Origin of the sequence: Actinotignum timonense, assembly GCF_900155575.1 — a bacterium.
Lineage (GTDB): Bacteria > Actinomycetota > Actinomycetes > Actinomycetales > Actinomycetaceae > Actinotignum > Actinotignum timonense.
In genome coordinates this window covers 1,168,761-1,226,170 of record NZ_LT706966.1, presented here as the reverse complement: position 1 = coordinate 1,226,170, position 57,410 = coordinate 1,168,761, and the positions used below count along the sequence as shown (strand labels likewise).

At 61.6% G+C, this 57,410-nt stretch carries 50 protein-coding genes, 1 tRNA gene and 1 pseudogene (1 of these 52 only partly in view); 21 read left to right on the top strand and 31 right to left on the bottom strand.

Annotated features, from left to right (window positions below):
* Window positions 1-516, bottom strand: partial view of a hypothetical protein gene (locus CZ322_RS05115; protein ID WP_087070480.1) — the 5' portion only. Its footprint begins 42 nt before the window's first position; the window shows 516 of its 558 coding nt (coding positions 1-516); it begins with the start codon at window positions 514-516; its stop codon lies beyond the left edge, outside the window.
* Window positions 517-600: 84 nt separating this feature from the next.
* The gene (gene typA, locus CZ322_RS05110; RefSeq protein WP_087070479.1) at window positions 601-2,523 is read right to left on the bottom strand and encodes a translational GTPase TypA; all 1,923 of its coding nucleotides are present in this window, start codon (window positions 2,521-2,523) and stop codon (window positions 601-603) included.
* Between the two features lie 171 nt (window positions 2,524-2,694).
* Between typA and CZ322_RS05105 the strand changes: the two genes are divergently transcribed.
* A complete protein-coding gene (locus CZ322_RS05105; protein WP_087070478.1) occupies window positions 2,695-3,273 on the top strand; it encodes a PH domain-containing protein in 579 nt (192 codons plus the stop codon).
* Window positions 3,270-3,905: a hypothetical protein gene (locus CZ322_RS05100; protein ID WP_087070477.1), complete on the top strand. Its 636-nt coding sequence runs from the start codon at window positions 3,270-3,272 to the stop codon at window positions 3,903-3,905. Before CZ322_RS05105 ends, CZ322_RS05100 begins: the two co-directional genes overlap by 4 nt.
* A 19-nt stretch (window positions 3,906-3,924) precedes the next feature.
* Here the strand turns inward: CZ322_RS05100 and CZ322_RS05095 are convergent, their stop codons facing one another.
* From CZ322_RS05095 to CZ322_RS05065, 7 genes are all read right to left on the bottom strand, one after another.
* Window positions 3,925-5,742 (bottom strand): ABC transporter ATP-binding protein, encoded by a 1,818-nt coding sequence (locus CZ322_RS05095; RefSeq protein ID WP_026428353.1) that lies wholly within the window; start codon window positions 5,740-5,742, stop codon window positions 3,925-3,927.
* Window positions 5,743-6,894, bottom strand: coding sequence for an ABC transporter permease (locus tag CZ322_RS05090; RefSeq protein ID WP_026428354.1), 1,152 nt, complete (start codon window positions 6,892-6,894; stop codon window positions 5,743-5,745).
* A 51-nt stretch (window positions 6,895-6,945) separates the two neighbouring features.
* On the bottom strand, window positions 6,946-8,472 hold the full coding sequence (locus tag CZ322_RS05085; protein WP_026428355.1) for an ABC transporter permease: 1,527 nt from the start codon (window positions 8,470-8,472) through the stop codon (window positions 6,946-6,948).
* 207 nt (window positions 8,473-8,679) lie between these two features.
* Window positions 8,680-10,464, bottom strand: a complete 1,785-nt coding sequence (locus tag CZ322_RS05080) for an ABC transporter substrate-binding protein (protein WP_087070476.1) — start codon at window positions 10,462-10,464, stop codon at window positions 8,680-8,682.
* Between the two features lie 427 nt (window positions 10,465-10,891).
* The gene (locus tag CZ322_RS05075) at window positions 10,892-12,577 is read right to left on the bottom strand and encodes a class I adenylate-forming enzyme family protein (RefSeq protein WP_087070475.1); all 1,686 of its coding nucleotides are present in this window, start codon (window positions 12,575-12,577) and stop codon (window positions 10,892-10,894) included.
* Window positions 12,570-14,078, bottom strand: coding sequence for a M18 family aminopeptidase (locus tag CZ322_RS05070; RefSeq protein ID WP_234984469.1), 1,509 nt, complete (start codon window positions 14,076-14,078; stop codon window positions 12,570-12,572). The genes CZ322_RS05075 and CZ322_RS05070 overlap by 8 nt, the downstream gene beginning before the upstream one ends.
* Before the next feature lie 52 nt (window positions 14,079-14,130).
* Window positions 14,131-14,427, bottom strand: coding sequence for a hypothetical protein (locus tag CZ322_RS05065; RefSeq protein WP_087070473.1), 297 nt, complete (start codon window positions 14,425-14,427; stop codon window positions 14,131-14,133).
* A gap of 123 nt (window positions 14,428-14,550) precedes the next feature.
* On the opposite strand from CZ322_RS05065, the gene CZ322_RS05060 reads away from it, so the two are divergent.
* The 3 genes from CZ322_RS05060 to CZ322_RS05050 all read left to right on the top strand — a co-directional run bounded on the left by CZ322_RS05060 (window position 14,551) and on the right by CZ322_RS05050 (window position 18,893).
* On the top strand, window positions 14,551-16,551 hold the full coding sequence (locus tag CZ322_RS05060) for a potassium transporter Kup (protein ID WP_087070472.1): 2,001 nt from the start codon (window positions 14,551-14,553) through the stop codon (window positions 16,549-16,551).
* Window positions 16,552-16,586: 35 nt separating this feature from the next.
* Window positions 16,587-17,840, top strand: a complete 1,254-nt coding sequence (locus tag CZ322_RS05055; RefSeq protein WP_087070471.1) for an alpha/beta fold hydrolase — start codon at window positions 16,587-16,589, stop codon at window positions 17,838-17,840.
* A 183-nt stretch (window positions 17,841-18,023) separates the two neighbouring features.
* Complete coding sequence (locus CZ322_RS05050; RefSeq protein WP_087070470.1) at window positions 18,024-18,893, top strand: DNA-methyltransferase; 870 nt, start codon at window positions 18,024-18,026, stop codon at window positions 18,891-18,893.
* Between the two features lie 42 nt (window positions 18,894-18,935).
* Here the strand turns inward: CZ322_RS05050 and CZ322_RS05045 are convergent, their stop codons facing one another.
* Complete coding sequence (locus CZ322_RS05045) at window positions 18,936-20,204, bottom strand: amidohydrolase (RefSeq protein ID WP_234984468.1); 1,269 nt, start codon at window positions 20,202-20,204, stop codon at window positions 18,936-18,938.
* Between the two features lie 217 nt (window positions 20,205-20,421).
* On the opposite strand from CZ322_RS05045, the gene CZ322_RS05040 reads away from it, so the two are divergent.
* Window positions 20,422-21,036 (top strand): HAD-IA family hydrolase, encoded by a 615-nt coding sequence (locus tag CZ322_RS05040; protein ID WP_087070468.1) that lies wholly within the window; start codon window positions 20,422-20,424, stop codon window positions 21,034-21,036.
* 68 nt (window positions 21,037-21,104) lie between these two features.
* Here CZ322_RS05040 and CZ322_RS05035 read toward each other — a convergent pair whose 3' ends face one another.
* Genes CZ322_RS05035 through CZ322_RS05020 form a run of 4 tightly spaced genes read right to left on the bottom strand, consistent with a single transcriptional unit; the run spans window position 21,105 to window position 23,487 of the window.
* The gene (locus tag CZ322_RS05035) at window positions 21,105-21,641 is read right to left on the bottom strand and encodes a methylated-DNA--[protein]-cysteine S-methyltransferase (RefSeq protein ID WP_200807173.1); all 537 of its coding nucleotides are present in this window, start codon (window positions 21,639-21,641) and stop codon (window positions 21,105-21,107) included.
* 11 nt (window positions 21,642-21,652) lie between these two features.
* On the bottom strand, window positions 21,653-22,204 hold the full coding sequence (locus CZ322_RS05030; protein ID WP_087070467.1) for an NADPH-dependent FMN reductase: 552 nt from the start codon (window positions 22,202-22,204) through the stop codon (window positions 21,653-21,655).
* Window positions 22,205-22,262: 58 nt separating this feature from the next.
* Entirely contained in the window at window positions 22,263-22,892 is a 630-nt protein-coding gene (locus CZ322_RS05025; protein ID WP_087070466.1) for a GNAT family N-acetyltransferase, read from the bottom strand.
* Between the two features lie 52 nt (window positions 22,893-22,944).
* Complete coding sequence (locus CZ322_RS05020) at window positions 22,945-23,487, bottom strand: GNAT family N-acetyltransferase (RefSeq protein ID WP_087070465.1); 543 nt, start codon at window positions 23,485-23,487, stop codon at window positions 22,945-22,947.
* A gap of 149 nt (window positions 23,488-23,636) precedes the next feature.
* Here CZ322_RS05020 and CZ322_RS05015 point away from each other — a divergent pair, with 149 nt between their 5' ends.
* Window positions 23,637-24,986: an IS256 family transposase gene (locus CZ322_RS05015; RefSeq protein WP_087070464.1), complete on the top strand. Its 1,350-nt coding sequence runs from the start codon at window positions 23,637-23,639 to the stop codon at window positions 24,984-24,986.
* A gap of 215 nt (window positions 24,987-25,201) precedes the next feature.
* Window positions 25,202-25,672: a type IIL restriction-modification enzyme MmeI gene (locus CZ322_RS05010; protein WP_425304311.1), complete on the top strand. Its 471-nt coding sequence runs from the start codon at window positions 25,202-25,204 to the stop codon at window positions 25,670-25,672.
* A 70-nt stretch (window positions 25,673-25,742) separates the two neighbouring features.
* Here CZ322_RS05010 and erm read toward each other — a convergent pair whose 3' ends face one another.
* Window positions 25,743-26,597: a 23S ribosomal RNA methyltransferase Erm gene (erm, locus tag CZ322_RS05005; RefSeq protein ID WP_087070463.1), complete on the bottom strand. Its 855-nt coding sequence runs from the start codon at window positions 26,595-26,597 to the stop codon at window positions 25,743-25,745.
* Window positions 26,598-28,436: 1,839 nt separating this feature from the next.
* Here erm and CZ322_RS05000 point away from each other — a divergent pair.
* The 3 genes from CZ322_RS05000 (at window position 28,437) to CZ322_RS04990 (ending at window position 32,060) form a co-directional block, all read left to right on the top strand.
* Window positions 28,437-28,745, top strand: coding sequence for a helix-turn-helix domain-containing protein (locus CZ322_RS05000; RefSeq protein ID WP_016456427.1), 309 nt, complete (start codon window positions 28,437-28,439; stop codon window positions 28,743-28,745).
* A gap of 171 nt (window positions 28,746-28,916) precedes the next feature.
* Window positions 28,917-29,186 (top strand): hypothetical protein, encoded by a 270-nt coding sequence (locus CZ322_RS04995; RefSeq protein ID WP_087070462.1) that lies wholly within the window; start codon window positions 28,917-28,919, stop codon window positions 29,184-29,186.
* A 1,542-nt stretch (window positions 29,187-30,728) separates the two neighbouring features.
* Window positions 30,729-32,060, top strand: coding sequence for a hypothetical protein (locus CZ322_RS04990; protein WP_219619194.1), 1,332 nt, complete (start codon window positions 30,729-30,731; stop codon window positions 32,058-32,060).
* Between the two features lie 569 nt (window positions 32,061-32,629).
* Here CZ322_RS04990 and CZ322_RS04985 read toward each other — a convergent pair.
* The 4 genes from CZ322_RS04985 to CZ322_RS04975 all read right to left on the bottom strand — a co-directional run bounded on the left by CZ322_RS04985 (window position 32,630) and on the right by CZ322_RS04975 (window position 35,289).
* Window positions 32,630-33,055: a single-stranded DNA-binding protein gene (locus CZ322_RS04985; protein ID WP_016456430.1), complete on the bottom strand. Its 426-nt coding sequence runs from the start codon at window positions 33,053-33,055 to the stop codon at window positions 32,630-32,632.
* Between the two features lie 89 nt (window positions 33,056-33,144).
* On the bottom strand, window positions 33,145-33,288 hold the full coding sequence (locus CZ322_RS10120) for a hypothetical protein (RefSeq protein ID WP_016456431.1): 144 nt from the start codon (window positions 33,286-33,288) through the stop codon (window positions 33,145-33,147).
* A 159-nt stretch (window positions 33,289-33,447) separates the two neighbouring features.
* On the bottom strand, window positions 33,448-34,470 hold the full coding sequence (locus tag CZ322_RS04980) for a DUF4192 domain-containing protein (RefSeq protein WP_016456432.1): 1,023 nt from the start codon (window positions 34,468-34,470) through the stop codon (window positions 33,448-33,450).
* Window positions 34,471-34,662: 192 nt separating this feature from the next.
* The gene (locus CZ322_RS04975; protein ID WP_016456433.1) at window positions 34,663-35,289 is read right to left on the bottom strand and encodes an HNH endonuclease; all 627 of its coding nucleotides are present in this window, start codon (window positions 35,287-35,289) and stop codon (window positions 34,663-34,665) included.
* 4 nt (window positions 35,290-35,293) lie between these two features.
* Here CZ322_RS04975 and CZ322_RS10255 point away from each other — a divergent pair.
* Window positions 35,294-35,416, top strand: a pseudogene (locus tag CZ322_RS10255) (IS3-like element IS1206 family transposase); the annotation flags it as partial.
* A 133-nt stretch (window positions 35,417-35,549) separates the two neighbouring features.
* Here CZ322_RS10255 and CZ322_RS04970 read toward each other — a convergent pair.
* The 6 genes from CZ322_RS04970 to CZ322_RS04945 form a co-directional block, all read right to left on the bottom strand.
* A complete protein-coding gene (locus tag CZ322_RS04970) occupies window positions 35,550-36,194 on the bottom strand; it encodes an ATP-binding cassette domain-containing protein (protein WP_159455000.1) in 645 nt (214 codons plus the stop codon).
* A gap of 76 nt (window positions 36,195-36,270) precedes the next feature.
* Entirely contained in the window at window positions 36,271-38,055 is a 1,785-nt protein-coding gene (locus CZ322_RS04965; protein ID WP_231376317.1) for a hypothetical protein, read from the bottom strand.
* A 227-nt stretch (window positions 38,056-38,282) separates the two neighbouring features.
* On the bottom strand, window positions 38,283-38,708 hold the full coding sequence (locus CZ322_RS04960) for a lactococcin 972 family bacteriocin (protein ID WP_016456436.1): 426 nt from the start codon (window positions 38,706-38,708) through the stop codon (window positions 38,283-38,285).
* Between the two features lie 364 nt (window positions 38,709-39,072).
* Window positions 39,073-40,584 (bottom strand): recombinase family protein, encoded by a 1,512-nt coding sequence (locus CZ322_RS04955; RefSeq protein ID WP_016456437.1) that lies wholly within the window; start codon window positions 40,582-40,584, stop codon window positions 39,073-39,075.
* A gap of 20 nt (window positions 40,585-40,604) precedes the next feature.
* Window positions 40,605-41,687 (bottom strand): redox-regulated ATPase YchF, encoded by a 1,083-nt coding sequence (ychF, locus tag CZ322_RS04950; protein WP_087071168.1) that lies wholly within the window; start codon window positions 41,685-41,687, stop codon window positions 40,605-40,607.
* 115 nt (window positions 41,688-41,802) lie between these two features.
* On the bottom strand, window positions 41,803-42,612 hold the full coding sequence (locus CZ322_RS04945; protein ID WP_087070460.1) for an SDR family oxidoreductase: 810 nt from the start codon (window positions 42,610-42,612) through the stop codon (window positions 41,803-41,805).
* Between the two features lie 195 nt (window positions 42,613-42,807).
* Here CZ322_RS04945 and CZ322_RS04940 point away from each other — a divergent pair, with 195 nt between their 5' ends.
* The 4 genes from CZ322_RS04940 to CZ322_RS04925 are packed head-to-tail and all read left to right on the top strand — an operon-like array spanning window position 42,808 to window position 47,256.
* Window positions 42,808-44,064: a DNA recombination protein RmuC gene (locus tag CZ322_RS04940; RefSeq protein WP_143231855.1), complete on the top strand. Its 1,257-nt coding sequence runs from the start codon at window positions 42,808-42,810 to the stop codon at window positions 44,062-44,064.
* Between the two features lie 33 nt (window positions 44,065-44,097).
* Entirely contained in the window at window positions 44,098-45,351 is a 1,254-nt protein-coding gene (gene xseA, locus CZ322_RS04935; RefSeq protein WP_087070459.1) for an exodeoxyribonuclease VII large subunit, read from the top strand.
* Complete coding sequence (locus tag CZ322_RS10250; protein WP_087070458.1) at window positions 45,341-46,171, top strand: exodeoxyribonuclease VII small subunit; 831 nt, start codon at window positions 45,341-45,343, stop codon at window positions 46,169-46,171. Before xseA ends, CZ322_RS10250 begins: the two co-directional genes overlap by 11 nt.
* Entirely contained in the window at window positions 46,168-47,256 is a 1,089-nt protein-coding gene (locus tag CZ322_RS04925; protein ID WP_087070457.1) for a carbohydrate kinase family protein, read from the top strand. Before CZ322_RS10250 ends, CZ322_RS04925 begins: the two co-directional genes overlap by 4 nt.
* A gap of 58 nt (window positions 47,257-47,314) precedes the next feature.
* Here the strand turns inward: CZ322_RS04925 and CZ322_RS04920 are convergent, their stop codons facing one another.
* The gene (locus CZ322_RS04920) at window positions 47,315-48,070 is read right to left on the bottom strand and encodes an isoprenyl transferase (protein ID WP_087070456.1); all 756 of its coding nucleotides are present in this window, start codon (window positions 48,068-48,070) and stop codon (window positions 47,315-47,317) included.
* 366 nt (window positions 48,071-48,436) lie between these two features.
* Between CZ322_RS04920 and trhA the strand changes: the two genes are divergently transcribed.
* Window positions 48,437-49,246: a PAQR family membrane homeostasis protein TrhA gene (trhA, locus tag CZ322_RS04915; protein ID WP_087071166.1), complete on the top strand. Its 810-nt coding sequence runs from the start codon at window positions 48,437-48,439 to the stop codon at window positions 49,244-49,246.
* Between the two features lie 176 nt (window positions 49,247-49,422).
* On the top strand, window positions 49,423-50,340 hold the full coding sequence (locus CZ322_RS04910) for a polyphosphate kinase 2 family protein (RefSeq protein WP_087070455.1): 918 nt from the start codon (window positions 49,423-49,425) through the stop codon (window positions 50,338-50,340).
* Window positions 50,341-50,378: 38 nt separating this feature from the next.
* Here CZ322_RS04910 and mca read toward each other — a convergent pair whose 3' ends face one another.
* Window positions 50,379-51,284, bottom strand: a complete 906-nt coding sequence (gene mca, locus CZ322_RS04905) for a mycothiol conjugate amidase Mca (protein WP_087070454.1) — start codon at window positions 51,282-51,284, stop codon at window positions 50,379-50,381.
* Window positions 51,285-51,721: 437 nt separating this feature from the next.
* Here mca and CZ322_RS04900 point away from each other — a divergent pair, with 437 nt between their 5' ends.
* Window positions 51,722-52,207: a GreA/GreB family elongation factor gene (locus CZ322_RS04900; RefSeq protein WP_016443212.1), complete on the top strand. Its 486-nt coding sequence runs from the start codon at window positions 51,722-51,724 to the stop codon at window positions 52,205-52,207.
* A gap of 53 nt (window positions 52,208-52,260) precedes the next feature.
* Window positions 52,261-52,902 carry a peptide-methionine (S)-S-oxide reductase MsrA gene (msrA, locus tag CZ322_RS04895; protein ID WP_087070453.1) on the top strand — a complete coding sequence of 214 codons (642 nt, stop codon included), beginning with the start codon at window positions 52,261-52,263 and terminating at the stop codon, window positions 52,900-52,902.
* A gap of 224 nt (window positions 52,903-53,126) precedes the next feature.
* Here the strand turns inward: msrA and CZ322_RS04890 are convergent, their stop codons facing one another.
* Complete coding sequence (locus CZ322_RS04890; RefSeq protein ID WP_234984467.1) at window positions 53,127-54,074, bottom strand: Bax inhibitor-1/YccA family protein; 948 nt, start codon at window positions 54,072-54,074, stop codon at window positions 53,127-53,129.
* Window positions 54,075-54,275: 201 nt separating this feature from the next.
* Window positions 54,276-54,349, bottom strand: a tRNA-Leu gene (locus CZ322_RS04885).
* Window positions 54,350-54,530: 181 nt separating this feature from the next.
* Between CZ322_RS04885 and nhaA the strand changes: the two genes are divergently transcribed.
* Window positions 54,531-55,895 (top strand): Na+/H+ antiporter NhaA, encoded by a 1,365-nt coding sequence (nhaA, locus tag CZ322_RS04880; RefSeq protein ID WP_087070451.1) that lies wholly within the window; start codon window positions 54,531-54,533, stop codon window positions 55,893-55,895.
* Here nhaA and CZ322_RS04875 read toward each other — a convergent pair.
* Both CZ322_RS04875 and CZ322_RS04870 read right to left on the bottom strand, forming a co-directional pair.
* The gene (locus tag CZ322_RS04875; protein WP_087070450.1) at window positions 55,892-56,914 is read right to left on the bottom strand and encodes a Ppx/GppA phosphatase family protein; all 1,023 of its coding nucleotides are present in this window, start codon (window positions 56,912-56,914) and stop codon (window positions 55,892-55,894) included. The two genes, nhaA and CZ322_RS04875, sit on opposite strands and share 4 nt — an antisense overlap.
* Window positions 56,915-56,933: 19 nt before the next feature.
* Window positions 56,934-57,410, bottom strand: a 477-nt coding sequence (locus CZ322_RS04870) for a DUF501 domain-containing protein (RefSeq protein WP_087070449.1), incomplete at its 5' end; no start/stop codon positions are given.

Below are 57,410 nucleotides of genomic sequence, written 5' to 3'. Positions count from 1 at the left end.
TGGTTGATCCTGGTTGGCCTGCGGGTGTGGGCCCGGAGGCGTGGAATGCCGGCGGCGCACCAGAGCGCCGATCAGCGGGAATGCCCCGGCGAGCGGAGCCAGAACAAGCCAGAGATTCGCGGCCACCCCGTGGAAGACCACGATGTCACCGTAGCCGGGGGCGGCAAAAGCCCAGAAGGTGAGGGCCACTTCACCCAGCCAGAATCCAGCCCAGCACCATGATCCTAGCCAATCGCGGGCGAAAGATGCGCCACTGGCAATGAGCAGCGTGGCGAGGAGCGGGCCGACCCACACAATATCGGTGGCCAGGCCGGGAATTCCCGCCAGCCCCGCGTGAGTGACCGCGGCCAGCGCCCCGGCGAAGGCCCCGAGCAGCAGGCCGGTGGCGAGCTTCGCGCACGTCCGCAGCGCGGTTCCCAACGTATTCGGGCGCGCGGACCGGGCCGAAAGTGGCGCATGGGACGAGGCGTCCCCCGAGACGCGGGGTACGTTCGGGCGCGGGGTGCGGTTCCTCATCTCACTCCTTGTCTGGGCGGGCGCGCCGCTGGTAGGCCGGGCCGCAACCGCGGGCGGGTAGAACAGCCGCGCCGCGGGCGGGCGCTACTTCTTCGCGCGCTTCTTCCGCCCGGCGATTTTGCCGCGTTCCACCGCGCTGAGCACGACTTTGCGCACCCGCACCGATTCCGGGGTTACTTCCAGGCATTCGTCATCAGCAGCGAATTCCATAGCTTCTTCTAGGGTAAGCCGTCGGGGCGCTTGCAGGGTCTCAAACACGTCGGCGGTGGCCGAGCGCATATTTGTCATTTCCTTGGCGCGCACCACATTGACGTCCATATCCTCGTCGCGCGGGTTTTCGCCCACCACCTGGCCCTCGTACACTTCCTGGCCCGGGGTCACGAAGAACGTGCCGCGATCTTCCAGGCGCTGGAGAGCGTAGGCGGTGACCTGCCCAGCCCGGTCAGAGACCAGAGAGCCGGTGGCCCGCGAAGAAATTTCGCCCATCCAGGGGGCGTAGCCCTCCGAAATGGAGGCGGCAATGCCGGTGCCGCGGGTCTGGGTGAGGAACGCGGAACGGAAACCAATCATGCCGCGCGCCGGCACCACAAATTCCATGCGCACCCAGCCGGTACCGTGATTCGCCATCGTTTCCATGAGCCCCTTGCGGGCGGCCATGAGCTGGGTGACCGCGCCGAGGTATTCTTCCGGCACGTCAATAGTGGTGCGCTGCATCGGCTCGCATACGGTTCCGTCAATGGTGCGGGTGACGACCTGGGGCTTGCCCACCGTCAGCTCGAAGCCTTCGCGGCGCATCTGCTCTACCAGAATCGCCAGGGCCAATTCCCCGCGATCCTGCACTTCCCAAGCGTCAGGGCGGCCGGTGGGGAGCACCCGGATGGACACATTACCCACGAGTTCCTGATCGAGGCGATCCTTGACCTGCCGCGCGGTGAGCTTATGGCCTTTACCTTCGGTCCCGGCCAGCGGCGACGTATTAATCCCGATAGTCATAGAAATAGCCGGGTCATCCACGTGGATGGGCGGCAGCGGGCGCGGATCCTCCGGATCCACCAGGGAATCACCAATCGTAATATCCGGAATACCCGCGATCGCCACAATATCGCCGGCCCGGGCAGAGGTGGCCGGCTTACGTTCCAGGCCTTCGGTCAGGAGCAGTTCCGAGATATGGGCCGACGACGTCGTACCATCAGCGCGTACCCACGCAACTGTCGCGCCCTTCTTAATGGTGCCCGAATAAATACGCAGCAGGGCAATACGGCCAAGGAAAGGCGAAGCATCCAGATTGGTGACCTGGGCGGCCAGCGGGGCATCCGCCTCGAAATGCGGGGCGGGAATGTAGTTGACAATCGCCTCGAAAAGCGGCTCCAAATCGGCACTATCGGGCAGCTGGCCGTCCGCCGGGCGGGTCAGGCTCGCGCGCCCGGCCTTCGCGGAAGCGTAAATCACCGGGGTTTCCAGGAGCGAATCGAGCATATCCGGATCGGGATGATCCAGGTCGGAGGCGAGGGAAAGGAGGAGATCCTGGGTTTCGGATTCCACCTCGGCGATGCGCGCGTCCGGGCGATCCACCTTATTAATAACAATAATGACGGGCAGCGAGGCTTCCAGGGCCTTGCGCAGCACGAAACGAGTTTGCGGAAGCGGGCCCTCGGAGGCGTCCACGAGCAAAATAACGCCGTCCACCATGGACAGGCCGCGTTCGACTTCCCCGCCGAAATCGGCGTGGCCGGGGGTATCGATCACGTTAATGGTGATGCCCTCAGGTGCGCCGGCTGCGGCCGCGGCCGGCCCGCGGTAATGGATCGCGGTGTTCTTCGCGAGGATGGTGATGCCTTTTTCGCGTTCCAGTTCTCCGGAATCCATGACGCGCTCCCCGGTTTTCTCCACGGTGGCGCGCTCCCCGAAAGCCCCGGCCTGCCACATGAGCGCGTCCACGAGAGTGGTTTTCCCGTGATCAACATGCGCCACAATGGCAACGTTGCGAAGATCGTTGCGACTATCCATAACCTACTTCCCTGCCGGCCCGCGCCGGCGTTGTGACATACGGGCTGCGCGAGCGCAAACCCCTGGCAATGTTACTCGCCTGGCCCGCACTGTATATGCCACCATGTCAAGAATCACCACGACCGGCTGCGGGAATCGGCAATCGGGGCGCGAACGTGGGAAAATATGCTTATGTCTGCACGTTATCGTCTTCGCGGCGCCTCGGCCGCCCCCGCCGCCGGGCTGTGCGGCGCCATCGGAATCATCGCGCTGGTCATGCAGGTGTGGCAGGGCGGATGGGGTTATTTGCCGCCCGCGGCCGTGTTCGCCGCCGGCATGTGCCTGGCCGGGTACGCGCTCTTCTACTTGCCCAGCGTAGACGTAGACGGTTCCGGAGTGACGATACGCAATACCTTCCGCGACCTGCGGGTTCCGTTCCCGCGGCTGCGCGGGGTCGAATCCGGGTACGGTCTTGTTATCACGACGACGGACGGAGCGGCCATCCACGCCCGCGCCTTCGGCTCCGTCGGGCGCCCCACCCCGGATACCCGCCGCGCCGTCCCGGTCCACGATTCCGGGGATCATACGGTCACCACGGCAACGCTGCCGGTGCGGAAGTTCATTGAGTCGGTGGCCTCCCGTTATGTTCCCGCGGGGGCCCCGAGCGAGCATCCACGGGTGGAGCGGCACTGGGCCTGGGATCGGCTCGCTTTCGCGGTAGCTGGAGTGCTCGGGGTGCTCGGCGGTATTGCCTGGTCGGTGGCGCTATGAGTGCCCAACCCGGTGAGGTGACCCTGCGTTCGCGCGGCCAGATCGTTAAAGGCGGCCTCCTCAGTGCCCTTGGCATCGCGCCCCTGATTCTCATCGCGGCCGGGGTTCCCATGCCGCTCTCCGCTCTTGCTGCCGGCTTCCTGGGGGCCGGGGTGGCCGGGGCCGCCTATTCTTTTTTCTTCCTCCCCGAGTTGCGCTATAGCGCAGCGGGCCTGACCATTATTAACCCGTTGCGTACCATCTACCTGCCCTGGGGCGCGGTTGCGCGCTTCACAACCCGCTTCTATCTCACCACCCATGCTCGGGGCGGGCAGCAGTGGGATGCGGCGGCGTTCCCGGCCGGCGGTGCGTTGGCGGCCGGGCGCCGGCTTCTTCCCGCCCGGCATCCGGCTGCCGCTCGCCACGCTGATCTTCCCGCGCTGCCCGGGCGCGGCGCTACTACCCGCACCCGCTGGGTCACCCTCGCCCGGGCCGCGGAACAGCTGCGCGCCGCCCACTCCCGTGCCCTTGAGACTGCGGACCACCCGGATAGCACAAACCGCCCGGTACGATCCGTGGATCGTAACCGAGCGGTTCTGTGTGTGGCGTGGGTGGCTTGCCTAGCCGCGGCCTGCGGCCTGGCATTCACCTGAGCGCCAAAGTAACTCTCGCCTAGTTGGCGGCGTCGTCGTTCTCATTCAAACGCAAACGCGAGACTTCACGGCCCTGCTTACGCAGCAGCGCGTGGCGTTCTTCGCGGCGGCGGCGCTGCTCAATCGGTTCCGGAACCGGAGCGGCAGCCAGGAGGCGCTGAGTGTAGGCTTCCTGCGGGTTGTGGAGAACATCCTCGCGCTGGCCCGCTTCCACGACCTTGCCGTTTTGCAGCACCACCACGCGGTGCGAGAGCATATCGACCACCGCGAGATCGTGCGAAATGAAGAGACAGGCGAAGCCCATGTCGTCCTGAAGTTCGGAGAGCATGGTGAGAACCTGGGCCTGGACGGACACGTCCAGCGCGGAGGTCGGTTCATCCGCGATGAGGAGCTTGGGGCGCAGGGCCAGGGCACGGGCGATGCACACGCGCTGGCGCTGCCCGCCGGAAAGCTCATGCGGGTAGCGGTTGAAGGAGGAACGCGGCAGGCGCACCGCATCGAGCAGGTCGTACACCCGCTGGCGGCGTTCCGCCTTGGTGCCGACCTTATGAACATCGAGCGGTTCCATAATGCAATCGCCCACCGGGAAACGCGGGTCGAGCGAGGCGGCCGGATCCTGGAAGACCACACCCACGTGCTGGCGCAGTTCCTGGGCGTGCTTACGCGAAGCGCCCACGAGGTCCTCACCGAAGATCTTCACCTCACCGGAGGCCGCCGGGATGAGCCCGAGCACGCACTTGCCGATGGTGGATTTACCGGAACCGGATTCACCCACGAGGCCCACGATTTCACGCTCGGCAACGTCCAAGGACACATGGTCAACCGCGCGGAAGGGCTCCTTGCCGGGAATCTCGTATTCGATAACGAGATCCTTAGCTTCCAGCACCTTCTTATTGAGGTCAATAGAAGCTTCCTTTTCCAGGGAGAAACCGAATTGCTCGCGGCCCTGGCCCAGATGCGGCACGGCTTCCAGCAGACGGCGCGTATACGGGTGCTTGGGGTGGTTCAGAACCTGAACGACGTCGCCCGATTCCACAATCTCACCCTTGAACATCACATGGACCCGGTCGGCCATATCCGCGATAACACCCATGGAGTGGGTGATGAGGAGGATGCCGGTATTCAGCTGGTCCTTGAGGGAGCGCAGCAGGTCGAGGATATCGGCCTGGACCGTCACGTCCAGGGCGGTGGTCGGTTCGTCCGCAATAATGACGGAGGGGTTGGCGATGAGCGCAATCGCGATGACCACGCGCTGGCGCTGCCCGCCGGAAAGCTGGTGCGGGTACTGGTTCATGCGCTCTTCGGCATCGGGCAGCCCGACAGCCTTGAGCATGGCAACCGCGCGATTACGGGCGTCTTCCCCGAAGGCGAGCCCGTGGGTTTCCAGACCTTCCGTCATCTGGCGGCCAATGGTAAGCACCGGGTTGAGGGCGGTCATGGGTTCCTGGAACACCATGCCCACTTCGGCGCCGCGCAGGGCGCGCATGCCCCGCGAGGTCATCCCGCGCACTTCCCGCCCGGCCACCTGCACACTTCCGCTAATAACAGCGTTGGAAGGGAGCAGGCCGAGGGCCGTGGTGGAGGTAACGGACTTGCCGGAACCGGATTCGCCCACCAGGCCCACCACTTCACCCGGGCGCACATCAATACTCACGCCGCGCACGGCGTGAACCGCACCGAATTCGGTAGCGAATTTGACGTCCAGTTCACCGAAGCCGAGCACCGGCTTATCGGTTTTCGGGTGCGGGGTGACGACGGGCTGGTCAGCCTTCAGCGTGGCCGTGGCCGCGGAGGCAGCTTTATCGTGCGTTGTTGCAGCGCGTTTTCCGAGACGCATTTATTCGCCCTTCCTTTCGGTGGCGTCCGATGCGGGAGCGGCGTGCTCGCCACCCGTCGCGGTGGTGGCCGCGGTGGTCACCGGCATGAGATCAGCTTCGACGTCGTTCTCAATATGTCCTTCGGCAAGGGCCTTCATCTTGCGGCGCGAGACCGCAGAACGCTGGCGCGGATCGAAAGCATCACGCAGGCCGTCACCGATGAAGTTAATGGACAGCGCGATGATGAGGATCAGACCGGCCGGGGCGAAGAAGAGCCAGGGGCGGGTCGAGAACGTGGTCTGGTAGGTAGAAATAAGCAGGCCGAGCGAAGTTGCCGGCGGGCGCACCCCGAAACCGAGGAAGGACAGCGACGTTTCCAGCAGAATTGCCGAAGAAATCGACAGGGTTGCCGAAACAATAATCGTGCCCAGGCAGTTCGGGAGGATGTGGCGGAAAATAATACGCCACGGGGAGGCTCCCAGCGCGCGGGCCGAGGCCACGAATTCGCGTTCGCGCAAGGAGAGCACTTCGCCGCGCACCAGGCGCGCCAGGCCCGTCCAGGAAAGCACACCCAGCATAACCGCGAGGAACAAAATGCCCTGGCTTCCCACCATCTTGCCGATAACCGCGGCGAGGATGAGCAGCGGGATCACGATGAAGAGGTCGGTGATGCGCATGAGGATCGCTTCGGTCCAGCCGCGGAAATAACCGGCGGCCGCGCCGATAACCGTTCCAATAATGGTGGAAACCAGCCCGACGACGAAAGCGATAATAATAGAAATCTGGGTGCCCTTCATGGTGAGGGCGAAGTAGTCCTTACCGATATTGTCCTGCCCGAAGGGGTGTTCGCCCAGCGAGGTCCAGGTCAAGGTCGGTTTGCCGTTATTGACGACTTCCAGGACATCCGTGTAATTGTGGCGCCACAAACCGGAGAAGTGCCAGTGCAGCCCAAAGAAGCTCATATTCCAGCCAATGGACAGGAAGGCCACCAGCGTCACAAGAATAAGAACGACAGCGGATACCATCGCGGGCTTATGCCGCAGGAAGCGGCGCAGCACCAGGCGCCCCTGGGAATAGGAAGGGCTGGAGGAAGCGAGCTGAGCGTCGTCGACCTCAACAACGTGTTCCGGGTCGAGCGACGCGACGGTTGTTTTCGAGCGATTCTCACTCATCGGATTCTCCTCGGGCTTGGTGACGATTCATGGGGGTAGTCAGGCTCATGCTTACCGCCTAATCCGAGGATCGACGTAGGCGTACATGATGTCCGCGACCATATTCATGAGCACCGCGGCTCCGCCGGTGACCAGGAAGAAGGCCATGACGGGGGCCGGGTCTACCTGGGCCAGGCCGGTTCGGAAGAGTTCACCCATGCCCTTCCAGCCGAAGACCGTTTCGGTAATAACTGCGCCGCCGATGAGGCCCGCGAAATCGAAAGCGATGATGGTGAGCAGCGGCAACATGGCGTTGCGGAACGCGTGCCGGGTGATAACCGTATGTTCGGGCAGGCCCTTGGCGCGCGCGGTACGGATGTAATCCTGACCGAGCACTTCCAGCATGGACGAGCGCGTATAGCGCGTATAGGACGCGATGGACATGAGCGTCAGCGAGATCGTCGGCAGCAGGAGGTGGGTGAAGGAATCCAGGAAGCTGAGCCAGAAGACGTGGCTGCCCTGGAAATTCGGGGTCATCGAACCGATGGTGGAAATCGGACGGTTCTGGGTGAGCGGCAGGTAGGTGGACCAGTAGCGGGCGGCGAAATCGAAGATAATCGCGATCCACACCGAGAACACGGCCCAGATCGAGGCCCAGGTGACCGAGCGGCGGGCGTAGCCACCGAAGAAGTAGGACACGCCCACGGAGGCGGCAATCCCGAGAGCCAGAATCAGGAAGAGGAAGCCCCACGTGGGCTCCCAGAGCATATTCGAGCAGGCCGCCACGATAACGAACATAATCGCGGCATTGGCGCCCACCACAGCAAAGCCGCGCTTATTGGAGAAGCCGAGGAAGAGGCCGGTGAAGAGCACTGTGCCGGCCAGGCCCATGAGGGCTTCGATCCACAGCCCGCCGGTGGGTTCCAGGAAGGCGCGGGTTACGGAAATGTATTCCATGACGCCGAAGGCGATAGCGAAGCTGATGCCCGCGGCCATGGCGCGCCGCTTCGGGCCGCCGGCCACGAGGGCCTGCACAAAGAGTGCGAAGATACCGGCAAATATGACGATGGTAACCAGTGAGATTGTTGGATCTGCCAGCCAGTCATTAAAGCGAATAGCGCCGTATTCCTTCAGGAGCACCGCGAAGACGAAAGCGGGCAGTGAGTAGAAGGTGAAGGCGAGGAAGGTCACGACGTAATCGAAACCGGTGTAGCGGCGGATAGCGCTCATAACACCGAAGAAGATTCCGAAGAAGATCGCGAGGAAGGTGGCCGCCAGCACGAGGCGCAAGGTGGCGGAAGCGGCCTGACCGAGCATGTCATTAACAGACTGTCCGGAACGATTGACGCCCAGGTCGCACTGGCCGATGAAGCATTTCGCTGCTCCGGTCAGCCAAGTCCAATAGCGCTCGTACCAGGGCAGGTCGAGGCCCATGAAGGAGGAGCGCTGCTGCATGAGGTTTTCGCGATTCGGGTTATTGGATTCGCGAAGGTCCTCGAGGGGGTCGCCCGAATTAATCGTAAGAACGAAGATAAGGAGCGACGCGGCCCAGAGGATAAGTACTGAGATGCCAATTCGTTTGGCGATGAATTTATACACCGCGAGACTTCTTTCCGTTCTGTGTGCCGATGGGCGCCGGTTCGGACAATTTTACTCGGTGACTATAGTACATAAGCATTTCCAGACGAAATGGGACGTGGGATGTGACACAGGAAGGGTGATAAAACTGCACGCCCGGAGGGGCCGCAAGCGCGGCCCCTCCGGTGCAGCTAGAAAATAACTATTACTTCCTGTGCATAAGGCTAATTACTCAGCCTTGGCGGGTGCGGAGCCCCAGCTCCACTTTTCGGCGTTCCAGGCGATACCGGACTGGGTGACGTTGCGCTCAACGTTCTCCATACCGGTGGTGTACGCCGCGATGCCCGGGTGGGTGAAGAGCGGGATACCGAAGAGGTCATTCCACAGTTCCTTCTCAATCACCTTCTTGGCTTCCTTCTGGACCTTCGGATCCAGGCTGGAGGAAACCTTGTCCCATTCGGTATCAACAGTGGCGTTGTTGTAACCGGTCTGGTTCTGGCCACCGTTGGACTTGTAGATATTCGCGCCGGAAACGATCTGGCCGGAGCCGGACCAGGCGAAGAGCACCATATCGAAGTCGCCGCTCTCATAGCCGCCACCCGGAGCCATGAAGCCCTGGGCCCCGACGTCCTGGACGGTGATGCCGGCCTGGGCGCAGGAGGAGGTCACGAGGGCAACCTCATCGGAACGGCGCTGGTTGGGCTGGTTGTAACCAATGCGGACCACCGGGTTGGCGATACCGGATTCAGCAACCTTGGCCTTGGCCTTTTCGATGTCGACCTTGTCATATTCGCCGTTGTAGGAGGCGGCCACAACTTCCTTGTACTCGGGGTTATCCGGGAAGTATTCGCGGGAGTTGAGGACTTCAGCGTTAGCGTTGAGCGGCTTGATGAGCGAATCAACGATCTGCTGGCGCGGGATGCAGTAGGCCATGGCCTGGCGCAGCGCGAGGCCGCCCTTGTCATTGGCGAAGATGGAGCCCGGCTTGAAGTTGAAGTCGAAGTGCTCCCAAATCATGGTGTTACCTTCGAGGACGGTCACGCCCTGGGTGCCGTTGAGGGCATCAAGGGTGTCCTTGGTGGCCTGCGGCTCAATGACGTTCACGTTCTGGTTGGCGAGGGCCTGAACCTGGCCTTCCGGCGGGATGAAGCGGATCACGAGCTCATCGAGGCCGGGCTTCTCACCCCACCAATCCGGGTTGGGAACCATGGTGATGTACTGACCGGCTTCCCAGCCACCTTCCTTGAGGGTGTAGGGGCCGAAGGACGGGGCATCTTCCGCGGAGGGAAGCTGGCCCGGGGTGGGCGAATTCCAGTTATTCCAGAATTCAGCGGCCTTCTTGGCGGTCGCGAAGTCCTTGTTCTTGAGGGCCTCGAAGAGCTCCTTCTTGGAGATACCGATCTTCTTGGCTACCACGTGCGAAGGAAGCGGACCGGAAACAACCAGCTGCCAATCCGGATTCGGAGCGGCGTAGGTGATGGTGAAGGAACGGTCACCCGCATTGCACTGGGGGCCTTCCGGAACACCGTCCGCGTAGGTATCCGGGCTGGATACGTGGTTGAACAGCGGTTCATCGGAGCCTGCAGCGGCCTGGCCATCCATAATCCACTTCGGGTTCTGGCTAACCCAGTCCATGTAGGCATCTTCACAGGTGATGGGTTCGCCGCCCTGGTACTTAGCATCATCGTTGAAAGTGTACTTCACGGTGAGCGGGTTCTCGGAAACCATTTCATAGTCACCGAGCGGGGTGCCATGCTTCCACTCGCCATTGGCGGAGTAGTAGCCGAATCCGGGCATCATGCGATCAACAACAAGCGAGTTGGCCGAGCTGTAGGTAGTGGGCGTCAAGCCATTGTAGCCCAGGAATTCATCGGCACCGATGGTAACCGAAGCGGTCCGGTTGACATTTCCTTCGACCTGGGTGGGGCCACCCTTGCCGTTGGAGGAACAACCAGTCATGACCAGAGCAAGCGCGGCTGCTCCGGCCACCAAGGGATAAGCGGTCTTCTTCACGAAGGAACCTCCTCATTGACTGTTTCCGTGCCGCGGGGGCAGTCCCCCGGTACGGAGTGATCATGTTCGCGCCGTGAGCGCGTGGAATATGCAAAAGCGGTGCCGGATTCTCAGGAATCCGGTGCGTTGACGATCTCCACAGGATGGAACACGCATTGACATCCTGTGCGGATAGCCAGCGCCACCGCTCTAACCATGGAAAAAGCCTACACGAGTCTTGACGATTTCTTTACGTTTAGGCTCAGTGTTTTTTCATGTGCAAATGTTCACGCTTGCAAAAATTGGAGAAAATCGCAGCATAGAGCCGTTTACGGGCGAGGATCCCGATAGAACCACCCCCGGAAGGAGTCACGTCTCACGCCAGGTATATCTCATATGGTGAGATAGTTTTTCTCAAAATCATTCCAGCAATGAGATAAGCACTGTTTTAGGGCGCCGCGGGGGCGGGCGCGGCAGTACCGTGCCCGAAGAGATCGCGCAGCCGCGCCCGGGACACCTTCCCGTCATCGCCCACCGGAAGCTCATCAAGCACCACCAGGAGGCGCGGGAGTTTGAAGGAGGCGAGCGCCTGGGCAGCAAAAGCCCTGAGCTGATCGAGGCTGGGCACGGGTAGGCTCTGGGGCACCACCGCGAAACCGCCGGTTACCGGATCCGGGGTAGCGAAATCTTCGGGACGGGCTTCGTGGGAATCCATCACAATGGCGGCGCCCACCACCTGGCCCCACACCGGATCTGGCACACCTGTGACCAGGGCGGAACGCACTCCCGGGTACTGGTGGAGTACCCGCTCAATTTCTTCGGGGTGAACGGTATCTCCCCCAGTTTTGATGGTATCGGTGACCCGGGCAACCAGAGTGATATATCCATCCGCATCTACCCGCGCGTGGTCTTGAGAGCAGAACCATTCCCCCGCGAAGGAGGAGCGCTGGTAATTCTCCCCGTGCCAGTATCCGGCCGAAATGCTCGGTCCGCGTAATTGCATTTCTCCGCTTTCCCCGGGCGCCACCGGGGTATCGGTACCCGGCTCCACCAAGCGAATCTCCACGTGGGGCATGGCACGCCCCACCGTTTCAGCCTTGTGCGCCACGCGCGCGGTGGGAAGATACGGGCCGACGCCGCCTGTTTCCACAGACCCCCATATATTCAGCGGATGTAGACCCGCGGCATCCAGGCGCCCCATAAGAGCGGGCGGTACCGCTGCTCCGCCCACGAAGGCGTAGCGAAGACTGGAAAGATCCCGGGCGACGAAGGTGTCGTCGTCGAGCATAAAAGAATAGGTGGTGGGGGTGCCGAACATGGTGGTGACCCGGCGTTCTTCAATAAGGTGCAGCAGGCCGGCCGGAGAGGGAGTACGCGCAATAACAATGCGGCCCCCGCGCGCGAAGTGGAAGAGCGTGCCGCCGTTGAACCCGGCGATAGAGGAACATCGAGCGCTGTGTAAGAAAATGTCATCACGCCCGTAGCCCAGAGCATCATGGAAAATACGATCCGCCCACCACAAATTGTCATGGGTAAGTTCGAGGGCTCGGGGCGCTTCCGGGGGCGCGGGCCGGAACATCATAACGGCAACCCCACTCGGGTATCCCTCGGTATTAAAAGCGGGATGACCGGCGGTGCCATCGGCAACGAAATCAGCGGTGAAACTCCCGGTTGCCGCGCTCAGAGCAATATAGCCGTTGGTGAGGGCGGGAGTGAAAGGTGGGGCGAGGACGTCGTCGTCGATAACAAAATGAATAAGAGTTCCCGTGGAGGTGAAGGCGCCGGCGGTGCCTATCTCCGCGCATGCGATAAGAACGCGCGGGGCCGCAAAATCGACGAGGCGTTGAATCTCCACCGGGTGAAGGCGGGCGTCCACCGGAACGTAAACCGCACCGATGCGGGCGCAGGCCACCGCAACCAGATAGTGATAGGGAGAATTATGGGCCACGATCATAACGCGGTCCCCGTGTGAGACACCGGCCTGGACGAAAAGTTGGGCGAGGCGGGAGGTGATATCGCGGGCCTCACCGACCGTCAGGGCGGTGGCGTCATAGAAGAGACAGGGGCGATCCGGGTTGGCGAAAGCGGTGCGATCAAGCAGATAGGCAACGTTCGTGACGGGGACGCTACTCATTGCTCTCACTTTCTGAGCCCGACCCCGCTCCCCCGCCGGTATCCGCGAGATCCGCATCCGGCATATCAGCTGCGTGCTCCCCGAAAAGGAAACCGCGAATGAGGCGACGCAGCTGGTAGAGATCATCCACGTGGGAGAGCTCGCGCGCCGAGTGCATGGACAGGAGGGGTACGCCCACATCCACCGTGGTGATACCCAGGCGAGTAGCCGTCAGCGGGCCGATGGTGGTGCCGCAGGGAATGGAATTCCGGGAAATGAAGAACTGGTAAGCAGCGCCGGCATCACTAGCCGCCCGGAGAGCGAGCGTGACGGATTCGGCATCGGAGGCGTAACGCTGCTGGGCGTTCATTTTGATAAGCGGGCCGGCACCGGCGCGCGGGGCGGAATCCGGGTCGTAATACTCCGCGTAATTAGGGTTGAGAGCGTGCCCGGCATCGGCAGACATGCAGGCCGAACGCGCCAGTAGCCGGTACCAGCTATCCCCGCGCACCCCGAAGCTTTCCGCGATGCGGGTCAGCACGGTTTCCAGGAAGGGCCCGCTGGCTCCGCTGGTGGTTCCCGAACCGACTTCTTCGTGGTCGAAAGCGGCGAAAACTGGGAAGTAGGGAAGAGTCGCGTCATTCCCCACGCCCGCAGCCACCCCATCGAGGAGCGCACGAAGGCCGGCATATACAGAGGATAAATTATCCTGACGCCCGGCGGATAGGTACGTCCCATTGCGCCGCGGCGGCTCAACATCATATGCGTAGATATCATGCCAGCCGATCCATTCGGCACCGGGCGTTTCCCGGCCCTCCGGGCCCGGCTCCGCATAGCGCGCCAGGGTTTCAAAAAGATCGCTATCGGTATCGGCGCCGAGCTCCGATTCCACCCCGGCATCCCCGCACGCCCCGGTAACAATCGGATGGAGATGCTGCTGGCGATCCAAGGTGAGGCTATCGCGGTTACCCGAAATAAGGTGCGGGGCGAGCTGCGGGATCACCATGCAGGCGGGGGTACGAACCAAGTATTCCCGACCGTCCATATCCGTGATACGCCCGGCCAGGCCAAGGTCACGGTTAAGCCAGGAATTGAGTAGTGGCCCGCCGTACACTTCCATATCGACCTGGGTGTAGCCCCCGTGACGAGAAATGCCGGCCGGCTTGAGTTTGAGGCTGGGTGAATCGGTATGTGCACCCAGGATTCGGAACGGCGCTAGTTCACCGGAACCCGCACCTCGCGGGCTCACCCAGGCAATCAATGCCCCACCGCGCCGCACATAGCGCGCCCCGCGCGCCTCCCAGGCATCCGTTTCGCGCTGCTCGGTGAAACCGTGTGCTTCCAGAATGCGCGCGAGCTGCGCAGCTGCGTGGTAGGAGGACGGAGATTCCGCGATGAACTGCGCGTATCCGCGGGCGTGGTGATCAGCGGCGGTACCTTCCCGGACCCGCATTGGATCCACCGGCGCGGTATCCGCCTGCGCGGTATCAGGCGTGGACTCGGCAAACTCAGACATACTCATGGCCTCCCAGTCTAGTGACCGCCGGGGCACCCCGGCCTCGTTATTTCAGCGGTTAGGGGCGCGAATTACCCTCCGGGGAATCCCAGAAATCCCCCGCGGGATCGGTTCCGGTGGTGCCAGGCCCGCCGGCGGCCTCAGTTGCGCCGTCGTTCCCCGCACCGTCATTTTCCACGACGGCACCGGCCGCAACCTCTGCCGGCGTGACTTCCATGGTGCCGCGCGCCGCGTGGCGGCGTGCCAAGAAAAGCAAAAGCATTCCCAGGGCCAGCACCAAAACGCTAATAACCACCCAGGCAAGGACCTGCGCCCCGCTCGTGGCGAGCTGGGTGCCGCCGTTCACCGTTTCCATTGTTATTGAACTCCTCACCGCAACGATTAGCTTCCTGGGACGATGGTACACCGGGTGACTAGAACATCACACCGGACCTTTTCCATGCTTTTTCGTCAGCGAAGGTAGCTAGGATTCCCGCTCATGACAAAAATTTTTCGCGCTGCGTCGTTGCGGCGTGACGGTGGAGAACACGGTGCCGACAGTGGCGGGGCTCTGGCCCGGGCCGGTCTTGGTTTGGCCGCTCTCGGCGTCGTTTTCGGCGATATCGGGACCAGTCCGCTCTACGTTGTGCGCGCGGTTTTCACCGTGCATGGCGGCGCCGTTCCGCTCACGGACGCCTCGATTTACGGAGTGATCTCCCTGGTGGTGTGGATGCTCCTTCTTATCGTGTCCTTCAAGTACGTCATTCTTGTATTGCGTGCGGATAACGACGGCGAAGGCGGCATTATTGCCCTCGCCACCCTGCTGCGCACTCTCAGCGGTGGGCGGCCGCGGGCTGCCGCGCTCTTCACGGTAGCGGGCATGTTCGGAGCGGCGCTCTTTTTCGGCGACGCCGTTATCACCCCGGCCATTTCAGTGCTTTCCGCTATCGAAGGTATCCGGGTGGCGCTCCCGACCTTCCCCGCCACCCTCATTGTGCCCATCGCACTGGTGATTCTTCTCACCCTGGGTTGGATGCAGCGCTACGGTACCGGGCGGGTTGGCGTTATTTTCGGGCCCTTCATGCTGCTGTGGTTCACGGGCCTGGCTCTCATCGCCCTCCCGCATATTGCCGCGCATCCGGAAATTTTCGCGGCACTTTCCCCGCATGAGGCCCTCACTTTTGTGGCTCGCCACCCGGCCATCGGTTTTTTCGCCATGGGCGCGGTCGTGCTTGCGGTGACGGGTGCCGAAGCGCTCTACGCCGATATCGCCCATTTCGGGAGGCGCCCCATTTCCGCGGTGTGGTTCGCGGTGGTGCTGCCCGCACTGGTGTGTAACTACCTGGGGCAGGGTGCACTGCTGCTCGAGCATCCGGAGGCCATTGCCGATCCGTTCTTCCATCTGGTTTCTTCCCAGTGGGCCCTGGTACTCACGCTGCTGGCCACCGGCGCCACGGTGATCGCCTCGCAATCGGTGATCGCGGGGACCTATTCCATTGCCCGCCAGGCTTCCCGGTTGGGATACCTGCCGCACCTGCGGATTCGCTATACCTCCGCGAGTGGGGCGGGGCAGATTTACCTGCCGGATATTACCGGGCTGCTGGTGGCCGCAGTAGCGACCGTCGTGGTGATTTTCCGCGATTCGGAGCGGCTTTCATCCGCCTATGGGCTGGCGGTCTCCACCGATTTCCTTCTTACCACCGCCATGCTCTTAGCCCTCACGGTGATCGGCTGGCACTGGCGCTGGTGGCAAAGCGCTGCGCTGGCTGTGGTGCTCGGAGTGGTGGAAGTTCCGCTTTTCGCCGCTAATGCCGCAAAGCTGGTAACCGGCGGCTGGCTCCCCCTGCTCATCGCCCTCGTTCTTATGGTCGTTATGCTCACCTGGCGGCGCGGGGAGGCAGTGGTAGCAGCTACCCGGGCCCGAACCGAAGGTACCCTCGCGGAGTTCGCGGCGCAGCTGCAGAAAAATCCGCTGCGGCGTGTTCCGGGTACCGTGATCTATCCGCATTCCCTCGCTACCACGGTTCCGGCGGCTTTGCGGGCTACCACCGCGCTACATCGCAGTCTGCGCGACCACGTTATTATTCTCTCCATTAAAACGGCCCCGCAGGCCCATATCGAGCGCGCCGAACGCATTACCCGCACGCAGGTGAGCCCGCGCGTGGAAGGCGTTGTACACCTCACGATGCGTTACGGCTTCATGGATATCCGCAATATTCCGGCTGATCTGGAATGGGCGCAACACGAATACGGGTGGGGTTCCTGGAAGCTGAGCGAGGCCCAGTGGGTGCTCAGCCACCTGGGGGTACGCTCGCGTGGGAAGAACGACGACGCAGCTCCGGGCACCACGAGCTCTGCCGCCACCGGTGATTTTCCGCAATTGGCTCGCTGGCAAGCCTGGCTTTTTGCGCGGATCGCGCGCCATTCCGCATCGCCGGCCTGGGTGAGGAGTCTCCCGGCGGATCGCACCGTGGAGATTTCCCGCGAGGTCATCGTGTAGCTACTAATGTCGAAGCGCCTGGTAGCGTTCCTAGTATGACGACAACAACGCACTACCTCGAGCAGCTTCGCCTCGATGAACTCAGCCTCACGGTGCCGCTCACCGCGGATCGGGAAGATGCGCGCACCATTGATATATTTGCTCGCATCGCCACCCGCCCGGGCGGGGAATCCCTCCCTTATCTCTTCTACCTGCAGGGCGGGCCCGGTTATGAAGCCTGGCGGCCCAGCCTGTCCCCGCTGGAACCCTCCTGGCTAAATGTGGCCCTGGAACGCTACCGGGTTGTTTTTGTGGATGAACGCGGTACAGGGCGCTCCACACCCGTTGGGGAAGATATCCTGAGCACGGGAAGCGCCGCGGAAGTGGCCGAATATCTCAGCCACCTGCGCGCTGACGGCATTGTGCGCGATTGCGAAGCGCTGCGCCGCGAGCTCGGCGTGGAGAAAATCAACCTGCTCGGGCAGTCCTTCGGTGGTTTCACTACCGTGCATTACCTCTCGGTCGCGCCCGAACATATCGATCAGGCTTTCCTCACCGGCGGGCTCACCGCGGTGCGCCACAGCGCTGATGATGTCTATTCCCTCACGTGGGAAAAGATGCGGGAGCACAGTGCAGAGTACTACCGGCGCTTCCCCGCGCATCGGGATCGGGTACGGGAGCTGGTGGATCTGGCCGGTAGCGGCTCCATCGAATTACCCACCGGGGAAATTGTCTCACCTTCGCGGCTGCGTTCCCTCGGGCACCTTCTCGGTTCGGATAACGGGTGGCGGGAACTGTACTACCTGCTGGAAAAGGATCCGGCTTCCACCGCTTTCCGTTATGACCTGGCCGCGGCCATGCCGTTTGATGGGCGTAACCCGCTCTACTATGTGCTGCACGAATCCTCCTACGCGGACGGCGTGGTCACCGATTGGAGCGCGGAGCGTACCCAACCGGAGGATTTCCGCACCGATACTTCGCTTCTCTACGGTGAACATGTGTGGGCGGAATGGGCGGATACCGTGCCGGCATTCCAACCGTGGAAGGATGTAGTTGAGAAGCTGGCCACCTGGGAGTGGCCTCAACTCTACTTCCCGGATGCTTTGCGGGAATCAGGCGCGCGCGGTGCGGCTGCTGTGTACGTGAATGATGCCTATGTGCCCCTGGAGTTCTCGTTGGAAACGGGGGCACTGCTTCCTGGGATCCACCGGTACGTAACTTCCACTCATGAGCACAGCGGTTTGCGTTCCAGTAACGGGGCGGTGCTGCGCACGCTCTTTGAATTGGCGGATGGAACGCGGCTGCGCTAACTATGCGCGCCAGGAACGCCCCGCGGCGGGGTTAGCCGGGCGTGCTGAGCTGCACTAACCGAACACCCCGCACGGTGCCCAGTTGTCCGGAAATTCCAGATAACTGGGCGCGGGACGTGCGCTCCAGGAATAGTGGCCGGCCCGCGCGCGGGCGGCCGGCGGTAAGAAAGTGAGGATACGCAGATGTGGAATAATGCGGATACGGATGCTGTGGTGTTCGGAGATAACCTACCGGTTCTCCGGAGCTTACCGGCTGAATCATTCCAGCTTATTTACCTCGATCCGCCTTTTAATACCGGCCGCACCCAACGCCGCTCCACGGTGGTGACCCGGCGTTCCAGCACCGGGAATCGTATCGGTTTCAAGGGCCAGCGTTACGAAACGATCGTGGAGCGGGTACTCGGCTACGATGATAGCTTCGCCGAATATTGGGGTTTTCTTGAACCACGCCTGGAAGAAGCCTGGCGGCTCCTCACCGATTCGGGAACGCTCTATCTCCATCTTGATTACCGGGAGGCACATTACGCGAAAGTGCTTCTCGATGCGCTTTTCGGGCGGGAATGTTTCCTCAACGAGATTATTTGGGCCTACGATTACGGCGCTCGCACGAAAAAACGCTGGCCCGCCAAACACGACACTATTTTGGTGTACGTGAAAAACCCGGCCAGCTACTACTTCAATTCGGAAGATGTAGATCGAGAACCGTATATGGCTCCCGGATTAGTCACCAAGGAAAAGGCAGCACGCGGCAAACTTCCTACAGACGTGTGGTGGCATACCATCGTCTCCCCCACCGGAAAAGAAAAAACCGGCTACCCCACCCAAAAACCACTGGGGATTCTGCGCCGGATTATCACCGCATCTTCTCGCCCGGGGGACCGCGTCCTTGATTTCTTTGCCGGATCAGGTACCACCGGAGCCGCGGCGCATGAATTGGACCGCCAGTTCCTGCTCATTGACGCCAATCCGGAAGCAATCGCGGTGATGCGCACCCGCTTCCCCGATGAGGTACAGTTCGGGGAATGGGATGGCGAGGCGGTCAGCTGGAAGTAGCGCGCATCCGAAACTACCTCCGGATATTGCCGTAGAGGCAGTTCAGGAATCGACACGCACCTGGGAATAGAGGGCGCAGGCACCTACCCGATAAGCAGGCTCCAGGGCAAGCTCCGGATCCGCGTAGAAATCCGGGGAGTGATTCGAGGCGGGCTCCCCGTGCGCCGGGTCGAGCTGCGCGGGCGAAAAACCACCGAAAAGCCAGAATACCGAAGGCGCACCGGCGCTCTGCCCGAGGACCGCAAAATCCTCACTGAAACCGAAAGTTTCGCTGGCCACATTCTCCTCCCCCAGTTCCGCACCGATCACCTCACGCAAGGCCGCAACAGCTGCGTCGTCGTTCACGGTGGCATCTACCTGGCGGATCTGGCGGATCAGAGGTTCGGGGGCGCCGGCCGCGAGCGCTTCGGCCCGGATAATCCGCTCGATACCGGTATTGATTATTGCGCGGGTTTCCTCATCCCGGAACCGAGTATTGATGCACAGACGCGCGGTGTCCGGAATGATATTGTCCTGGCTGCCGGCCTGGAAAACGCCGACGCTCACCACCGCGTTGCGGTCCGGATCCGTCATGCGGGAACGGATTGTTTGCAGGCGGGTAACAATGGCCGAACCAATCACAATAGGGTCGACGGCGCGATGGGGCTGCGAGCCGTGCCCGCCCACCCCGTGCACAATAACTTCGAAACCGTCCGAGCCGGGCAGCACTCCACCCGGATGAAGATTGACCCAGCCGGCCGGGCGTGGCACCACGTGCCCGCCGTACATGACCTGCGGGCGCGGAGCTTTCTCCCACAGACCGGCCTCCACCAGGGCGCGTGCCCCCAGACCGTTTTCTTCCGAAGGCTGGAAAACAAAAACGATGGTACCGCGCCACAGCTGCGCATGGGCCGCAAAGGCCCGGGCCAAGGCGAGCGCGATCGACATGTGGGAATCGTGCCCGCAGGCGTGCATAACCGGAACATTTTTCCCGGACGCATCAATTCCGGTGGCCCGCGAGGCATAGCTCAGGCCGGTACGTTCGGCAACGGGCAGGCCGTCCATATCAGCGCGATAGCCCACCACCGGGCCGGAACCGTTGCGCAGCACGCAGGCAAAACCGGTATCGGTCACGGGGATAATCTCACGGGTGATCGCACCGGAAAGTTCGAGGTTTTCCAGGCGTCCCCGGAGAGCCCGCGAGGTCTCCACTTCCTGGAAAGAGAGCTCGGGATTGGCGTGGAAATACTGGAAATCACCGATCATGGTGGCCCGGTCCGAAGCGCTGAGGCGAAATTCCTCCGGAAGATACTGCACGGCGTTCCCTCTCATCCGATGCTAGCGGTGCGGGCGCCTCCGTGGCGCAGAGTGCGCAAGCGTCCGCTCACCTCGTTTATTTTAGCGCCGGGATCGACAGCCGCGCCGAACGTCCGTGGCAGGTCGGGGCGGTGACTGGCTAGGCTGGAGGGAGTGTGCAGGCGAGGTGTACCGGTAAGCGGAGCCAAAAGGTGCCGGTACACGCGGCGGCAGCGCCCGGGCGAGGAGGATTATGTTCCACAACATCATTTGGGATATGGGCGGAACCATGGTGGATACCTATCCGCATGTGGATGCCACCTTGCAGGCGGTTGTTCTTGATTCCGGTCAGGAGGTTTCCCTCCTGGAAGTTGCCCGCCTGACCCGGCACTCCACCAACCTAGCCATCACCGAGCTTTCACGCCGTTTCGGGATTCCGGAAGCCGAGTTTCGGGCGCGCGAACAGGAATTGAAAGACTCGTGGAAAATCACACCGCCGCCCGCGATGGCCCATGTGCGTGATGTTCTTGCCGCGGTTCCCGGGATCAATGTGGTGGTCACGCACCGGGATCGCGCGAGCGCCCGCACCCTCCTGGAGGGCTTGGGACTCCAAGTTACCGATATGGTTTGCCCCGAGGACGGTTTCCCACGCAAACCCGACCCGGCGATGTTCACCCATATGCTCAGCAAGCACCACCTAGATCCGGCCCGCACCCTCGCTATTGGGGATCGGCCGATTGATATCACGACCGCACATAAAGTTGGAGTGGCCGGTGCTCTCCTGGAAACTCCCGGTATTGAGCTGGAGGCGGATGCTGATTATCGCATCACTGATCTTGCGGAGGTTCTCCCGCTCCTCGGCTCATGAGCTAGCGGCATAGTTTGTACCCGATAGTTTGTACCGGCGCGGGAGTTTTTCTGGCATAACCAGACTTGTCAGGACGTAAGGCCAGTTTCAGCCACAACAGAATTTTCTAGCCGTAGCAACGCTTTTTTCATATCAAGCCCACCCGCGCACCCGCCCGGGGCGCCACGCGCGGCAAGAACCCGGTGACAGGGCAGCACAATGGGTATCGGATTGCGCGCGCATGCCGATCCCACCGCACGAACCGCCCGCGGGTTGCCCACCATTGCAGCAAGCTGGCCATAGGAGCGGGTCTCCCCGTAGGGAATTTCCTCGAGGGCACGCTGCACCCGGGCCGCGAAGGGGCCGCGGGTGAGAAGCAGATCGGTAGGGAGCCGGAAATGGGTGCGTTCGCCCGCGAAATACTCGGTGAGCTGGGCACATGCCCGGGCGGCAAGCTCCTCCGCCCGGCGCCGCTCGGCCTCATTCTCAATCTCGATAACCGCCTGCGGGCCCGGGCACCCGGGAAGCACCACCGCGATCACCGCATGCGCCTGCGCCGCAACGGCGAACTGCCCCAGTGGGGAATCGCACGTCCGCCATACCGCTGCGGCGCAGGCACGTGTCACGGGAGGTTTCTTTACTTCGCGACCTGGGCGGTGCGGTGTTCGAGGCCGCTCAGCACGGCTTCCACCTCACTCGCACGGCGTTCCAGCGGAGTGAATTCGCCGTCCGTCCAGTCCTCAAACATCATGAAATTCACTTCGGAACGGATAGCTGGCATATTGAAATTAGCCGTAATCTGGCGCCATTGCTCGATAGCGCGTACGCCCCCGATGGAGCCGTGCCCCACGAAAGCAACCGGCTTATTCATCCATTCAACGCCCAGCGCGTCCACCGCGTTCTTGAAGGCCCCGGGCACCCCGTGGTTGTATTCCGGGGTCACGAAAATAAAGGCGTCGAATTCGCTGATTTTATCGGCCCAGCGCTGGATGGCCGGATTATCGTAGCGACCGTTGGCCGCAGCCGGAACCACGGGGCTGGTGAGGAGCGGAATATCGAAATCCTTGATATTGACGAGTTCGTAAGCGACCTCCCCCGCCCGCTGGGCTGCGAGCTGGGCGACGTACCGGGCCACACCCTCGGTGGCCTGGCCCTCGCGAATTGATCCGGAAATAATGGCGATCTTCATAAACGTGTCCTTTCGTTTAGGTGAGCGACACCCAGATTACCAATCTCTCATTTACCATTCAATCGGACGTGGGGTGCTCCCCTTTTAGCTCGGTGCGAACACCCTCCGCTTCGGCTTCGGCATCGCCACCACCTTCACGCAGATCACTGGCGAGCACCGCGTAGACGATGGTGTCGGTCCACTCCCCCTTGAGCCAGAAGTCCTGGCGCATATGCGCTTCTTTACGCATTCCCGCATGCTGGAGCATAAGCTCACAGACCCGATCCCGCGCATCCATTTGTGCAGCAACGCGATGCACTCCGCACCGGGTGCAGGCGTAGCGAATCATGGCCCGCATAGCCTCCGATGCGTAGCCGTGACCGCGGAAATCCGGGTGGAGCACGGTGGCAATCTCCGCGACGCCGTGCTGCGGATCGGTCATCCACAGGCGCACGTCCCCGATGGGTTGCGCATCGAGTTCGATGACGACGGCGAGCGCGGCCTGCGGGCCGCGCAAATCCCGCGCCTGGGCGCGCTGGGCAGCTTCGTTGACCGCCCGTTCGGGATTCCAGGCATCGGTCATGAGGTATCTGGTGACATCTTCACGGCTGTAAATACTATGCAGCCACGGCGCATCATCGGGCCGGTGCAGCCTCAATCGCAGCCGCGTGGTTGTCACCGAAAATTCTTCAGGTGTCGTGATATCCATAACTCTTTAAGTGTAACGAAAAACACTTTTAGGGGAAGAGGTTCTGAGCTGGTTATCCACGATACGGAACGGGGCGGTAATGAGGCAGCGGATCGCTCGCCAACCTTCCGTACAAATCAACATCGATACGCCACCCATTAATCAGAAATTTCCCGCGTTCGGTTCCTTCCTTGAGGAATCCCGCCGCGCGGGCCACCCCTCCCGAAGCCGGGTTATTCACCCGGTGTCCGAGTTCCAAGCGTTCCAGCCCGCGCTCGCACAGCGCCCAATCCGCGACGGTTGCCGCCGCTCTAGACATGATTCCACGGCCCCAGTAATCGCGGTGCAACCAGTAGGACAACCACCCGCTTTTCTCATCACCATCCGCGTGAATACGAACCATACCGATGAGTTCATCGCTATCTTCCCGGGCGATGACCCAGGCCAGCTGCGAATCGGGATTTTCCAAGATCTGCGCGATATAGCGGCGAGCACCGGCCATATCCGTGATATTGCCCTGCCGGATCATATCGGGATGGGAGGCGAAGGCCGCCACAATAGCTGCGGCGTCGCCCTCACGCACCGCGCGCAGCACAGTATCAACCTTCGTTCCCACGCTCGTTACCAAGAGCTACCTATACATTAAAACGGAATTCGACGGAGTGTCGTCGATAAATAACTATTCGATGCGCAAAGTACAACGAAATACGAGAGTGTCTAATGGTTTGTGTGTGAGGGTGAAAACCACCTAGGAGATAAACCAGAATGACTACCGTGAAACAAGACCCTGAAGACAAGCAGCGTATCGATGCCATCGAGAAGAAACTCCTGGCTAACCCGCAAATGGCCGAGCTGATCGGCGAGCTAGCCACGTCTACTACTAACGCTAACGACCTGGTACGCGGCATGCTCCAAGCCTCGATCACGCGTGGCCTTCAAGCCGAGATGGATGCCCATTTAGGCTACGCACACTCAGACCGTAAAGCCAAAGCCGAAGCCGGCGCCGAGAGCATGGGGAACTACCGTAACGGTAGCTACCCGAAAACCGTGGCCACGAACTACGGGATGATCACCGTGGATATTCCCCGTGACAGGGCCGGCACGTTCCGCCCGACCATGGTCCCTAAAGGCGCGCGGCGCCTGACAGACGTGGATGACATGATCGTGAGCTTGTATGCCGGCGGGATGAGCGTACGCGATATCCACCACCACCTAGCCACCTCCCTGCGCCTAGAGGTATCCCCGGAGACGATCAGCGCAATCACTGACGCGGTCCTTGACGAAGTACTCACCTGGCAAAACCGCCAGTTAGACGAGTTTTATCCCGTGATTTTCCTTGACGCGATCCGGATCAAAGTACGCGATGGAGGACGCGTGGTAGGCAAGAGTGCCTATATGGCTATCGGCGTGAACATGGACGGCGTCAAACACGTTTTGGGCTTGTGGATCGCCCGTGAGGAAGGCGCTTCTTTCTGGGCGAGTGTGTGTGCCCAACTGGCTAACCGGGGCGTGAAAGACGTGTTTATCGTGTGTTGTGACGGTCTGAAAGGCTTACCTCAAGCGGTGGAGGCTACCTGGCCGGACTCGATGGTACAGACCTGTATCGTGCATTTGATTCGGGCAGCGAATCGGTGGGTGAACTACCAGGACCGTAAGGCCGTATCGGCGGCGTTGCGTGCCGTGTATACGGCACCAAGCGAGGAAGCCGCTAGGTGTGCTTTAGAAGAGTTCGCGGTAAGTGACCTTGGGTTGAAGTATCCCCAATCAGTGAAGGTCTGGAGGGACGCGTGGGAGCGTTTCACGCCTTTCTTGGGCTTCCCGCCGGCAGCGCGCAAGGTTATTTACACGACGAATGCTATCGAGTCGTTTAACAGCCAGTTGCGTAAGGCTACGCGTAACCGGCGTCAGTTCCCGAACGACGAGGCGGCGATCAAGGCGTTGTGGTTGATGATTTGTCATATTGAGGATCGGCGGGCTGCCAAGCTTGCGAAGGAATCGAGGAAAGGGAGTGTGGATGTAGGCCATTATGTTGAGGGTGCTCGGGTCCAGGGCTGGAAAACTGCTATTAACCAGATGTCCGTGGCCTACCCTGACCGGTTTAATAAGTATTTATAAACAATGCTCACACACAAACAACTTGACACACTCCGAAATACCGCTAGAAACAGACAACATATGGGGGTGCACAGAAACACATATAGGTTCTGCGGAAAACCTATAGGGTGCGTCGCTAAAAACCGCTGTGCGCGAAAAACATAAAGGGTTTACGGACCCGGTCCCAGACCCCTCAATACTCTGAGCCGGAAGAATGGAAAGTGGAAGGTTGATGTATCCCCACTATTTATTTTTTCCGTTTTTCGGAGTACATCGGGAGCTACAACTGCGGACCAGCTCTGTGTGAACTAGATGAGAAGGCGCAGCAGCGAATCATCGACGCTGGACAGTTGGTGCTGCGGGCACGCGAGCGGCACCCCCAGCGGTCACTCGCGGAGCACTACAACCCGTTATCGATGGACCCAATTCTGCTCAAGGCTCACAACAACTTGGACCGGGAAGTCGATAAGGCTTTCGATGTGGCACGCAAACTCACCAACGAGCGCCAGCGCCAGGAGCTACTGTTCGCCAGCTACGGGGAGTTGGCGAGGGGCTATGTCTCCTCGCTTTCATCAAAATCGAAACCACCAGCAGGGTCGTTCCCCGTGCGGGTGATTTTGATCGGTCCCGCTGCTGGGTGCAGAACCCTGTCGCTGGCAACGCCGGGAACTATGACTGTGCCCGACGAGAACACGTCACTGCCATAACGCGGCTCACGGTAGACGAACATGGGTCGTTCACTACTACTGGTGGATTTCGGTTTTGGTGGTGGGGGGATTACCGCCGCCGGCCTCGATTTTTCCGTTGAGGAGGGCGTTGACTACTTCCCGATTGTGAAATGGGCCGATGGCGCGGTGAAGAGGAACCAGTCACCTGGAAGAGATCGATCCAGTCGCTGGTGTGCAATCTGGGAGGTAGGGTTGCGGGGTCGATTCCTCGCGAGCGCAACCATGATTGTGTCTCTGAACGTGATGAAAACAACCCTGCCCTTCGGAGAATTTCCCCTATCCCGCGTCCCCGGGCGGTGAAAACGGTGTGCACCATCGCCTGAAAGGCTTTGCGTTGCTCTATCGGGATCTTCGGGTCACCCACCCGGCGGATCACTAAGATCCCCCCGTCAACGTTTGGCTGTGGCCGGAAAGCAGACCTTGGTACTCGGGAACCAAGGTGAAACGTGAACCATGGGGACCACTGAGCTGTCATCATCGTGCTTGCACCTACCCCGGCCCGGCGGCGAGCGACTTCCCACTGCATGAGGAGTACAGCGGCAGTCCATGCCGGCGCATGCAACAACTTTCGAAGAATGGCAGTGGTGAGGTGAAAGGGAATGTTTCCCACAACGACGCAGGGAGTGGCGGGTAACGGGAAGTTGAGGAAATCATCATGGACCACTTCGACCGACGCCGAGGCGGTCTTTTTTGTGAGTTTGGCAGCTAGTTTTGCGTCTACCTCAACTGCCGTTATTGCCCTCCCCAAGTGGGATATCGGGTGAGTGAGGGCACCGCTTCCTGGCCCGATCTCAATGATGGGGCCGGAGGTTTGTTTTACAAGATCGACGATGGAGTTGATGATCTTGTGGTCTGTGAGAAAATTTTGGCCATGTTCGTGACGGCCGTATCCGTATGTAGACATCAGGTGTGCTCCGTGGAGTTGAAACGGAGCCGGGCATGGCAAATGGCCGCCCGGCTAAAGGACCGGAGCGGTTTCTAACCTGCGGGAGGGAGAAAACCGCCTTAGCGGCTGGTGAGCGGCCGCATGAAAACGGAACCTGAAATCAACATGGGCCTATCGTATCCAATTAATTTCGCAGGGTCCAATACGGTGAGAAAGAAGACAACCGCACCGCAACAGTGCAAGACCTCTCTGGATTGGAATTTAATTGAACATGGGTTTGGGGTACGACGCGCCCTACTCGGAGTGGCACGGACACTACGGCTGCGCGCCCACACACAACAGTAAAGAGCTCGGCAATGCACAGACACGTAACGAGAGCGCCACAAATGTATGTACGTTTAAGTTACAGCATCGACACTGACGCTCCACATGGAGGGACGGCCGCAGCCCTGCAGCAAGCACACGGCAGGGTGTCTGCTTCGGGCGACGTGAAATTACGCAGAAAAATACGAAACACATCACCGCAGGTCACGGTAGGTATTTGCGGGTCATTTCGTAATCTCGTAAACGAAAAGAACAAAACTACGAAACACAAAAACATACGTTGAGCAGCGTAAATGGTTTTCGTTTCGTAATTTTTCCACTTTTTGAAGAAAATCTAAATAAGAAGAGACACCTTGATTGCGATTGTGTCCCGTGTCACATAGCTGCAACCCCTGCAGCGTGCCCTCAACGAGGACGCTCTGTGTCGTAGACATGCGCCTGCAATGCGTGTCTGTGTCTCTCTCTTAAAAGGTTTGGGTCGAAATACCGCAAAATTACGAAACACCGCCGAAATGTGACGTGTCTATGCAGGTCACAGCGTTATCGCGTGTTTCGTAGTTTTGTTCTTTTCGTTTGCGGAAATCACGAAACCGCAGGTAGAGCGTTTCGTAATTTTTTCGTATTTTGATCGGCAAATTACGAAACGAGGTCAAAACTACGAAACGAGCGCGCTACAGACGTGTCACAGGTCATAAAAAGGCGCGCCCCTTGCGTGTCACCGTGACGCAGCATCCCGGCCGTGTCACATAGCTACAACCCCTGCAGCGTGCCCTCAATGAGGACGGTCTATGTCGTAGACATGTGCCCGTAATGTGTGTCTGTGTCTCTCCCTTAAAAGGTTTGGGTCGAAATGCCGCAAAATTACGAAACATCCCCGAAATGTGACGTGTCTGTGCAGGTCACAGCGTTATCGCGTGTTTCGTAATTTGGTTTTCCGATTTTCGTAGTTCTACGAAACCGCAGGTAGAGCGTTTCGTAATTTTTTCGTATTTTGATCGGCAAATTACGAAACGAGGTCAAAACTACGAAACGAGCACACTATAGACGTGTCACAGGTCACAAAAAGGCGCGCCCCTTGCGTGTCACCATGCCGCCACACAACAGCTGCCCCACCACAACACCCCAGCCGTGCCACGTGGCGTGTAGAAACGTGCTCGGTTCGATTCGTAAAGATTAGGTCGCAGGCTATTGTGCGCGACGCATAAGTTCCGTACGATGGCCCCCAGACCGTATGTGGCGTTTTAATTCGTTTTTGGTTTAGCCAGCCGCATACGGGGGATAACCCCGAGGATAATTCATAAAGAGACAGCCTCTCGACCGTGATAGGCGCGGTTCCTCCGACGAGATAGACCGGTCGGCAACGGCATTGCCAACCACAAAAGCGGTCAGGTAGGGAGTAAGCGCTCCCGTAAAGCGATGGGACGGCAGACCACCGTTCTAGCGAGTTGAGCACGGCACTCCAAGCCGCCTGAATAGCAAGCCGGTAAAGCACCCCGCTCCGGGACAGATCAATCTGCCCAGGAGCGTTTTTCTATGTCCGAAAAGGACACGACTATCGCCGTCGCGCCACGCTTTTACACGCTGCAGGAACTCGCCGATCTCGGCGTCGGCTCCGAGTCCACGTTGCGAAAAGCTATTAAAGAGGGCCGTCTTTCATTCCACCGTTTCGGCACCGCCTATCGGATTCGCCAAGACGATCTCGACGCCTACCTCGCGGCCGCACGCCGCCCTGCCCCGCAGCTATTCGACGGCTTCGTCGATGCCGTCGTGAATGCAGCGCCCCAACTGACAGATGAGCAGCGCCAGCAGCTCGTCACGGTGCTGGGCGGTGTGAAGCACTAATGCGGACAAACCCGCCTACGACGAGATCCCGCCGCTTAGCTCAGCTAGTCAGGCTGGGTCTTGAACTGAGTGCGAGGGCTGATGGGTGATGGCCGTGCTACTACACACGCGCGCTCCACCGTCGTGCCCCGAGTCCAAATAAACAGTTCATTCAACCAAGGAGAACAAACCATGTCTTTCAGAGACGATTACGCAGCAGCGCTGCGCGATGAGCAGCAAGCAAAAGATACCGTGAACGAGGCGCGCCGTGCACACAAAGCGACAAAGGAGCGCCTTGCGCAGTTGCGCAAGTATGCCGAAGAGTTCGAGGTGAATCTCGACGGTGACAAGTCCGCCAGCACCGAAGGGGACAGCGATACACCTGAGAACGGTTACGGCGACACGCCTGAGAGCACCGAGGGCAGTAAGCCGAAGCGGCATCTAGAAGTTGTACCCGACTAACCCTTTAGCCGTACACGCAATCACCTCATGTGTGTACGGCCACGCGGCGTGACGACGTACAGCCGTCACGTTTGATGTCGCCACACACCCCGCTCGCAAGGGCGGGGTTTTCGCGTGTGTGCGGGTGGCTGCGGCACCGCTACACGTGACACTGTCACGATGCTTGCGCCGGTATCGGCGACGGGGCATATACACGTCTGCCCCGTCGCCTGGATCATCCGCCACATGGCTGGCGGTATGTCGCGCTGCTGTTATGCGCGGTTCTGGCCGGCATAGTCTTGTGTGGACGTCAGCTATGCCGAAGACGGGGCCGTGGGCGCAGCAAAGACAGCAGCGTGGACAGAGCAGATTTCAGCAGCTGTGCTGCTGAAGATGCAACCGCGACGGCAAGTGATATGCGGCGCATGCCGCATAATGCCGCGTCGTGAGATACGCCAATATCCATTACGGCACGCTTGCCGTGATGGAGCGTTTCGTGATGACCCAAACACGACACATCGATGCTGGCATATCCGAATACATATCGACGGGATATATCGGATTGCCAGCAGTGTCGTAATACAGAGCATGGGTCATCACACAAGGTGCAGCGCCAGCTGCACTATTGGGCATCTTGACCGGAGCGCAGCGGAGGGCAAGACAGCACCAGCCAGACCGAGCGAGCGAGGTCTGAGACTGGGGCTATAAGGGGCGGCGCGCCAGCGCCGGGCACCGGGTTATGCGAGCGCCAGCGAGTAGTAATACCCGGTGCAGTGCCTCGGCTATGCCGAGCGCCGGAGCGCAGCGGAGGCGTCGCACCCCCTTATGCCCTTTCCCCCTTCTACCCCTATAACGACAAACTCATAGGGGTTTTGACACAGAAGGGGGCTGCGACCTGCGTGTTTCGGGTCTTTATGCGGTCTTCGACCCTTACCCGAAACGGCCCGTTGATGCGCGAAGCGCACATGGTGCCTACGCAAAATCTGCAGGTCGCCACGCTGTGCGCACCACATACGGCGTCAGTCGTTGTATGTCGGTCTTAAAGTAAGGGCCGATGACGGGTGGAAACGCCGCTTGCGGCGTCTTCCCGCGTCATCGCGCACGCCGTGTGCAACGTGAGCTTGCGAACGTGCCACGGCGTCGAACCGAACGGCAAGACCGACATCGTTTACGTGGTGCGCACAGCCACACCCTGCACTCTGGCACCGCCGCCAGGCGGTTATTGCAGGGTGTTCCAAATCCCGCAGCGAGCCATCCGCCGCAAGGCGGTGTTGATGCTGCTGCGGGTGATAACAACACGGGTCGAATAACACACTCCATATCGGCCCGTGCCATAAGCACAGTATCTGTGCAGACGCATCACGTTCGCGGCGGCCATATGCGCGCAAGCGCATGTAACGAGCACCGCCAGCGACGTGTGTTTCGCAGCGCGTCGCGCTGCAGCAGATCCAGCGGCAGCTGTTGATGCAAATGTGTAGCGCCGCGACTCGATTGGTTCATCTTTGTGGCAGCGGCTGTACGGCCCTGTGGCGGCCGTAGACGCCTCGGATGGACGGAGTGCGCGTGCAGAAGAACAGTTTCAAGACGTCGCTGTTCGTCGTGTATCTGCCGAAGTCGATGTGCAAGGAGATCCCCGACTACTACACCAGTGAGGTGGACGGGCGCGAAGTGAAACGTCCGCGCTATGTCGCCCGCGACTACGAGGAAGCAAAGCAGTACCTCGAAGAGTCAATGCGCTGGCTTGCAGAAAACTTCATCCCCGGCGGTATCGACGCAGTCGCTGGCGGTGATATGAACTTTGACGAATCAACGCCACACATCCAGTTCCAGGCGGATACGTTCTCACCGAAGCCCGAAGATCCCGACAAGCTCCGTTGCCGCCCCGGCATCGCGTACAACACTGACACCTCAGTGCGGTACACATCCGGCCCGAAGAAGGGCAAGCAGATCCCGGGTAACCAGAAGTTCATCGACGCGCAACGGGGCCTGCGCGAACACATGCACTCGCTCGGCTATCCGGTGGAACTAGAAGTCTCCGAACGTCATGACGAGTCACTCAACCTCGACCGCTACACCGAGCAACAAGACCGGGAGCGCGATCTCGCCAAGCGCGAGGATGATGTGGAAGTCAAGAAGCGATCCGTGCAGCGCGACATGGACGCAATTGATCGTGACCGCGAGCAGGCTGCTAAGGAACTTGAACAGGCGCAAGAAGCCCGCGAAGCAGCCCAGCGCGTACAGGAGAATGCTGAAGCACAGGCTCGCGAGGTTGCCGAGCGTGTGCTCAAGGAAGCACGCGAGAAGGCCGAGCAAGAAGCCGAAGAGATCCGCAGCGAAGCACGCAAGGATGCTGAGCAGGAGTTGGGCCTGGCCGAAGCGCAAGCAGACGAGCTGCTCGAACGAGCCGAAGAGACTGCGCGGGCCAAGGCGGGCGATATTACAGCCGCAGCTCGCAGCGAAGCAGAGACGATCACTCGCAAGACCGACGAGGCCCGTAAGCAGGCTGAGCGCGACGCCGAGACGATCCGCAGCAAAGCACGAGATGAGGCCACGAGCATCCGCGACGAGGCCACACGCGACGCTGCAGTAACGCGCAAGGATGCCCGCGATGAGGCTGATCAGATCCGCCGCAACGCGCACACGGACGCCGAAGATGAAGCCGCCATCATCATCGAAGAAGCGGTGAAGTCAGGACAACAGTTGGAGCACTTGGATAAGAAGTTCCTGGTGCAAGAACTGCATCGCAGCCCAGAGTTGCTTGAGCGTTACACGCTGTTCAGGCAGTCGCAGACCTCAGGCAAGAAGGGCGGGGCGCAGCAGCGTGCACGCGAGCGCATCGAGAAGCGCCGCCAGCAGCAACAGCAGCGTGATCGTGATGGCGGTATGGAGTTGTAGCACTGCTCTCCCCTGCCCTGTACGGCCTTCTGCGGGCCTAACAGGGGGCCGTCGGCGTCGTAGGTCATTGGCGGCGGGTAAACGGCTGATATTCAGCGAAAATCGAAGAAATCTCGGCTAGGCGGGGCCGGTGTCACTACGTTGCGCAGTGAATTGGCCTGTTGAGTGGCGGAGATAGTGCGCAGCACGTCGGTGTGTACGACGGGGCATGTGCTGCGCAGAAGAGATGTCCGTAGAAGGGCCGACAGAATGTCGTTGTCATTCTGTTGCGTAGTAAAGGTGTCAATAGGATGACAAACCACTTCACTGCCCAATTCACATGTCATTAAAGTGACAGGGCATTTGATTGCGCAGTAAACGTGTCGATGAAATGGGTGCCCAATACACAGTGCAACCTACGTGTTAATGAAATGTCACAGACACTACATAGTGCAGTGAGTTGCGCAGCAGAAACGCCAGTAAAAGCACCGCACCACTGCACCGTAAAACTGCACAAGTGATTCGCAGCAAATTGGCGTGTGAAATGGTTGAAAAAATAACCCCGCAGGTTTCCCTGCGGGGTTTCGTAGTTAGAACGGTACTTCTTCGCCCTCAGCGCCAGCCAGGGCGGCGGTCGCCGCCTCGCCTCCGCGACGGGCAGCGCGAGCAGCGGACTCCTTCTTGGAATCGATCAGCTGCACCGTGTCGATGCGCGCCACCAGCGGGTACTGCTTCACACCGTCCTTGTCGGTGTAGACGTCGGTCTTGAGCGAGTAGCTCACCGCAACGCGATCGCCGGAGCCGATGCAGCCGAACACACCGGGGTTCGCGGCGTCCTGGACGTAGCCGGTCAGCTCCACGATCTCGCTTTCCACCTTGCCGGTGGACTTGTTCTTGAAGGTGTTGCGCGCATAGACGCTGAGCTTCACCGTCGCGCCGCCGTTTGCGTGCTCGAACAGCTTGGGTGCGCGAGCTGCGTTGCCGACGATGGTGCCGTTGTTGAAGGGGTTGGACATGATGGTTCTCCTTACGTGAGTGGGTGTGATTTGCCGTGCAATTTGGGTACTTAAGCAGCGGCTTTGCCGCTGCGGGGGTTGAGCTGTCGTTACAGCACTGCCCAGGGCAGCGGTGTGCCTGCCGCCTCTAGGTCGCGCAGTTCTTGTGCTGCGCCCGGATCGGCGTCCTCGCCGTCGATGCCGTCGGCGAGCTGGTAGAGCAGTTCCAGGTCGGTGTGGGTGATGTCGCGCATCAGGTGCCTCCTTGTTCGGATGGATGGTCAATCCGTCTGTTGGAGACAGCTCTGCTGTCTAGGGGGTTCTCCCCCGCCCCGCTAGGTGTGCATCTCTGCTGGCCACGGCCCCGCGAGAAAAAGAAACCCCGTTGCATCGCTGCAACGGGGTGTGTGGTGTTACTCGGTGAACAAGATCGTGCGGGTCTTCTCAGCGCCCTCGCGGACGAGTTCGACCATCCGCTCGCCCTGGCCAATGTCGGTCAGCTTGGCCACCAGAGACGGGAAATTCTCGTCTGGTCCGATCTCGGTGGCTCGCTGCGCAGCCACGCCAGCTAGTCCCGGCTGGCCTGTGGCGTGAGCGAGCACGGCAACAGTGGCGGTGAGCTGCGCCCGCATCCCCGGCCAGCTGGTCGGGACAGCGCGCATAACCTGCTCTATGAACGCAAGGCCAGCCTGCGGCTCATCGAGCAGCGCTGCGAGCAGCGTGTCTCGCAAGCGCGGCGTGGTGAAGCATTTCAGCGCAGACCGAACAGCACGAGTGCTCGGCTGGGTGATCCCTGCCGCCGCCTGCTCGTATTCACGCTGCAGCACGTCCGCGAACATGGGCGGGATATACGCCAGCGCGTCTTCGATGATGTCGGCGTGCTCGGCAGCGTCGATGCCGTGATCGGTGCTGTTCAACCGTGCTTCGATGTCGTCTTTGCTCGGTTCCGGCAGCTCGCCGGTGTGCTCTAGCATCTGGCGCAGCGCCGCCGATGCGGCGACCTCGCCGACAACACCGTGGCGCGGCTCATCGATGAGCGGATGCTGATACACAGACCACCACGCAGCCCCGGTGACGATCTCGGGCACCTGCACCACCCCGAGCAGCGGCGGTAGGTGCACTGCCCCACTAGTGAGATACGTTGCCGTCTCGTCAAAGACCGGCTGCGCAATGTCGTCGCTGATCATGTACGCGATAACAGCGTCGAGTTCGAGGTGGTGGACCCACGCTGCGAACCGCTCGCGGCTCTCGGTGAGCTTTGCAACAGCTTCGTCCAGGTCGAACCGCGCGACCGGGCCGAGGCGGATGGTGTCGACGCCCTCGTCGTCGACGAAGAACGCGAGGATCAGCGAGTTGTTCGGGTAGAATCCGAGGATGCCGGGGAGGTTCGCGAGGATCTCGCCGTGGGATGCAAGCGTGTGGGAATGAGTGGACATGGCAGTGCTCCTTTGCACGAATACGGGGTGTACACGGTCAATCCCGTATTCGGTCCGGCTCTGCCGGTCGCAGGCGTATCCCAGCAGCGCAGCACTCATGTGCGCCGGGCGTCGCTAGCGCAGCCTGATGCTCGGCTTACCGGGTGCGAGCGCTAGCGACGCAGCATTGTTAGATCCCCGCGTCGCCGCTGGTTAAGCGTTACCTTTGGCGCGATTGTGGGACTTGCAGAGCAGCTCGCAGTTGCTTTCCTCGGTCTTGCCGCCCTTCGACCATGCGGTGACGTGATCAGCGTCCATATCCTTGAGCGGCCAGATCTTCTCCTTCTTCTCGTCGTGGCCGATAGCGCAGTAGGAGCAGTTGGACACACCGTTCTTCTCGGCGGCGTCTGTCTGGCGCTTGTACACGCGCTTTTTGACAGCCTCAGTGAAGACACGCACGTTAAGCAGCCGCGTCTCTTTCTTGCCGCCGAGCAGGTACTCGTAGATACCCTTCTTCGACTGGACCTGCGAGTCGGAAAGCAGCTCGCGTGCTTCGGCGGTCATCTTTGCTGCGTCGTAGCCCTTGTCGCCGTACTGCTCATAGAGCTTGTTCCACGCGATTCCACGCATGGAACTGTCCGTCATCTTGAACACGCTTGCGGCCCAGTCGATGACGGTGGTGAAGTACGTCTGCAGCTCCTTGCAGTCCTCGTCATCGCGGTGCTTGGCCATGTAGTTATCGATGCTCACGCCGTCACGCTGAGCGATCCAGTCGAGAGCGACTTCAAGCACCTCCTGGCGGGCGGGTTCACCGCGCACGAAATTCGACCACTTCGACATCAGTCGCCAAGAAGTCTTCCGGTGGTGCATGCGCTACAACACCCGCAGACGGCACTCCTGGTGCAACGTTCTAGCCCCCAATGACTTCGAAGCACTCACATCAGCTACGCTGACCCAAGCAGCATAGCTAACCTCCGACGTGTCTACTTTCCGGGGGTCAGGCCCGTGCTCGACAACCCCAGCGGACTCAACGCCCACGCCAGCGTCGCGGACCATGCGGCCGGGTACCGGAAGGTGGCCAAGGCCGCGGGCATCGCGATTTAATCCCGCGCAGAGCCGGAGACTGTGACCTGGCGATCATTGATGCGCAAGGTGCTGTCAGCGGCAGCAATAACTGCGGCATCGTGCGTGGCGGCCAGAACGAGTGCGCCCCCGTCCGCAGCTCGCCGCAGGAGCGCGATAACTTGGTCGCGGTTAGTGGGGTCGAGGGAGGCGGTCGGCTCGTCAGCGAACACATAAGCCGCGCCGCGGAGCAGGGCTCGGGCGATCGCCAGCCGCTGCTGCTCGCCTCCGCTGAGAATAGCTGCCGGCCCGTCGAAGGGGACATCAAGACCGACTTCGCCGAGGGAGTGCAGCAATTCTTCTTTGGAGTATTGCTTCCTGGATAGCCCGAGGGTGAGGTTATCTTCGCAGCTTAGTTCGGGAATGATTCCGTGGTCTTGGTGGATTATCGCTGCGCGTTCTCGCCAGAACCTCCGCCTCCGCTTCATCCTCCACGCGGAGGCATTCTCACCGTCTATCCGGAGGAGGCCGTCCGCCGGCGGCAGGAGCCCGGCCAAGGTGTTGAGCAGCAAAGTCTTTCCGGAACCGCTGGCTCCACAGATGGCGACAAAGCCTGGCCCGGGTAGGGAAAACGTTGCATTTTCCACGAGGGACTTCTTCACCATCCGCGTGCTGCGCCCCACAGAAAAAGTCGACTCCGCGGCGAGACAGAGATGAGAGGTGGAAATCTCCGGCGGCAGAGTGGGGGACTGATTGGGGCTAGCCAATGACATTGTGACTCCTAGGGGAGGCGGACATGTGCTGAGAAATACTGAGACGGACAAAACCGAGGTAGACGATTAAGACAAGGCAGCTTAGCGCGGTGAAGGTGTAGAGGAACGGGTTGGGAAGCAGTAGCGGAGCCAGGACGGACAATATGACGACAACTGTCAGGCTGACCAGTTGGCTTTTGAATAGTCGCCACATTGTTTTGTCCGGTGATTGCCCAGCGCTGTGGAGGAGTACCAGGAGGCGACGGTGAACTCGGAGCTGGATGCGCGCCTGGACTATCAAGGCCGCAAGCGTGGCGAGCAAAGCTCCGAGGGCGCTCAGGATACTCAGCCAGAACAGCGCCGTGCTGGCTACTAGTTCGGCCAGACCGCGATCGGCGGCGCGTACCGGGTAGACGTAGCCTTCGAGGCCGGCAGCGGTAAGTTCTGGACCCAGTTCCGAGAAATCCGCGAAGAGCAAATTTTCACTCGAAGCTGTGGAGCTTAGGAAGTCTGCGTCGAAGCCGGATAGATCGTCCGTTTCAAGCACGTAAAAACAATCGCCGGGAACCAGTTCCCCCGACATTGTTCCACTAATGAATCCGACCGCATGATCGGCACTGACCGGACCAATTTGCGCAGATTTAAGGAGCAGGTCGCCGGATTCCTGAGCCCACAGATCCACGGAAGCTGCGAAATGCTCTTGGGCTGCGGAATAGTCGACCGAGTGGTTGTCGTCTCCGGGACGGAACTGATAATCCTGCAGATCGTGCCATTGGCGGTTGGCAAGTGCCACGGGGCAGGAGTCCGGCACACCGGTACCTTCTTTCGGCAAAGTATGGCTGAGGACAGCCCCGTGCTCCCGTTCCCAGCTGAGCGCGAAGTCGCGGAAGTTCTGCTGCAGACTGGGCGGCAAGAGCTCGCCTCCTTCCACGCGGCCAGCAGGGCCGTCGAAGTTGGCTGAAAAATGCAAGGCTCCAAACTCCGCGAGAGATTTCCAGGTCTGCTGGGCCTCGGATTCCTGCTGGTAGGAGCGGAGCGCAGCCGCTGAGCTAAGACCCGCTGCTACAAAGGTCACGCAGGTAAAGACCGAAATTACTTTCAGCGCTTTTCCCGCCGCCTTCTCTGCGGGGGCACGCTGCCCCAGCAGCGCTACTGCGCGGCGCAACAATGGGGCGGTGACGGCTACGGCCAAACCGGTGGTAGCCAGGGCCAAGCCTATCCCGGCGGCGTAGAACCTGAGGAACAGGAGGGCAAAAGAATAGCTCCCTTGGCGGGCGAGGAATGTACTCGCAAGGCCAATGAGAACTAGGTGCGGGAGGATGACAAAGGTCCATTGCCGCCAATTGCCTTTTTGACTGCGGTGCCCTCCATTTATTGTGCGCAGCGCTGCCAATCTAAGACCGGAAACCCGAAGAACAAATACCAGGGCAAAAAGGGAAACGACAAATAGAAACAGGATCGCCACCAACGCGGGCAGGCGGAATACGACCGATTGGATGAGGTGAAGGAACTGCGTCTTTTCGCTTAGCCTGAGCCCGTCATTCCTGGCCGATTCGTAGAAGTGGTTCGCATTGCCACCCGTTGCTTTGGGAACCAAGACGTAGTCACCGTGGTAATCCAGCGACCCAAGCTCACTGGCCGCTTGGCTCAAGGCATCCGGCCGGTTGAGCCGGGGAATGCGTTCCGGTGCTGGATAATTTTCCTCCAGCGGGATGAAAACCTCGTGGGAAGTCCCGCTTGCGTCATCGGTGCCAGTCAGCCGGTAGATGGAGTAGCCGTTCTGCTCGGCCAATGAAACCAGTGAGTTACGGATTACCGTCGGTGCGTAGTCTGACTCAAGTTCCTCCGCGAGTGAAGTCTTAGGCTCGACGTAGTCAAGACTAAAGGTTGATTCGACCCCTAAGGACAAGGGCTTGGTGGAGTCAACCAGGGCTGTCAGCAGCCACCCAGTAGTCGCGATGACTGCAGCAAGAAGTAGGCTCAAAAGCCCAAGTACTAGGGGTCGAATACGCATGAGTTCTAGCAGAAGTCGTAGTAGTAGCTGTCCTTAGTGCCCGGCAAATTCGTTGCCCAAAGCTCGGCGACCGACTTCTGGCCGCCGCGGGTGTCGATGCTTCGTTGCGTTCTGTCGTTGACGATCACAGTCGAAGTATGGCACCGATTCACGGTGAAATAAGAACGCGCCTTAGCGTCCCAGAATCCGTACTCCCAGGTACCGCCACCTGCAGGGTAGCGAACTTTCCGGCCGACAGATGCCCAGTAGGTTGTGAAGGCTGGTGCTGCCTCGCCGAGTAGCTCGGCCATCACACCGGAAGCAAAGCCTCCCTTGGCGCCGTGGTCTTGGAATTCTTCTGCGGAAGCAACGGCTGAGTTAGATACGGAAACGCTCAGAGCAGAGGCAATCAGCAGCGCTGCAAACTGCCGAGTGCGCTTTTTGGGGGTCATAACAGTCTCCTTTGAGAGAGGAAATGAGGCGGGATTGCCTCAAAAGGGAAACTACCCTGAGTGAATACAAATGGGAATAGAACCAGTTTTCTAATTATATTGGTACTTTTCACAGGCCTTAGGCTCGGGAGGGCGGTGGTTGTCCTTGGTCCGCTATGTCTTGGATTCACCCCGTACGGAGTGGGGTTGCCCGCAACACGCCCTTTCGTCCTTGCTCTCTTCTGACGTCATCCTCGCCAACGTCAGCTGCGCGAAACTCCTGCCTAGTTTCGCACGCCGCAAGCGCACGGTGTCGTGCGCTTGCTTAGGCCGCCCCTAAGGCGCAGCACATGCGCGCGATTGTTGATGTGCCACACACTGCAACCTAGTTCCACACGATCTGCACCGATTCAGGGTTGAAGGTCTTGGTGCCGCGCACGCCACGGCGCAGGCGCACCTGGCACAGGGTGTTGATGACTCGACGCTGCACGGCAAGCTCTGCGCTGTCGAAGGCGTCCACGGGCGAGGCGTAGCCGGTTGTGTCGAGCAGCGCCGATGCGCCAGCAAGGCGGGCACGGCGCGTTTCGAGTTTCTCGATCTGCGGCTCATAACGGTTTCGCGCGCGCTTGAGGTCACGGGCCTCGATAAGCTCCTCGTCGTAGTCAGCCTGGACGCGGGCGAGCTTTGCGCGAAGCTCAGCGAGTTCGTCGTCGATGGCGTCGACCTCGTCGTCATCCGCAGTCGGCAACAGGTCTGCTAGGTCGTCACGACCAAGGCGGGCGCGGATCACGGCGAGCACAAAATCATCGACGCTATGCGTGCGCACTAAGCCACAGGCGGCGCAGCGGTAGCGGTCGGCATGCGTGCGCACGGGATTGCCACACTCGTCGCAGACATACAGACCCGAGCCGAGATGGCGGCGAGTGTTCCGGCGCTCCTTGTTTGTCAGCCGGTCGGGATCATCGAGCACGTTCTGCACACGCCACCACAGATCGGGTGTGACGATCGGCTCCCACTGCCCTTTTACCGGCTCGCCGGTATCGGGGTCGCGGACAATGTGCGTTACACGGCGGTATTTGTTCTTCACGCCTTTGCGTTTGGCCTTCTTGTAGGTGGAATAGCCGGCATACACGGGGTTGCGCAGAATCGAGTGCAACGACGTATAGGCCCACGGCTGCGCGTCGGGAACTGGCTTTTCTTCCTGGCCTTCAGCGCGGCGTCGAGCGTTGCGCTCTGTGACCACGGTGTGCATATGGCGCGGCGTGGTCGGGATATCCGGCAAGCCCGGTTGATCGACCCCAGATAGGGCGCGTGCAATGTCGCGCATGGAGTTGCCCCGCTCGACAGCCCGGAACATCCCGAGCACGGCGGCGGCTTCGGGTGGGATGATCTCGCCGGTCGAGGTGTAGCCGATTGGGCGCACACCGCCGGAGTACCAGCGTCCCTGCTCGGCGCGCTGCTGTTGCGCACGGGATTGGCGCATGCTTTTACGTTCGATCTCGCCGCGCGCCACGGCTGCTTTGATGCGCGCGTACATTCTGCCGCCGTCGGTGGCAAGGTCAGCATCACCGTTCGCAGTGACGAGTTTCAGCCCCTGCTCCTCTGCCCTGTCGATCCACTCTTCGAGCTGCCAGGGCTGCCGTGTGAGGCGGTCGAGGTCCCAGCAAATGATCGCGTCGATCTCGCCGCGATCAAAGGACGCCACCATCGCGTCGTAGTCGGGGCGGTCCACGTCCTTCTTCGACGCGGAGATCGACTGATCGACGTAGGTATGCACGACGTCCCAGCCGCGTTGCTCGGCAAGGGCTTCGCAGTCCTGGCGCTGCCGGTCGATGGCGAGGCCGTCCATGGCAGCATCGAGCGAGATACGGAGGTAAATAGCAGCACGTGTTGTCATGCCGCTAACACTAGCGCGCCTCAGGTTACATTGAAACGAAACTCCACCACGTCGCCGTCTTGCATCACGTAGTCTTTGCCTTCTTGGCGCAGCTTCCCGTGTTCACGAGCGGCGGCCACAGAGCCGTATTCCACCAGGTCATCGAAAGACACCACCTCGGCTTTAATAAAGCCGCGCTGGAAATCGGTATGGATGACACCGGCGGCCTGCGGGGCGGTATCGCCCTTGTGGATGGTCCAGGCGCGGGCCTCTTTGGGGCCGGCCGTGAGGTAGGTTTGCAGGCCGAGGGTATCGAAGCCCACCCGAGCCAGCTGGTCCAGGCCGGATTCTTCTTGACCGGTGGCCTCCAGCATTTCCCGGGCTTCTTCTTCGCTGAGTTCCACCAGTTCCGCTTCGAATTTGGCATCGAGGAAAATGGCTTGGGCAGGTTTCACAAAGTCACGTAGTTCCTGCTGCATGGCGGTGTCAGCGAGGCCGTCGTCGTCGGTATTAAAAACGTAGATGAAGGGCTTCGAGGTCATGAGTTGGAAGGAACGCAGGATATCCGCGTCAAATTCGGCGGCGTGGTTGGAGAGCACTTCGCCCGCCTCAAGGAGCGCGTAGGCCCGCTGCGCCGCATCGAGCGTTTCCTTCGGGGTTTTCTTCCCCGTCACTTCCTTGGTCAGGCGCGGAATGGCCTTTTCCAGGGTTTGCATATCGGCGAGGATGAGTTCGGTGGTGACCGTTTCGATATCATCCTTCGGGTCCACGCGGCCTTCCACGTGGACCACGTCCGGATCCGCAAAAGCACGGGTGACCAGGCAAATCGCATCCGCTTCGCGAATATTGGCGAGGAATTGGTTGCCCAGGCCCTCCCCCTTGGAGGCCCCGCGCACAATCCCGGCGATGTCCACAAAATCGACCGTCGCCGGCAGAATCTTCTGAGACCCGAAAATTTCGGCGAGCTTGGTCAGCCGCGCATCCGGGAGCGGCACCACGCCCACATTCGGCTCAATCGTCGCGAAGGGGTAGTTCGCCGCGAGCACCGTTGCGCGCGTGAGCGCATTAAAAAGGGTCGATTTTCCGACGTTGGGAAGTCCTGCAATACCAATTGTTAAAGCCACGCCCTCCATTCTAGCTAAGAGAAAGGAGGGCGGGCTGCTATTCCCCGGACTCGCAATCCGGGCGCGGCGCTACCGGGCTGCGGCGTTGCGCTACCGCGTTACCGGGCCGTTGATGCTACCGCGCGGGCGCGTCCATGGACTTCGGGGCGTGCCAAATATCTTCGCCGCGCAAAATCGCATCCGCGCCGCCGTCGATATAGAGAATCTGCCCGGTGATGGTCCGTGAGAGTCCGGTCACGAAGAAAACGAGCGCATCGGCAATATCGCGAGCTTCCGAAGCGCCGTGATACGGGGCGGGCAGCGCACCGAAAGCCTGCTTGCGCCCCTCTTCGGTGGAGAGAAGTTCCTTCGTCATCGGGGTGGCGACCACGCCCGGGCCCACCGCGTTGAGCCCCACGCCGCGCCCGGCGAATTCTTCGCTCACGGCCGCGCGGCGCACCCACGTGGCAATAGCGCGCTTGGAGGAGGCGTAATTGGCGTAGCCCTGCATCGGGCCCTGATCAGCTAGCTCCTTGCCGTAAGCGAGGGCTTCTTCGCGTTGATCATCGAGGAGCAGCTGCACGAGCTTAGGATCGCTGGGCTGCAAACTTGCACACGAGGCGGTAATGACCGCGCGCCCATTTTCCGCCTTTTCCAGGTAGGGAAGGAAAGCGCGCACGGTATCGCGCGCGCCGAAGTAATTCACCTTGAGATCGAGAGGCGAATTGCTCTGGGTGCCCGCATTCGCGATGACCCCGTCAATCTGCGGATACTTTTCCACCACCCGAGCGACGGCATCCGCAATCCCCTCCGGGGTGGACAGATCCGCTTCAAATTCTGCCCCGCGCAAATCAACACCGACGGGCGTATGCCCGCGTTCTTCCAGAATCTGCCCGCAAGCAGCGCCAATACCCGAGCCCATTCCGGTCACGACGATAGTAGACATGGTGTTCCTTTCTCCCCGGCGCCGCTTCCTCGCGGCACCGCCCGCGGGGCCGTACGTCCCAACTGTTGTGTGAGTTGCGTTATACCCCGCTTTTTGAAAGCTATCAGAGTTTTTTGCGGGGAACAAGGGGGCGACGACGCCGCCAGCCCGCTTCCCTCCCATTTTTCTGTCGTAGGTGGATGTTTGAATATCGCTATGGATATTTCGATTGTTCTAGGTGCTCTTATCGCGGTGGGATGCGCGTGTTTCGCCCTGGGGTTCTTGAGCGCGCGGGTGCGCTCGGGCGGGGCAGTTTCGGCCCGTGAGCTGGCACTGGTGCGCCAGCAACTGGAGGAGGCGCAGCGCGATGCCGGAGTGGTGCGGGCGCAGCTGGCGGCCGCCCAGGCTCGTTCGGATCGGTTAGAGGAGGAAAATAACGGGCTCATCGCCCGGGCTAAAACCGATAACGATATTTTGCGTTCCCTGGCTCCTATTACCCAGCAGCTTGAGGTGATGGAGCAGCGGGTTCGGGATGTGCAGGTTCTCCAAGGTGAGCAGCGCACCGAAATCCGCACCCAGCTGAGCGCGGCGGCGCGCACCCAGGAAGATCTGGCGCGGGCCACCCAGGCACTGCGCGGGGCGCTCAGTTCTACCTCGGCGCGCGGCATGTGGGGTGAAGTGGAATTGCGCCGGGTGGTGGAGGCCGCCGGAATGCTCCCCCACGTTGATTTTTCGGAGCAGGTTTCCGCGCCCGCGGGTGGTGGGCGCGCGGCGGGAGCGCGCCCGGATATGGTTATCCACCTGCCCGGCGGCGCTCATCTCCCCCTCGATGCCAAGGTTCCCCTCACCGCGATGCTCCAGGCGCAGGCCGCCCCGGCCACCACGGCGGAGGAAATCGCGCGGCGCCAGGATCTTCGCAAACAGCACGCCAAGGCGGTGCGTGCTCACGTGAATGCGCTAGCCAAACGGGATTACCCCGCGCTTTTCCCGGGTTCACCCCGGATCACCATTATGTTCCTCCCGGGTGAATCCCTCCTCGCGGAAGCGCTGCGGGAAGATCCGCCGCTCCTGGAGGATGCTCTGAATCTCGGGGTGGTTCCCGCTTCTCCCGCCTCGTTGCTGGCGCTGCTGCGCACCGTGGCAACGCTGTGGGCCTCCAGTAAAGTCAGCGAAGAAGCCGGGCATATTATTGCACTGGGTCGGGAAATGACGGACCGGCTGCGGGTGGTGGCTGGTCACCTGGAAAAGCTCGGGAATTCCCTCACCTCAGCGGTGAAGAACTACAACTCGGCGCTCTCCTCTTTCGATACGCGCGTGCTGGTCACCGCGCGGCGCCTAGAAAGCCTTGATGCTGATTTTGCTACCCCGCCGGCCATTGCCGCGGAAGAAGGGCAGGTTAAACGTTTCCACGATGCTGCTTTGCGGGAAGCACTGGACGGCGAAGAAGATCATGAAACTCGGATTGTCCCGTAGCAGTGCGGGGCAAAACATGGCACGATAACTGATATGGCTTCAACAACTCCGGTACCCGCCAACCTGCCGCAACGGGCTGCGCAGACAACACCGGATCACCCGTGGCCGCTGCGCCTCCTCTCGGTAAAAATCCGGGAATACGTGGCGAAAATGTCACGCCTCTGGGTGGAAGGTGAAGTCATTACCCTCCAGCGCCGCCCCGGAGCCAAAGTCCAGTTCCTCACCTTGCGGGATCTGGAAGAAAACGTCTCCATGACGGTGAAAATACTCAGCCATTTGCTTCCCGCAACCGTCACCTCCGGAAGCCGGGTGGTGGTGTGGGCAGTCCCGGATTTTTATACCGGTAATGGCTCGCTCTCCCTGTGGGCACAGGAAATCCGCCCGGTGGGCGTGGGCGATATTCTGGCCCGTTTGGAAGCCCTGAAAGCCAAACTTGCTGCCGAAGGTCTGTTCGCACCCGAACGTAAAAAACCGCTCCCCTTCTTACCGCGCGCGGTGGGGCTTATTGTGGGGCGCAATACTAAAGCCAAAGAGGATGTCATTATTAATGCCTCGCTGCGCTGGCCCGGGGTTCGTTTCGAGGTACGCGAAGTAGCGGTCCAGGGCCGGGATGCCGTGGCCCAGATGATTCCGGCCCTGCGTGAACTCGATGCCCATCCCGGGGTGGATGTTATTGTGCTGGCCCGCGGGGGCGGTTCCGTGGAAGATCTCCTTCCTTTCTCCGATGAGCACCTTGTTCGTGCTATTGCAGCCACCCGCACTCCGGTGGTCTCCGCTATCGGGCATGAAGGAGATAATCCCATCAGCGATTATGTGGCTGATCTACGGGCCTCCACCCCCACGGATGCCGCCAAACGCATCGTCCCGGATCGGGAAGCGGAACGTGAAGGTGTGCAGGCGGCGGTGCGCCGCTTGCGCCAGGGCATGCGCCACCGGGTGGACCGTGCCACTAAGGAACTCGAAGCATTACGCGCCCGGCCGGTACTGGCCCGCCCCCGCACCATGGTGGAGGTACGCGAACAAGATATTCATTCGCTGCGCTCCTGGCTGCGGGCCCATATTCGGCGCGATATGGCTTCCAATTCCCAAGATATTTCCTCGCTTCTTTCCCAGCTGCGGGCCCTCTCCCCCCAGGCGACACTGCAGCGCGGGTATTCGGTTATCCTAAGCGGGGATGACAGAGTAGTCTCACAAGAAAACGATGTCCGAATCGGGGAGCACCTGCGTGCCATTTTGGCCGCGGGAACCCTCCATCTCGAAGTGAAAGGGAGCGCGCATGGCAGCTAAGGGAACCACTCCTGAGGGGTTCACACCCCCGGCGCCAGCGCCGGGCTCCTCCCAGCCCCACACAGCGGGCGCCTCCGCGTCCCAGGTACCCGGCTCACCCGGACCTCAGGTACCTGGCGTCTCCGCGCCCCACCCGCGCGAAGATATTGAGGCGCGCGTTGCCACCCTCAGCTACGAAGATGCCCGAGCGCGGCTGGTTGATATCGTCTCCCGCTTAGAACAGGGCTCCATTCCCCTCGAAGAATCCCTACGCTTGTGGGAAGTTGGCGAATCCCTGGCCCGCCACTGCCAAAGCTGGCTAGATGGCGCAGCGGCCCGGATCGATGCCGCCGAACGCGGGGAAAGCCTCGTGGCTGCTCCGATGGCAGCCCCGCAGCCGGCAGCCGCCACTACCGCTCCCGCCCCGGCGACTGCTCCCGCTAATCAGGGCGCGCCAGCGAACCAGCCCGCGCCGGCCGCAGCGCACACGGGTGGCTATCAGGCGCCCGCTCCCGCGATCTCGCCGCAGGCCTCCAAGGAGGACCGAGTGGCAGCCCTGCGGGAAGCGGTGCGCGAAGTACGCGCTGAGGATGTACCGGCTATTCAGCCAGCTCCGGAAGCCATGGCGGAAGCTACTCCTGCCCCCGCTGCCCCGCGCGGCGCCTCCGTTCCCGCGGGTGGGCCTGCCGGTACACCCGCTGGTGGCCCCGCCACCGCACCGCCCTCCGCTGAGGAACCCGCGGCCGGCGAAGATGACGATGATTTCGATCCGGAAGAATTCGCAGACGGAACAGGCCTAGATACTACCCCGCTCACTCGCCACCCCGAGGATTTCGCATGACGATTCTCGTAATTGGCGATGCCATCGCCAACCAGCGTGAAGCGGAGACCCCATTTCGCGCCGGCACCATGTTTAAGGTGGCTGTCAATCTGGCCCACCTGGCTCGCGAAGTTCGGATGGTCACCAATATTTCCGAGGCTTCCGACCCGCAAGTCGTACGCGATTACGCCGCTGCCCACGGTGTCGAGCTCCTCTTGCGCCCCGCCACAAGCCCGGTCAGCGCTGCCTCAAATCCGCTCAGCGCGGCTTCATCCCCAGTCAGCGCGGCTTCATCCCCGGTCGGCGCTGCCTCAAACTCGGTCAGCGCAGCTCTCACCTCCGGGCTACCCACCCCGCCCCCGGCCGCTTTCACCGACGCTCATTACGGGGACGCACACGCAGACCCTGAAGAAAGCTGGGATATTTTGCCGGCTCCGGAACGCGGCGCCCGCAAACTCGATTTTGATCTTTTCAGCCCCTCCGCCACTATTTTCGGTGGAGATGCCTGCCATGCCATGCCCGCGGCCCACACCGTGCGCGAATGGCTGCGGGTATGCCGCTCCACCTCCACGATCATTTACTCGCCGGCACTGCGCCACCCCCGGGCCCGCAACCTGGACCGAGTCCGTATTCAAGCCGAAAGTTTCTTGCAGCTAAGTGACGTCGTCGTCGCAACCTCAAAAGACATCCGGCTGCTTTACGGTATTAGCGGCCCCGAAAACGAATTCGCCGCGGTGGCCGAACACTGGTTTAGTTTCGGGCCGCGGCTCGTCGCCATTCTCCTTGAGGACGGTGCCGCGCTCATGATCACCGCTTCGGGTGACCGCCTCCACGTGGCATCCCTCCCGCGCCCCTTCGTGGACGTGGCCGGGGCCCGCAGCGCTTTTATAGCCACCACCATTGACACTCTGGACCGGGTGAGTCTGCTCGGGCGGGAAGCAAGCCCCGGCCTGGCCACCATGTCCATGTCGCACCTGTATACCGTGGGTGCTTTCGCCACCACCGCGCGCAGCCTCATGACCGCGCATGCCGGCTGGGAGCCACTGACCCGCAACGAACTGAGCGAAGGATTCTTCGAATACCAAAGCCGCGAAGGGCTGATTTAGCGCACCTTTTCGGTGTGAACTCCCATTCCGGCTCCGGACGCATCCGAATGCCTGCAGCTTAGCGGCCGCGGCGCCGGTCACGTTGCGTATAGTCACGCAGCGCGCGCAAAAAATCCACGCGCCGGAAATCCGGCCAGTAAGTTTCGCAGAAATACAGCTCGGTATGGACGGACTGCCAGAGCATAAAGCCGCTCATGCGCTGCTCCCCGCTCGTGCGAATCACCAAATCCGGATCAGGCTGGCCGCGGGTATAGAGATGATCGGTAATATCCGCGAGGGAAAAATCTTCCGCGACCTCCGCGAGGCTGCGCCCGGCTGCCGCCTCATCGCGCAGATAAGAACGCACCGCGTCGGTAATCTCCTGGCGCCCGCCGTAGCCCACCGCGATATTCACGTGTAAACCGCGGCAAGATTCAGTGCTCGCCGCGGCGGCACGCAGGCGCTGGGCGTACTCCTCAGGAAGAAGATCAAGATTACCCACCGCGACCAACCGGAAACGACCCGAGCGCGCCAAATTCTCAACAGTTTCACAAATGATGGTGAGCAGCGGGCCTACTTCTTCAGCCGCCCGGGAGAGATTATCAGTGGAGAGCAGCCACAAAGTAACCACCTCAATGCCGGCATCTTCGCACCAACCGAGCACCTCGGCGATGCGCTCGGCCCCGGCCCGATGCCCGAACGTGGCAGATTCACCCAGCTCACGCGCCCAACGCCGATTGCCATCCAACATAATGGCCACGTGCTGGGGCATGCGTTTGCCGGCCAGCTCCCGCACCAAGCGGCGTTCATATGCGGCGTAGAGCCATGCTGACATCCCCACGCTGTCTCCCTCCCTCGTTCTAGCCGCGCCGGCCCGAGCCGCGCCGGTCTGAACCGCGCCGTGCCAGGGCCGCGGCCACCCGAAACATGCCTTGCCAGGGCCGCGGCCACCCGAGCCACGCAGTGCCAGGGCCGCGCCGGTCACGCGCCGCGGCTAGATGCCTAACCGTTTAACTGTAGCCCGCCCATCCTGAGCAAACAGGAAAAGATACCCGGAAAATACTCAGGCAAGCAGCGTACACTTACGCCAGCGGCTCAGACCGGTGCGGGGAACCGGAGCCACACGTCCCGCTTCGCCCACCGCCGCGTCTTGCTGGCCTGCGGAGACCCCGGAGGCATCACCGATTACGTGGGGAGCACCATGACCCGTCTTTGTCACGCCACTAGCGAACGCCACCGCGGTAGTGATTCCCCTGCGCCTCGCGGTGCGACTCGCGGTGAGAAGAAAAACGGCGCATCGAAGGCCGGGGCGGCACAGCCCGCGGTAGCGCGGTCCAGCGCACGCAGCGCCCGGCGGCGCCTGCCCGCATCGGCGCTACCGAAGCCGGTATTGCGCGGCTGGCAGCACGCCATTATTGCCCCGCTCGCACTGGCGAATATGATCGTCCAGATTGTTTTTGCCCCCAACGCAGCACTCACCATCGGAGTCATTGTGTTCGGGCTGAGCGCCGTGGTGCTCTTCGGGCATTCCGCGGTGTATCACCTGGGATCCTGGGGGCCGAAAGTCCACGCGATTCTGCGCCGCCTGGATCACTCGAATATTTTCTTGCTCATTGCCGGAACCTACACCCCGCTCTCCCTCGCCCTGCTGCCGGGCAGCACCGCCGCCCTAGTGCTCGCCATTGTGTGGGGCGGGGCGCTCGGCGGGATCGCGCTTTCCAATTTCTGGCCGGCCGCCCCGCGCTGGCTGTATGTTCCCCTCTATATTGCTCTCGGCTGGGTGGCGATCTGGTTCCTCCCGGATATGTGGGAGGCCGGCGGCCCGGGCATCGTTTGGCTCATTATTGCCGGCGGAATCTGCTACACGGTAGGCGCGCTCGCCTACGCTTTCCGCTGGCCCAATCCGTGGCCGCGTACCTGGGGATTCCACGAATTCTTCCATTCGGGAACAGTCGCCGGCTACGCCTGCCATGCGGTGGCGGTCTGGCTCACTCTCTTCGCCGTCGCCTAGTGAGCGCGCGCCGCACACGGTCAGCTCAGAGCTCAACGCGCTGAGCGCTCCTCAACCTGCGTGCCTAGCGAGCCCGGTTGGCCGATCCCGCGGCCCGGAGGGCCGCGGCGGCGTCGTACCCCTCCTTTAGACTGATACCCAGCACCACACGAAAACGGCAATGCACAGGAGCGAAGATGAGCAAAAAGAACACGGAGGCGCGCGAGCACGCAGGAACCTGGACCACAGCGCCCGGGATTGCGCTGCACGTTCGGGACGGTTTTCAGATAGCGCCCGTTGCTACCGGTTCCACGCCGGGCTGGCACGGGGATAAAAAGGCTGGGAAAGCCGCCATGAAAGAGCGTGGGAAGCTCCTGGCTGAGCTGCAAGAACGTCTCTATGCCGAAGCGCGCCAGGGAGGCGAGCGGCGGGGGCTGCTCGTGGGGGAGGGGATGGACNGGCGGATCCGGCGCGCGCTGCCGCCGGCCGGCATGATCGGGGTTTTTGACCGCTCGCATTACGAAGATGTGCTGGTTGGAAAGGTCGATGAGCTCGCCACGCCCGCGGAAATTGAAGCGCGCTACGAAAAAATCAATGAGTTCGAGCGGGAGCTGGTGGACGCGGGCTATACGCTCGTCAAGGTCGCCCTGCTTATCGGCTACGAGGAGCAGGGGCTGCGGCTGCTGCGCCGGCTGGCGCGCCGAGATAAGCACTGGAAGTATTCGCCCTCCGATGTGGAGGCGCGTGCCCAGTGGCCTGCCTATATGGATGCCTACCAGGCCATGTTCGAGCGCACCTCCACGGAGTACGCGCCGTGGTATGCGGTACCGGCGGATCGCAAATGGTTCGCGCGGCTCGCGGTGACCGAGCTCCTTGCCCAGGCGCTCGCCCGGCTGGCCCCGCGCTGGCCGGAGGTCCGTTGGGATCCGCGCGCCCAGGCCGAGCAGGTGCTGGCCACCATGCCGCGGCACACCGCGCAACTCTCCGCGGACGAACTGCGCCAGGAAGCGGAGGAAGTTGCCGCCGAATCTGAGGACTACCGAAACGGCGTGGAAATGCTCATCACCCGGGATTCCCGCAAGGATGCCGGGGAGCGGGTCGGGAACGGGCAGTAAATAGCGGTTGCGGGCTCAGGCCTGGTTGCGCGGGGTGGTTAACGGTACCGCGCCGCCGCCTGCTCTTCGCTTTCCAGCCCGGGCACCCGCGCGAATAGATCCGTCTCCCCCTCCGCGGGCGCCGGGCCCACGGTGGAAGCCGCTAGGTAGAAGTCCTCATGCGGCCACACCTGCGCCTCCAGGTCCCGCGGCGCCGCGAAGAACAGCCCGTTCGGGTCAATTTGGGAGGCGTGCGCGCGCATGGCCGCGTCGCGCTGCGGGAAATATGCGACGACGCCGACCCGCGTGCTTGCGGCATGCTGCGGGCGCGGGAATTGCGCGGCCTCTTTCAGCCACTCGGTAAAAGGGCTGGTGCGGCCGGCGGCAAGAATCGCTTCGTGCAAGGTGGTGAGCCGGGTGAAAGAAAGATTGGCGTCGTAATACAGCTTGGAAACCTGCCAGGGCTCGCCCAGCTCCGGCCAGCACGGCTCCCCCGCCAGCCGCACCGCCGCGAGGGTGGCGGTATGGGTGCGCAGGTGATCGGGATGCGGGTAGCCACCGTTTTCGTCATAGGTGGTCACCACCTGGGGGCGGAACTCGCGGATCTGAGCCACGAGGGCGCGATGCACATCCGCGTCCGCGGCCCGGGCGAAACTATCGGCGGGGAGCTCCGCATCCGGGTAGCCCTCGGGTAGTCCGGAATCCACAAAGCCGAGGAAAACGTGCTCAATGCCGAGGATGCGGGCAGCGGCGGCCATTTCTTCCCGGCGTAGCTGCGCCATGGTGCGCCCGGCCAGAACTGCGTCGTCGAATAAAGGATTGAGGATATCCCCGCGTTCGCCGCCCGTGCAGGTGACCACCCGTACCCGGCCGAGGCGCGCGTATTTCGCCATGGTTGCCGCGCCTTTCGACGATTCGTCATCCGGGTGGGCGTGGACGCAGAGGAGGCGGCGTTCGTCCATCATCCTTCTCCTTCCGCAGCTGGTGCTCTTCCGCAGCTGGTGCTGGCGCTGGCGCTTATCGCGCGGGCTTTCTGGCAATCGATGCGGGCTCGCGGCACAGCGCCACCAGCCCGATTCACCGCGCTACTCTACCAAGGAGGCCCGCGCGCTGCCCCGCGGTGGTAGCGGAGTGGAACGCGGGCCTCCAGCCAGCAGAAAATCCAGGGGAATGTTGCATCGCCCGGAAGGCTGGTATGCTTAGCCGGAGAAACATGCCTATCAGGGCATGAATTTTTTTATCCGAGTGGGGCGTCCCACCCGCGCCCAGCGCTCGGGCCCCCGCAACCGCATCGCCGCACGAAGGCGTGCCGAGCTGCGCCGCGCGAGCGCGGGCTCATAACAGAATGACCAACCGGGCAGGTGCGCGGAGCACCCGCCCGCCGTGACGAGAAAGAGAAGAGATGTCTGAAAACACCAAGGGGGCTTGGCTCTCCCCCGAAACGTACGAGCACCTCAAGGCCGAACTCAATGACATGATTACCGTGCAGCGCGCGGAAATCGCCAAGAAGATCGAAGCGGCGCGCTCGGAGGGCGACCTGCGGGAGAACGGCGGCTACCAAGCGGCTCGCGAAGAGCAGTCGAAGCTGGAGGGGCGGATCGTGGAGCTGACCGCGCTGCTGGAAAACGCCCACGTATCCGAGCCGCCCTCGGGTGATGAGGTGGCTTCCGGCACGGTTGTGACGGCCACGATTGGCGGCATGGAAGAAACCTTCCTCCTCGGTTCGCGCGAAGCCGCGGATATTGTGGGAATGGAAGTGTATCCGGAAAGCGCGCCGCTCGGGCAGGCCATCCTGGGCCTGAAGAAGGGGGAGAAAACCACCTTCAAGAACCGCCTGGGCCGCCCCGTCAAGGTGGAAATCCTCGATATCAAGCCCTACGAAGGCTAGGAAGCTAGCGCGCCAGAGCGCTAGGGTGCCACCAGAGAGCTAAGGAGCTGATCGTGAATCTATCTGCTACCCCCGCACTGCCAGGCCGGCCCGATCCGATTAATCCGAATCCGGCGCCGCATGTTGTTCTGGGTACGCCCGTCCTTGCCGAACCCGGCCCGGGCGAGGAGCTCATCTACCTGGCCTCGGGGTGTTTTTGGGGCGCGGAAAAGCTGGCCTGGGAGGCGGGCGCGCTGAGCACCGCGGTTGGCTATATGGGCGGCACCACGCCGAATCCCACCTACGCGGAGGTGTGCACGGGCCGCACCGGGCACGCGGAAACGGTGCGGGTGGTTTTTGATCCGCGCGAGCTTCCGCTGGAGAAGTTGCTTCAGCTTTTCTTCGAGTCCCATGACCCCACCTCGCTGAACCGCCAGGGAAACGACGTGGGCACCCAGTATCGCAGCGCTATTTTTACGACGACGGACACCCAGGAGCGCACCGCCCGGGCCATGATTGCCGGCTATGAAGATGTGCTTCGCCAGGCCGGGCGCGGCGCTATTGTGACGGAGGTGGTGCCGGCGCTGGCCGCCGGGCCTTTCTACCTGGCCGAAGAGGAACACCAGGGGTATCTCCATAAGGTGCCCCACGGCTACCAATGCCATGCGCGCACCGGGATCGCCTGCCCGCTCCCGGGCGCGGGCCCGCTCGGCTAGCAGCCCTGCGCCTGTAGCTCGGCTAGCGCCGGCCTACATGCCCCGGCGGGCCATAGCGCTACCGGGTCGGGCCATCCCCCGAATAACGCCACACGGAACCACGAAGGCCGGGACGGAGAAACATCCGTCCCGGCCTTCGTTATCGCTATCAGCCTTAGTTCCGCAGTACTGCCAGTTCCCCGGCGCTAATCCTGCCCGCGGTACTGGCTAGTTCCGCGATTCTCTTAGTTCCTCGAGGAGGCGGCCAGGTAGGCCACGATGCGCAGCACTTCGAGGTAGATCCACAGCACCGTCATGACGATGCCGAAAGCTGCCGTCCACGCGAATTCCTTCGGGGCGTGGCGTTCCACCGCGAGCTTGGCGGTTTCCAAATCGGAGATGAGCACGTAACCGGCCACCGCGATCATGACCAGCCCGAGGATGATCCCCAGGTGGAAGCCACCCACCGTAATATTGCGCAGCGAGTTGGTCACGCCGGTCAGCATCAGGATGAGATTGACGAAGCCGAAGATAATGTAGGCGATCATAATGGTGAGGACCACCCGCCGGCCCTTGGCCGTGGTGCGGACCTTCCCGGACATGTGGAGGAATACCGCCACACCCACCACAATCGCGGTACCCAGAATCGCCTGGAAGGCCACCCCCGGGTAGAGAGTGTCAAAAGCATTGGTGATCGCGCCGAGGGCCACGCCCTGGAACAGGGAATAGGCAATGGAGATACCCGGGCCGACCATCGGGCGCCAGGCCCCGAACATGCCCACCGCGAAAGCGATGAGGGAAGCCGGAATCGCGAGCATCATCGCCGAATCCAGCGGTACGAAGAGCATGGTAGCCGCGCCGGCAACAATGGAGACCGCCAGCAGAATCGCGGTTTTCACCATGGCATCGTCGTAGGTCATGGTGGCAGTTGCCGGAGCCCCGAAAGTACCGGGCTGGCCGGAGCCGCCCGCGTACTGGTCATAGCCCTGCTGCGGATACGCCTGGCCAGAGCCCTGCTGATCGAAGCCGTACTGGTTGTACCAGCCGGGCTGCTCCGTACCGTAGCCGCTCGGCTGTTCATAAACACCCGGGCCGGCCTGGTAACCCTGGCGCGGTTCCGTTGCAATATTGCCACCGCGGAACTGCTGGTTCGGTGTGGCAGCACCCTTGCGGAAATACGGGTTGTTACTCATCACGGGATTCGACAAAATACCCTCCTGTATTGTGGTGGACCGCCGGATAGGCGGCCCGCCTACTGTCAGACGCGACCATCGTCCGGTTAGCATCCAGGTCATGTACAAACTTGGTTATAACTCGTCCAATATCGTCTCCAGGGTTATTCTCAAGCCCCTGCCTGAATTTTTCCTGAAAGACTTCTCGGTTTCCTCCATCAGTACCCCCGGACGGACTCGAACCGACACTGAACCGATTTTAAGTCGGGTGCCTCTGCCAATTGGGCTACGGGGGCTGAACATGCGAGCCCAACGGGCGCGTATGAACATCCCTAGAATACTACCTTGTTGCGCCACCCTGTAGAGTAGGAGGGATCCTAAGCGCGTCGCTTCACCGGCTTTACCTGCGTCGAGGGCCGCCCGCCGGTAGCTGCGCCGTCGTACCACCAAAACCTGGGCAGACAGAATCGAGAGGGAATGACACAGCGCGAGAACCGCGACACCACCGCGCACGAATCCGCCACCGCCGAAAGCGCCGAAACTCCGGAAACCACCGCGCAAACCGGGCAGCGCAAGCTCCGCACGGGGCTGCGCCGGGTGGGGAAACTCGCCGCACCGGTCACGCGTTACAGCCAGGCGCTGCGCAATGAATCTTTTGCCGGGCTGGTGCTGGTGATTTCCGCGCTCGTGGCGCTCATCTGGGCAAATTCCCCGGGCCGCGATACCTATTTCGCGCTGGCAGCCACAAAAATCGGGCCGGAAAGCTTGGGGCTCCACCTGGATCTGGCGCACTGGGCCGCGGATTTCGTGCTCGCGCTTTTCTTCTTCGTGGTGGGTATGGAACTCAAGCAGGAATTCACCATCGGCTCCCTCAACGACCCGCGCAAAGCGGCCCTGCCGGTGCTGGCCGCGCTCACCGGCATGCTCGGCCCCATCGGGGTGTATTGCGCCACCCAGGCGATTTCCGGCGCACATATTTATGATGGCTGGGCCATTCCGGTGGCCACCGATATTGCTTTCGCGCTCGGGGTGCTGGCGCTGGTGGGTAAAGGGCTGCCGAAAGCCGCCGGAATTTTCCTTATGACGCTCGCGGTGGCCGACGATCTGGGCGGAATTATCGTCATCGCGATTTTCTTCTCCGACGGCGTCAATTTCCTCTTCCTGGGCGGCGGTCTGCTGGTGGCGGCGCTTTTCGGCCTACTGTGCTGGAAAGGTTGGAACCGCTGGTGGCTGCTGTGGCCGCTGGCGTTGGTGTGCTGGTACTGCTTCTTCCGCGCCGGCGTGCACGCCACGATTTCTGCGGTGGTCCTCGGTTTCATGATCCCCACCTCCACCACCGACGCGGACGACACCCCGCTCACGGAACGCTATAGCGAACGGCTGATTTTCTGGTCGGCCGGGATTGCGCTGCCGATTTTCGCGTTCTTCGCCGCGGGCGTGAATATTACCGAGGCCGGCGGGATCACCGCGCTGCTCGCCGACCCGGTCGCTATCGGCATCTACCTGGGCCTCCCGCTGGGCAAATGCATCGGCATTTTCTGCGGCACCTGGCTTTTCGTGAAAGTCTTCCGCCTCAAATTGGGTGAGGGCCTGCACCTGGGCGATATTTTCCCCATGTCGATCCTGGCCGGCATCGGCTTCACGGTCTCGCTGCTTATCGCGCAGCTCTCCTTCGCGCCCACCGACCCGCACGAAGCCCACGCGCGCGTGGGCGTACTCCTCGGCACGTTACTTTCTGTAATTCTCGGGGCGCTCGCTACTCGGATACGGGTGCGGCATCACCGCGCTTCCGGTACCTTGCACGACGACGCCGCCCGCGGCAGCGCGGACCCGGCCGCCTAAACGACCGGCCGGGCGGGAGGCTGGGGTTCCCGAGCTGCCCAGAGGGCCAGGCCGTCAAGGATGTCGTGTTCCGAGGTGGTGATGGTGGAGAGCGGGCGGCCGGCGGCGCTGCGGCGCTGGGCGATGCGGCGCACCACTTCTTGCCAGACCAGCGCCCCGGCTCCGATCACGGGGGCACGCCCCGGGTGCATAAAGCCGAGCGCGGCGCGTTCCTCCAGGGGCGCGTGAATAAACCAGTCGGTGACCTTCTCAATATCGGCGAGTGGCATCGCGGTGCCGTGCACGGCCGCCGAATCGTAGGTATCGAGCCCGAGCCAGGTGGCGGTTACCGAGGTGACGGTACCGGCCACCCCGACCACCTCTTCGGCCTGCCCGAGGGGAACATGCTTTTCTGCTTCGTCCAAGGCCGCGCGAATATCGGCGCGGGCGCTTTCTAGTTCGGCCGGGGTGGGCGGATCGTGGCGCAGGTGGCGTTCGCGCATCCGCACCGAGCCAATATCCATGGAGTGGCTGGCGATCACGCTGCCGTCCGCGCGCCCGAGTACGAGTTCGGTGGAGCCACCGCCCAGGTCAATGAGGAGCACCGGGGAGGTCGGCGAGCTCAACGCCGAAATTGCGCCGGAGAAAGAGGTCTGGGCTTCTTGGGTACCGGTGAGCACCTGGGGGCGCACCCCGATCCGGGCCACGACCCCATCGAGGAAATCCGCCCGGTTGGAGGCATCGCGGGTGGCGGAGGTGGCGGCGAAACGAATGGAGGTCACTCCCGCTTCCCGGCACAGGCGCGCGTATATATCAACCTGGTTGAGGGTACGCTCAAGGGCTTCGGGGGCGAAGTGCCCGGTGGCATCCACGCCCTGGCCCAGGTACACAATTTCCATCTGGCGGGTTATATCGCTCAGGGAACTGCCGTCTTTTCCAGGAACGTCGGCGATGAGGAGGCGGATGGAATTGGTGCCGCAATCGATGCCGGCAACCCGCTGCGCAGGCGTGGTAGGCGTGGAGGTAACTGAAACCGCCATGGTCGGTTCTATGTCCTTTCTAGTGTGCTGCCGCGCTAGTTTCATCATCGCGGGAATTAGGCACGTCCTCGCAGTGGCAGGTGGTGCCATCCCAACCGACGAGGTCAAGGGCGCGATCCCCCAGCGGGCATACTCCCCGCCCCGCGCTCAGCGCGTAGCCGGCCAGCGCGTGCAAGCATTTTACCCGCTCGGGCATACCCCCGGCGGATACCCCGGCAATTTCCGGGACCTCACCGAGCAGGGAGCGGCGCGCTATATAGGATTCGTGGGCTGCCTGGTGGGCGGCCCGCAGTGCGGCGTCGTCGGATAGAGCAGCGGTCATGGTGGCCATTTCCCCGCGCGCTTCCAAGCGAGAAATTTCTTTGACCAGGTAGGGCAGGCACAGGTAGAAGAGGGTCGGGAAAGGTTCGCCGTGGCCGAGGCGCGGCAGGGTGATGGTGACCGCGGGGCGGCCGCAGGCGCAGCGTGCCCCGATGCCGACGAGGCCGCGCGGGAC

Excerpts from the sequence above, each read along its gene's own strand:
- CZ322_RS04940 (WP_143231855.1), top strand. The coding sequence starts at position 42,808 with ATGGATATTTCGATTGTTCTAGGTGCTCTTATCGCGGTGGGATGCGCG.
- CZ322_RS05055 (WP_087070471.1), top strand. The coding sequence starts at position 16,587 with ATGACGACAACAACGCACTACCTCGAGCAGCTTCGCCTCGATGAACTC.
- CZ322_RS04975 (WP_016456433.1), bottom strand. The coding sequence starts at position 35,289 with ATGTCGAAGTGGTCGAATTTCGTGCGCGGTGAACCCGCCCGCCAGGAG.
- xseA (WP_087070459.1), top strand. The coding sequence starts at position 44,098 with ATGGCTTCAACAACTCCGGTACCCGCCAACCTGCCGCAACGGGCTGCG.
- CZ322_RS05095 (WP_026428353.1), bottom strand. The coding sequence starts at position 5,742 with ATGCGTCTCGGAAAACGCGCTGCAACAACGCACGATAAAGCTGCCTCC.
- CZ322_RS10250 (WP_087070458.1), top strand. The coding sequence starts at position 45,341 with ATGGCAGCTAAGGGAACCACTCCTGAGGGGTTCACACCCCCGGCGCCA.
- CZ322_RS04920 (WP_087070456.1), bottom strand. The coding sequence starts at position 48,070 with ATGTCAGCATGGCTCTACGCCGCATATGAACGCCGCTTGGTGCGGGAG.
- mca (WP_087070454.1), bottom strand. The coding sequence starts at position 51,284 with ATGATGGACGAACGCCGCCTCCTCTGCGTCCACGCCCACCCGGATGAC.
- CZ322_RS04900 (WP_016443212.1), top strand. The coding sequence starts at position 51,722 with ATGTCTGAAAACACCAAGGGGGCTTGGCTCTCCCCCGAAACGTACGAG.
- nhaA (WP_087070451.1), top strand. The coding sequence starts at position 54,531 with ATGACACAGCGCGAGAACCGCGACACCACCGCGCACGAATCCGCCACC.
- CZ322_RS05040 (WP_087070468.1), top strand. The coding sequence starts at position 20,422 with ATGTTCCACAACATCATTTGGGATATGGGCGGAACCATGGTGGATACC.
- CZ322_RS04945 (WP_087070460.1), bottom strand. The coding sequence starts at position 42,612 with ATGTCTACTATCGTCGTGACCGGAATGGGCTCGGGTATTGGCGCTGCT.
- CZ322_RS04995 (WP_087070462.1), top strand. The coding sequence starts at position 28,917 with ATGTCTTTCAGAGACGATTACGCAGCAGCGCTGCGCGATGAGCAGCAA.
- CZ322_RS05075 (WP_087070475.1), bottom strand. The coding sequence starts at position 12,577 with ATGAGTAGCGTCCCCGTCACGAACGTTGCCTATCTGCTTGATCGCACC.
- erm (WP_087070463.1), bottom strand. The coding sequence starts at position 26,597 with ATGTCTACATACGGATACGGCCGTCACGAACATGGCCAAAATTTTCTC.
- CZ322_RS04890 (WP_234984467.1), bottom strand. The coding sequence starts at position 54,074 with ATGAGTAACAACCCGTATTTCCGCAAGGGTGCTGCCACACCGAACCAG.
- trhA (WP_087071166.1), top strand. The coding sequence starts at position 48,437 with ATGACCCGTCTTTGTCACGCCACTAGCGAACGCCACCGCGGTAGTGAT.
- CZ322_RS04980 (WP_016456432.1), bottom strand. The coding sequence starts at position 34,470 with ATGTCCACTCATTCCCACACGCTTGCATCCCACGGCGAGATCCTCGCG.
- CZ322_RS04960 (WP_016456436.1), bottom strand. The coding sequence starts at position 38,708 with ATGACCCCCAAAAAGCGCACTCGGCAGTTTGCAGCGCTGCTGATTGCC.
- CZ322_RS05030 (WP_087070467.1), bottom strand. The coding sequence starts at position 22,204 with ATGAAGATCGCCATTATTTCCGGATCAATTCGCGAGGGCCAGGCCACC.
- CZ322_RS05045 (WP_234984468.1), bottom strand. The coding sequence starts at position 20,204 with ATGAGAGGGAACGCCGTGCAGTATCTTCCGGAGGAATTTCGCCTCAGC.
- typA (WP_087070479.1), bottom strand. The coding sequence starts at position 2,523 with ATGGATAGTCGCAACGATCTTCGCAACGTTGCCATTGTGGCGCATGTT.
- CZ322_RS05025 (WP_087070466.1), bottom strand. The coding sequence starts at position 22,892 with ATGGATATCACGACACCTGAAGAATTTTCGGTGACAACCACGCGGCTG.
- CZ322_RS05060 (WP_087070472.1), top strand. The coding sequence starts at position 14,551 with ATGACAAAAATTTTTCGCGCTGCGTCGTTGCGGCGTGACGGTGGAGAA.
- CZ322_RS04925 (WP_087070457.1), top strand. The coding sequence starts at position 46,168 with ATGACGATTCTCGTAATTGGCGATGCCATCGCCAACCAGCGTGAAGCG.
- CZ322_RS05000 (WP_016456427.1), top strand. The coding sequence starts at position 28,437 with ATGTCCGAAAAGGACACGACTATCGCCGTCGCGCCACGCTTTTACACG.
- CZ322_RS04985 (WP_016456430.1), bottom strand. The coding sequence starts at position 33,055 with ATGTCCAACCCCTTCAACAACGGCACCATCGTCGGCAACGCAGCTCGC.
- CZ322_RS05100 (WP_087070477.1), top strand. The coding sequence starts at position 3,270 with ATGAGTGCCCAACCCGGTGAGGTGACCCTGCGTTCGCGCGGCCAGATC.
- CZ322_RS04955 (WP_016456437.1), bottom strand. The coding sequence starts at position 40,584 with ATGACAACACGTGCTGCTATTTACCTCCGTATCTCGCTCGATGCTGCC.
- CZ322_RS10120 (WP_016456431.1), bottom strand. The coding sequence starts at position 33,288 with ATGCGCGACATCACCCACACCGACCTGGAACTGCTCTACCAGCTCGCC.
- CZ322_RS05015 (WP_087070464.1), top strand. The coding sequence starts at position 23,637 with ATGACTACCGTGAAACAAGACCCTGAAGACAAGCAGCGTATCGATGCC.
- CZ322_RS04875 (WP_087070450.1), bottom strand. The coding sequence starts at position 56,914 with ATGGCGGTTTCAGTTACCTCCACGCCTACCACGCCTGCGCAGCGGGTT.
- CZ322_RS05065 (WP_087070473.1), bottom strand. The coding sequence starts at position 14,427 with ATGGAAACGGTGAACGGCGGCACCCAGCTCGCCACGAGCGGGGCGCAG.
- CZ322_RS05050 (WP_087070470.1), top strand. The coding sequence starts at position 18,024 with ATGTGGAATAATGCGGATACGGATGCTGTGGTGTTCGGAGATAACCTA.
- CZ322_RS05090 (WP_026428354.1), bottom strand. The coding sequence starts at position 6,894 with ATGAGTGAGAATCGCTCGAAAACAACCGTCGCGTCGCTCGACCCGGAA.
- CZ322_RS05070 (WP_234984469.1), bottom strand. The coding sequence starts at position 14,078 with ATGAGTATGTCTGAGTTTGCCGAGTCCACGCCTGATACCGCGCAGGCG.
- CZ322_RS05105 (WP_087070478.1), top strand. The coding sequence starts at position 2,695 with ATGTCTGCACGTTATCGTCTTCGCGGCGCCTCGGCCGCCCCCGCCGCC.